The sequence below is a fragment of the Streptomyces fragilis genome, from assembly GCF_003112515.1.
GTDB lineage: Bacteria > Actinomycetota > Actinomycetes > Streptomycetales > Streptomycetaceae > Streptomyces > Streptomyces fragilis.
This window is the reverse complement of the sequence record NZ_BEVZ01000010.1, coordinates 56,044-113,714: the sequence shown is the minus strand read 5'-3', so window position 1 is coordinate 113,714 and position 57,671 is coordinate 56,044. Positions and strand designations below refer to the sequence as shown.

General features: G+C 72.9%; 45 protein-coding genes and 1 tRNA gene (1 of these 46 running past the window's edge). 17 read left to right on the top strand and 29 right to left on the bottom strand.

Annotation, left to right across the window (positions count from 1 at the left end; translation table 11 throughout):
• Positions 1-124 precede the first annotated feature (124 nt).
• From folP to Sfr03f_RS28050, 5 genes are all read left to right on the top strand, one after another.
• Positions 125-985, top strand: a complete 861-nt coding sequence (folP, locus tag Sfr03f_RS28070; protein WP_108957004.1) for a dihydropteroate synthase — start codon at positions 125-127, stop codon at positions 983-985.
• 4 nt (positions 986-989) lie between these two features.
• Positions 990-1,508 carry a nuclear transport factor 2 family protein gene (locus Sfr03f_RS28065; protein ID WP_108957003.1) on the top strand — a complete coding sequence of 173 codons (519 nt, stop codon included), beginning with the start codon at positions 990-992 and terminating at the stop codon, positions 1,506-1,508.
• A 175-nt stretch (positions 1,509-1,683) separates the two neighbouring features.
• Positions 1,684-2,043, top strand: a complete 360-nt coding sequence (folB, locus tag Sfr03f_RS28060; protein ID WP_108957002.1) for a dihydroneopterin aldolase — start codon at positions 1,684-1,686, stop codon at positions 2,041-2,043.
• Positions 2,040-2,651: a 2-amino-4-hydroxy-6-hydroxymethyldihydropteridine diphosphokinase gene (folK, locus tag Sfr03f_RS28055; protein ID WP_108957001.1), complete on the top strand. Its 612-nt coding sequence runs from the start codon at positions 2,040-2,042 to the stop codon at positions 2,649-2,651. The genes folB and folK overlap by 4 nt, the downstream gene beginning before the upstream one ends.
• A gap of 14 nt (positions 2,652-2,665) precedes the next feature.
• On the top strand, positions 2,666-3,154 hold the full coding sequence (locus Sfr03f_RS28050; RefSeq protein WP_108957000.1) for a DUF3180 domain-containing protein: 489 nt from the start codon (positions 2,666-2,668) through the stop codon (positions 3,152-3,154).
• A 24-nt stretch (positions 3,155-3,178) separates the two neighbouring features.
• Here Sfr03f_RS28050 and folE read toward each other — a convergent pair whose 3' ends face one another.
• The 6 genes from folE to dacB all read right to left on the bottom strand — a co-directional run bounded on the left by folE (position 3,179) and on the right by dacB (position 10,930).
• Entirely contained in the window at positions 3,179-3,784 is a 606-nt protein-coding gene (gene folE / locus Sfr03f_RS28045) for a GTP cyclohydrolase I FolE (protein WP_108956999.1), read from the bottom strand.
• Between the two features lie 102 nt (positions 3,785-3,886).
• A complete protein-coding gene (gene ftsH / locus Sfr03f_RS28040) occupies positions 3,887-5,938 on the bottom strand; it encodes an ATP-dependent zinc metalloprotease FtsH (RefSeq protein WP_108956998.1) in 2,052 nt (683 codons plus the stop codon).
• A gap of 226 nt (positions 5,939-6,164) precedes the next feature.
• Positions 6,165-6,725 (bottom strand): hypoxanthine phosphoribosyltransferase, encoded by a 561-nt coding sequence (hpt, locus tag Sfr03f_RS28035; RefSeq protein ID WP_108956997.1) that lies wholly within the window; start codon positions 6,723-6,725, stop codon positions 6,165-6,167.
• Positions 6,726-6,837: 112 nt separating this feature from the next.
• Positions 6,838-7,932 carry a tRNA lysidine(34) synthetase TilS gene (gene tilS / locus Sfr03f_RS28030; RefSeq protein WP_108956996.1) on the bottom strand — a complete coding sequence of 365 codons (1,095 nt, stop codon included), beginning with the start codon at positions 7,930-7,932 and terminating at the stop codon, positions 6,838-6,840.
• A 208-nt stretch (positions 7,933-8,140) separates the two neighbouring features.
• Positions 8,141-9,268 carry a zinc-dependent metalloprotease gene (locus Sfr03f_RS28025; RefSeq protein ID WP_372514217.1) on the bottom strand — a complete coding sequence of 376 codons (1,128 nt, stop codon included), beginning with the start codon at positions 9,266-9,268 and terminating at the stop codon, positions 8,141-8,143.
• A gap of 99 nt (positions 9,269-9,367) precedes the next feature.
• Positions 9,368-10,930 (bottom strand): D-alanyl-D-alanine carboxypeptidase/D-alanyl-D-alanine endopeptidase, encoded by a 1,563-nt coding sequence (dacB, locus tag Sfr03f_RS28020; RefSeq protein ID WP_435841909.1) that lies wholly within the window; start codon positions 10,928-10,930, stop codon positions 9,368-9,370.
• Positions 10,931-11,041: 111 nt separating this feature from the next.
• Between dacB and Sfr03f_RS28015 the strand changes: the two genes are divergently transcribed.
• Positions 11,042-11,533 (top strand): inorganic diphosphatase, encoded by a 492-nt coding sequence (locus Sfr03f_RS28015; RefSeq protein WP_108957050.1) that lies wholly within the window; start codon positions 11,042-11,044, stop codon positions 11,531-11,533.
• Between the two features lie 129 nt (positions 11,534-11,662).
• Positions 11,663-13,330 (top strand): threonine/serine exporter family protein, encoded by a 1,668-nt coding sequence (locus Sfr03f_RS28010; protein ID WP_108956993.1) that lies wholly within the window; start codon positions 11,663-11,665, stop codon positions 13,328-13,330.
• A 40-nt stretch (positions 13,331-13,370) separates the two neighbouring features.
• Here Sfr03f_RS28010 and Sfr03f_RS28005 read toward each other — a convergent pair whose 3' ends face one another.
• The gene (locus tag Sfr03f_RS28005) at positions 13,371-14,663 is read right to left on the bottom strand and encodes a DedA family protein (RefSeq protein WP_108956992.1); all 1,293 of its coding nucleotides are present in this window, start codon (positions 14,661-14,663) and stop codon (positions 13,371-13,373) included.
• A gap of 178 nt (positions 14,664-14,841) precedes the next feature.
• A complete protein-coding gene (locus tag Sfr03f_RS28000) occupies positions 14,842-15,699 on the bottom strand; it encodes a Sco1979 family transcriptional regulator (RefSeq protein ID WP_108956991.1) in 858 nt (285 codons plus the stop codon).
• A gap of 340 nt (positions 15,700-16,039) precedes the next feature.
• Between Sfr03f_RS28000 and Sfr03f_RS27995 the strand changes: the two genes are divergently transcribed.
• Positions 16,040-16,546, top strand: coding sequence for an ATP-binding protein (locus tag Sfr03f_RS27995; protein WP_108956990.1), 507 nt, complete (start codon positions 16,040-16,042; stop codon positions 16,544-16,546).
• A gap of 72 nt (positions 16,547-16,618) precedes the next feature.
• Here Sfr03f_RS27995 and Sfr03f_RS27990 read toward each other — a convergent pair whose 3' ends face one another.
• Together Sfr03f_RS27990 and Sfr03f_RS27985 are read right to left on the bottom strand one after the other, a co-directional pair.
• Positions 16,619-16,933 (bottom strand): DUF397 domain-containing protein, encoded by a 315-nt coding sequence (locus Sfr03f_RS27990; RefSeq protein ID WP_372514214.1) that lies wholly within the window; start codon positions 16,931-16,933, stop codon positions 16,619-16,621.
• A gap of 282 nt (positions 16,934-17,215) precedes the next feature.
• The gene (locus Sfr03f_RS27985; protein ID WP_108956988.1) at positions 17,216-18,496 is read right to left on the bottom strand and encodes a DUF2786 domain-containing protein; all 1,281 of its coding nucleotides are present in this window, start codon (positions 18,494-18,496) and stop codon (positions 17,216-17,218) included.
• 98 nt (positions 18,497-18,594) lie between these two features.
• On the opposite strand from Sfr03f_RS27985, the gene Sfr03f_RS27980 reads away from it, so the two are divergent.
• Positions 18,595-20,268: a bifunctional 3'-5' exonuclease/DNA polymerase gene (locus tag Sfr03f_RS27980; RefSeq protein WP_108956987.1), complete on the top strand. Its 1,674-nt coding sequence runs from the start codon at positions 18,595-18,597 to the stop codon at positions 20,266-20,268.
• Between the two features lie 51 nt (positions 20,269-20,319).
• Here Sfr03f_RS27980 and Sfr03f_RS27975 read toward each other — a convergent pair.
• The 10 genes from Sfr03f_RS27975 to bldG form a co-directional block, all read right to left on the bottom strand.
• Positions 20,320-20,393 (bottom strand) — tRNA-Thr (locus Sfr03f_RS27975).
• A 120-nt stretch (positions 20,394-20,513) separates the two neighbouring features.
• Positions 20,514-22,106: an alpha/beta hydrolase gene (locus Sfr03f_RS27970; RefSeq protein WP_372514221.1), complete on the bottom strand. Its 1,593-nt coding sequence runs from the start codon at positions 22,104-22,106 to the stop codon at positions 20,514-20,516.
• A gap of 63 nt (positions 22,107-22,169) precedes the next feature.
• On the bottom strand, positions 22,170-23,375 hold the full coding sequence (locus Sfr03f_RS27965) for a DNA polymerase III subunit delta' (protein WP_108957049.1): 1,206 nt from the start codon (positions 23,373-23,375) through the stop codon (positions 22,170-22,172).
• 206 nt (positions 23,376-23,581) lie between these two features.
• Positions 23,582-26,680 (bottom strand): dTMP kinase, encoded by a 3,099-nt coding sequence (gene tmk / locus Sfr03f_RS27960; RefSeq protein WP_108956985.1) that lies wholly within the window; start codon positions 26,678-26,680, stop codon positions 23,582-23,584.
• Between the two features lie 193 nt (positions 26,681-26,873).
• The gene (topA, locus tag Sfr03f_RS27955; protein ID WP_108956984.1) at positions 26,874-29,750 is read right to left on the bottom strand and encodes a type I DNA topoisomerase; all 2,877 of its coding nucleotides are present in this window, start codon (positions 29,748-29,750) and stop codon (positions 26,874-26,876) included.
• 337 nt (positions 29,751-30,087) lie between these two features.
• Positions 30,088-31,650, bottom strand: coding sequence for a DUF7059 domain-containing protein (locus Sfr03f_RS27950; RefSeq protein WP_170145172.1), 1,563 nt, complete (start codon positions 31,648-31,650; stop codon positions 30,088-30,090).
• Positions 31,651-31,859: 209 nt separating this feature from the next.
• On the bottom strand, positions 31,860-32,429 hold the full coding sequence (locus Sfr03f_RS27945; protein ID WP_174721667.1) for a small secreted protein: 570 nt from the start codon (positions 32,427-32,429) through the stop codon (positions 31,860-31,862).
• Between the two features lie 222 nt (positions 32,430-32,651).
• The gene (locus tag Sfr03f_RS27940) at positions 32,652-35,009 is read right to left on the bottom strand and encodes a sodium-translocating pyrophosphatase (protein WP_108956982.1); all 2,358 of its coding nucleotides are present in this window, start codon (positions 35,007-35,009) and stop codon (positions 32,652-32,654) included.
• A 280-nt stretch (positions 35,010-35,289) separates the two neighbouring features.
• Positions 35,290-35,715, bottom strand: a complete 426-nt coding sequence (locus tag Sfr03f_RS27935) for an ATP-binding protein (protein ID WP_108957047.1) — start codon at positions 35,713-35,715, stop codon at positions 35,290-35,292.
• 107 nt (positions 35,716-35,822) lie between these two features.
• On the bottom strand, positions 35,823-36,164 hold the full coding sequence (gene bldG, locus Sfr03f_RS27930) for an anti-sigma factor antagonist BldG (RefSeq protein ID WP_003975386.1): 342 nt from the start codon (positions 36,162-36,164) through the stop codon (positions 35,823-35,825).
• Positions 36,165-36,243: 79 nt separating this feature from the next.
• Here bldG and Sfr03f_RS27925 point away from each other — a divergent pair, with 79 nt between their 5' ends.
• Positions 36,244-38,790, top strand: a complete 2,547-nt coding sequence (locus tag Sfr03f_RS27925) for a DEAD/DEAH box helicase (RefSeq protein WP_245967804.1) — start codon at positions 36,244-36,246, stop codon at positions 38,788-38,790.
• 46 nt (positions 38,791-38,836) lie between these two features.
• Here Sfr03f_RS27925 and Sfr03f_RS31745 read toward each other — a convergent pair whose 3' ends face one another.
• The 7 genes from Sfr03f_RS31745 to ssd form a co-directional block, all read right to left on the bottom strand.
• A complete protein-coding gene (locus tag Sfr03f_RS31745) occupies positions 38,837-39,493 on the bottom strand; it encodes an Rv3654c family TadE-like protein (RefSeq protein WP_108957045.1) in 657 nt (218 codons plus the stop codon).
• Between the two features lie 176 nt (positions 39,494-39,669).
• Positions 39,670-40,050: a TadE family type IV pilus minor pilin gene (locus Sfr03f_RS27915; RefSeq protein ID WP_108956981.1), complete on the bottom strand. Its 381-nt coding sequence runs from the start codon at positions 40,048-40,050 to the stop codon at positions 39,670-39,672.
• Complete coding sequence (locus Sfr03f_RS27910; protein WP_245967803.1) at positions 40,037-40,255, bottom strand: DUF4244 domain-containing protein; 219 nt, start codon at positions 40,253-40,255, stop codon at positions 40,037-40,039. Before Sfr03f_RS27910 ends, Sfr03f_RS27915 begins: the two co-directional genes overlap by 14 nt.
• An 87-nt stretch (positions 40,256-40,342) precedes the next feature.
• Positions 40,343-41,125, bottom strand: coding sequence for a type II secretion system F family protein (locus Sfr03f_RS27905; protein ID WP_108956979.1), 783 nt, complete (start codon positions 41,123-41,125; stop codon positions 40,343-40,345).
• The gene (locus Sfr03f_RS27900; protein WP_372514213.1) at positions 41,122-42,093 is read right to left on the bottom strand and encodes a type II secretion system F family protein; all 972 of its coding nucleotides are present in this window, start codon (positions 42,091-42,093) and stop codon (positions 41,122-41,124) included. The genes Sfr03f_RS27905 and Sfr03f_RS27900 overlap by 4 nt, the downstream gene beginning before the upstream one ends.
• Positions 42,090-43,364: a TadA family conjugal transfer-associated ATPase gene (locus Sfr03f_RS27895; RefSeq protein WP_108956977.1), complete on the bottom strand. Its 1,275-nt coding sequence runs from the start codon at positions 43,362-43,364 to the stop codon at positions 42,090-42,092. Before Sfr03f_RS27895 ends, Sfr03f_RS27900 begins: the two co-directional genes overlap by 4 nt.
• On the bottom strand, positions 43,361-44,464 hold the full coding sequence (gene ssd, locus Sfr03f_RS27890) for a septum site-determining protein Ssd (RefSeq protein WP_108956976.1): 1,104 nt from the start codon (positions 44,462-44,464) through the stop codon (positions 43,361-43,363). The genes Sfr03f_RS27895 and ssd overlap by 4 nt, the downstream gene beginning before the upstream one ends.
• A 544-nt stretch (positions 44,465-45,008) precedes the next feature.
• On the opposite strand from ssd, the gene Sfr03f_RS27885 reads away from it, so the two are divergent.
• Entirely contained in the window at positions 45,009-45,854 is an 846-nt protein-coding gene (locus Sfr03f_RS27885) for an HAD family hydrolase (protein WP_108956975.1), read from the top strand.
• A gap of 468 nt (positions 45,855-46,322) precedes the next feature.
• Here the strand turns inward: Sfr03f_RS27885 and Sfr03f_RS27880 are convergent, their stop codons facing one another.
• On the bottom strand, positions 46,323-47,147 hold the full coding sequence (locus Sfr03f_RS27880) for a Fic family protein (protein WP_108956974.1): 825 nt from the start codon (positions 47,145-47,147) through the stop codon (positions 46,323-46,325).
• A gap of 184 nt (positions 47,148-47,331) precedes the next feature.
• Here Sfr03f_RS27880 and Sfr03f_RS27875 point away from each other — a divergent pair, with 184 nt between their 5' ends.
• Entirely contained in the window at positions 47,332-48,312 is a 981-nt protein-coding gene (locus Sfr03f_RS27875; protein WP_108956973.1) for an ATP-binding protein, read from the top strand.
• 121 nt (positions 48,313-48,433) lie between these two features.
• On the opposite strand, the gene Sfr03f_RS27870 is transcribed toward Sfr03f_RS27875, so the two are convergent.
• Positions 48,434-49,783, bottom strand: a complete 1,350-nt coding sequence (locus Sfr03f_RS27870; RefSeq protein WP_245967802.1) for a polysaccharide deacetylase family protein — start codon at positions 49,781-49,783, stop codon at positions 48,434-48,436.
• A 347-nt stretch (positions 49,784-50,130) separates the two neighbouring features.
• Between Sfr03f_RS27870 and Sfr03f_RS27865 the strand changes: the two genes are divergently transcribed.
• The 5 genes from Sfr03f_RS27865 to Sfr03f_RS27845 all read left to right on the top strand — a co-directional run.
• Complete coding sequence (locus Sfr03f_RS27865) at positions 50,131-52,428, top strand: SulP family inorganic anion transporter (RefSeq protein WP_108956972.1); 2,298 nt, start codon at positions 50,131-50,133, stop codon at positions 52,426-52,428.
• An 864-nt stretch (positions 52,429-53,292) separates the two neighbouring features.
• Positions 53,293-55,293 carry an acetate--CoA ligase gene (gene acs, locus Sfr03f_RS27860; RefSeq protein WP_108956971.1) on the top strand — a complete coding sequence of 667 codons (2,001 nt, stop codon included), beginning with the start codon at positions 53,293-53,295 and terminating at the stop codon, positions 55,291-55,293.
• Between the two features lie 245 nt (positions 55,294-55,538).
• A complete protein-coding gene (nhaA, locus tag Sfr03f_RS27855; protein WP_108956970.1) occupies positions 55,539-56,936 on the top strand; it encodes a Na+/H+ antiporter NhaA in 1,398 nt (465 codons plus the stop codon).
• A gap of 213 nt (positions 56,937-57,149) precedes the next feature.
• Positions 57,150-57,650 (top strand): phage holin family protein, encoded by a 501-nt coding sequence (locus tag Sfr03f_RS27850; RefSeq protein WP_108956969.1) that lies wholly within the window; start codon positions 57,150-57,152, stop codon positions 57,648-57,650.
• Positions 57,647-57,671 carry the beginning of an alpha/beta fold hydrolase gene (locus tag Sfr03f_RS27845; protein ID WP_108956968.1) on the top strand. 929 nt of this gene lie beyond the right edge of the window, so only the first 25 of its 954 coding nucleotides appear in the window; it begins with the start codon at positions 57,647-57,649; the stop codon falls past the right edge of the window. The genes Sfr03f_RS27850 and Sfr03f_RS27845 overlap by 4 nt, the downstream gene beginning before the upstream one ends.

Here is a 57,671-nt window from a genome sequence, read left to right as displayed (position 1 = left end):
CCGTCCGGACATTCCCGTTTCTTGATCAGATCGAGGGAGACCCCGCTCCTCGTCCCTATTCGCCTCGCCGTGCCGCGACTCCCCGGGGTCGGCGGGCGCCCTCACCGACGCCTAGGCTGGTCGCATGAGCAAGCAGTGCGTACGCGGCCACGTGGCGGGCCTTCCGGCGTGGGACCGCTGCGCGGTCATGGGCGTGGTCAACGTGACCCCGGACTCCTTCTCCGACGGCGGCCGGTGGTTCGACACCACCGCCGCGGTCAAGCGCGGCCTCGACCTCGCCGCCGAGGGCGCCGACCTGGTCGACGTGGGCGGGGAGTCCACCCGTCCCGGCGCCACCCGGGTCGACGAGGACGAGGAGCTGCGCCGGGTGATCCCGGTGGTGCGCGGCCTCACCGCCGAGGGCGTTGTCGTCTCGGTCGACACCATGCGCGCCTCGGTCGCCGAGAAGGCGCTCGCCGCCGGCGCACTCCTGGTCAACGACGTCAGCGCCGGGCTTGCCGACCCCGCGATGATCCCCGTGGTCGCCGCGGCCCGGGCTCCGTTCGTGGTGATGCACTGGCGCGGCCTGCTGGAGGGCGCGAACATCCCGGGCCGGTACACCGACGTGGTCCGCGAGGTGGTGGACGAGATCACCGCCCGGGTGGACGCCGCGGTGGCGGGCGGCATCGCCCCCGAGCGGATCGTGGTCGACCCCGGCCTGGGCTTCTCCAAGGGCGCCGAGGACGACCTCGCCCTCCTCGCCCACCTGGACCGCCTCTTCGCACTCGGGCGCCCGGTACTGGTCGCCGCGTCGCGCAAGCGTTTCCTGGGGAAGGTGCTGGCGGGACCCGAGGGCACGCCGCCGCCCGCGCGGGAGCGTGACGCCGCCACCGCTGCGGTCACGATGCTCGCCGCCCAGCAGGGCGCCTGGGCCGTGCGCGTCCACGAGGTCCGCGCCTCGGCCGACGCGGTGCGGATCGCCGCCGCCGTCGCAGGGGCGAGGTGATCGCGTGAGCACCGCGCACTCGGACGTCGAGCAGGTCGAGCTCGCCAACACCGCCTTCTACGAGACGATCGAGCGGGGGGACTTCGAGGAGCTCTCCGACCTCTGGCTCTCCCCCGCCGACCTGGGTGTCGACGAGACCTACCACGACCCCGCGGACACCGGGGTGATCTCCTGCGTGCACCCCGGCTGGCCGGCGCTGACCGGCCGCGGCGAGGTGCTGCGGTCGTACGCGCTGATCATGGCGAACACGGACTACATCCAGTTCTTCCTCACCGACGTGCACGTCTCGGTGACCGGTGACACGGCGGTGGTCACCTGCACGGAGAACATCCTCAGCGGCGGCCCCCCGCCCGAGGAGGGGGACGACCCCGGACCGCTGCTCGGGCAGCTGGTGGTGGCGACCAACGTGTTCCGGCGCACCCCCTCGGGCTGGAAGATGTGGTCCCACCACGCCTCGCCGGTCCTCACGGAGTCGGAGGACGACGAGGACACCGCGCCGGAGGAACCTGACATTCCGGCGTGACTCCCCCACCCGCGGTTGAGGCCGCGGGAGCCGGGGTAGAGGCCGTTCCCGGCCGGTCCCACTCCCCCGACGAGGAGGAACGTCGGCGCCCACGGGTAGATTCTGGGGAGTGGGAGCCCTCGCGCACCCGGCGCGGAACCGGCCCTCCCACCGAAGACTGCAGGAGTGATTCGTAGTGGATCGTGTCGCGCTGCGCGGCCTCAAGGGCTACGGCCACCACGGCGTGTTCCCCGAGGAGCGCGAGACGGGCCAGACGTTCGTCGTGGACGTCGTCCTCGGGCTGGACACCCGGCCCGCCGCGGCCGGTGACGACCTGACGAAGACGGTCCACTACGGCATCCTCGCCGAGGAGGTCGTCGCCGTCGTCGAGGGCGAGCCGGTCGACCTGATCGAGACCCTCGCCGAGCGGATCGCGCAGACCTGCCTCCGGCACGAGGTCGTCGCGGAGGCCGAGGTCTGCGTCCACAAGCCGGGCGCGCCGATCACCGTTCCCTTCGACGACGTCACCGTCACCATCCACCGGAGCCGTGTATGACCCCCTCGCGTTTCCCCGGGGCCCCCGACCCCACGGTCCAGCCGGTGCCGGTCTCCGTCGTCGAGGCGGTGGACGCGGCGGACTCCACGCTGTCCAACCCGCGCAAGGCCGTCCTGTCCCTCGGCTCCAACCTGGGCAACCGCGTGGAGAACCTGCAGGGGGCCGTGGACGCGCTGGAGGACACCCCCGGCATCCGCGTGAAGGCCGTCTCGCCGGTGTACCGGACCGAGCCGTGGGGCGTGGAGCCCGGCAGCCAGCCCGCCTACCTGAACGCGGTGGTGGTGCTGCGGACCACGCTGCCGCCGTCCGCCCTGCTGGAGCGCGCGCAGGCCGTCGAGGAGGCGTTCCACCGCACCCGCAGCGAGCGCTGGGCCGCCCGCACGCTGGACGTCGACATCGTCACCTACGAGGGCCGGGTCTCCGACGACCCGGTGCTCACGCTCCCGCACCCGCGCGCCCACGAGCGCGCCTTCGTGCTCGCCCCGTGGCTGGACATCGACGAGGCCGCGGAGATCCCCGGGCGGGGACCGGTCGCGGACCTGCTCGCCGCGACCACCCTCGAAGGTGTGGAGCGCCGCGAGGACGTGGAACTCCGGCTGCCCGAATGACGTTGAGAGGCACCGTGAGAGAGCTGCGGATCAGGACCCTCGCCCTGGCGTTCGTCGCCGTCGGTCTGCTCGCCTGGGCCGGCGCCCGGCTGTGGCAGGCGTTCGGGTCGTTGCCGGGCGTGCCGGCCGCGGCCCCGTACGTGCTCGCGCTGATCGCCGTGGCGCTGCTGGCGGGGGCGCTGTCCCTGCGCGCTCGGCTCAAGGCACAGCGGGAGCGGCAGCCGGGGGCCAAGGGCGTCGACCCGCTGCTGGCCACCCGGGCAGTGGTGTTCGCGCAGGCCTCGGCCCTGGTCGCGGCGCCGGTCGCCGGGCTCTACGCGGGCGTGGGCGTGTTCCTCCTGGAGTACCTGGAGATCCCCGCCCGCCGCGACCAGGCGCTGACCGCCGGCTTCGCCGCGCTGGCCGGTGTCGCGGTGGTGGCCGCCGCCCTCTTCCTCCAGCACGTCTGCCGGCTTCCCGAGGACGACGACGAAGGCGTCAGGCCGGGTACCGCGGGTTCCTGACCCCCACGCCCGCCGGGGTCCGCGTCAGCGCGCCATGATGAGGCTCATGGCCTCCGCGCGCGTCGCGGAGTCCCGAAGCTGCCCGCGGACCGCGGACGTTATGGTCTTCGCGCCCGGCTTGCGGATCCCCCGCATAGACATGCACATGTGCTCGCACTCGACGACCACGATCACGCCGCGGGGCTCGAGGATCTCCATCAGGGAGTCGGCGATCTGCGTGGTCATCCGCTCCTGCACCTGCGGCCGGCGGGCGTAGACGTCGACCAGGCGGGCCAGCTTCGACAGGCCGGTGATCTTGCCGGTGGTCGAGGGGATGTAGCCGACGTGCGCGACACCGCGGAACGGCACCAGGTGATGCTCGCAGGTCGAGTAGACCTCGATGTCCCTGACCAGCACCATCTCGTCGTGGCCGAGGTCGAACGTGGTGGTGAGCACGTCCTCGGGCTTCTGCCGGAGCCCGGCGAAGATCTCCTTGTAGGCCCGCGCGACCCGCGCCGGCGTCTCCCGGAGACCCTCGCGGTCGGGGTCCTCGCCGACCGCCAGCAGCAGTTCCCGGACGGCGTTCTCGGCCCGCTTCTCGTCGAAGGGGCCGACGGTGCCCTCGCCGTCCAGCGTGACGGGGTCGGTCATGTGTAGTGCCTCGTTCCTCAGCCTGACTGTGCAAATGGGAGCGCCCCCCAGGCTAGAACCTGGGGGGCGCGACCATCATTCCGGGTCGTCGGGCGGCGTGACTCAGCTCTCAGGCCGGTCCTGACCACTCTCGGGGCGCGGCTCGGGAGCCGGCTCGGCGGACGTGACGCCACCGGTGAGGGTCTTGCCGGTCGAGCCGTTCGCCCCGTTGGCGCCGTTGGTGAGGGCCAGCTCCCGCGGCGAGAGCACCGGGGGCCGGGTGGACGGCGTGCGACGGGACGAGCCCGTCCAGGCCGGCCGCGGCGGACGCTTGACGATCGGAGCGAAGATCTCGGCGATCTGCTCCTTGTTCAGCGTCTCCTTCTCCAGCAGCGCCAGCACGAGGTTGTCGAGGACGTCGCGGTTCTCGACCAGGATCTCCCAGGCCTCGTTGTGCGCGTTCTCGATGAGCTTCTTGACCTCTTCGTCGACGAGCGCGGCGATCTCCTCGGAGTAGTCGCGCTGGTGCGCCATCTCCCGGCCGAGGAACGGCTCGGTGTTGTCGCCGCCGAACTTGATCGCGCCGAGACGCTCGGTCATGCCGTACTGGGTGACCATCGCGCGGGCCAGACCGGTGGCCTTCTCGATGTCGTTGGCCGCGCCCGTGGTCGGGTCGTGGAAGACCAGTTCCTCGGCCGCCCGGCCGCCCAGCATGTAGGCGAGCTGGTCGAGCATCTCGTTGCGGGTGGTCGAGTACTTGTCCTCGTCGGGCAGGACCATGGTGTAACCCAGGGCACGGCCGCGGCTCAGGATGGTGATCTTGTGGACCGGGTCGGAGTTGGGCGAGGCCGCCGCGACCAGGGCGTGTCCGCCCTCGTGGTACGCGGTGATCTTCTTCTCCTTGTCCGACATGATCCGGGTCCGCTTCTGCGGGCCCGCGACCACGCGGTCGATCGCCTCGTCCAGCATGAGGTTGTCGATCAGCTTCTTGTCGCTGCGGGCCGTCAGCAGGGCGGCCTCGTTCAGGACGTTGGCGAGATCGGCGCCGGTCATGCCGGGGGTACGGCGGGCGACGGCGGTCAGGTCGACGTCGGGCGCGACCGGCTTGCCCTTCTGGTGGACCTTCAGGATCTCGAGACGGCCCTGCAGGTCGGGGCGGTCCACGGCGATCTGGCGGTCGAAGCGGCCCGGGCGGAGCAGCGCCGGGTCGAGGATGTCCGGCCGGTTGGTGGCGGCGATCAGGATGACGCCGCCCTTCACGTCGAAGCCGTCCATCTCGACGAGCAGCTGGTTCAGCGTCTGCTCACGCTCGTCGTGACCGCCGCCGAGGCCGGCGCCGCGGTGGCGGCCGACCGCGTCGATCTCGTCGACGAAGACGATGGCCGGGGCGTTCGCCTTGGCCTGCTCGAAGAGGTCACGGACCCGGGAGGCGCCGACGCCGACGAACATCTCGACGAAGTCGGAACCGGAGATCGAGTAGAACGGCACGCCCGCCTCGCCGGCCACGGCACGGGCCAGCAGGGTCTTGCCGGTTCCGGGCGGGCCGTACAGCAGCACGCCCTTGGGGATCTTCGCGCCGACCGCCTGGAACTTGGCGGGCTCCTGCAGGAACTCCTTGATCTCGTGGAGCTCCTCCACCGCCTCTTCCGAGCCGGCCACGTCCGCGAAGGTGGTCTTCGGGGTGTCCTTGGTGATCAGCTTGGCCTTGGACTTCCCGAAGTTCATGACCCGGGAGCCGCCGCCCTGCATCTGGTTCATCAGGAACAGGAAGAGCAGCACGAGCAGAAGGAACGGCAGCAGCGACAGCAGGAAGCCGACGAACGGGTTGGTCTTCGAGGGCGACACCGTGTAGCCCTCGGGGATCTTCTTCTCCTCGAACTTCTTCTGCAGCGTCTCGGCCAGGTCGACGCCTTGGTTGCCGATGTAGCTGGCCTGGATCTTGGAGGCCTTGTCGACCTCCTGCCCCTTCTTGAGCTCGACCTTGATGGTCTGCTCGTCACCGGTGGTCAGCTGCGCCGACTGCACCCTGTCGTCGTTGATCGCCTGAACGACCTTGCCGGTGTCCACCGTCTCGTAGCCGCCGGACCGGCCGACGACCGTCATCAACACGACCACGGCAAGGACGGCCAGCCCGATCCACATAACCGGCCCACGGAAGTATCGCTTCACGTCCATCCATACGGAGCGATGCCGCCCCGTCCCTCCTGCCATCGTGAGATTTGATAAAGGCTGTTCTTCGGACGGTACCCCAGCTTCGCCCACCGAAGCCGCATGGGACAGCCGACGATCCGCCTACGGGTACTCCAACGGCCCGCGCGCGCCAAGGGTTCCCGGCCGCGGGCGGCCGTGCCCGGTGGTTGCTCCAGGTGGCCACCGCGGCCGGGGTCCCCCGGCCGGCGGGTCAGCCGCCGTAGACGTGCGGGGCGAGCGTCCCGACGAACGGCAGGTTGCGGTACTTCTCCGCGTAGTCCAGGCCGTAGCCCACGACGAACTCGTTGGGGATGTCGAAGCCGACCCACTCGACGTCGATGGCGACCTTGGCGGCCTCCGGCTTGCGCAGCAGCGTGCACACCTTGAGGGAGGCCGGCTCGCGGCCGCCGAGGTTGGAGATCAGCCAGGAGAGCGTGAGGCCCGAGTCGATGATGTCCTCGACGATCAGGACGTGACGCCCCTTGATGTCCGTGTCCAGGTCCTTGAGGATCCGCACGACGCCCGAGGACTTGGTGCCGGCGCCGTAGGACGACACCGCCATCCAGTCCATGGTGACGGGGGTGGACAGCGCCCTCGCGAGGTCCGCCATGACCATCACCGCGCCCTTGAGGACACCGACGATCAGCAGGTCCTTGCCCGCGTACTCCTCGTCGATCTCCGCGGCCAGCTCGGCCAGCTTGGCGTCGATCTCTTCCTTGGTGATGAGCACCTGCTGAAGATCGGCGCCCATGTCTTTCGCGTCCACCCGCATCACTTTCGGTCGTCCCGCTGGAATGGCCACGCGAACCGCGCGCCGCGGCTCGCGTACAGGCCGAACCGCCCCGGCCCGGTTCCCGGAAGGGGAGCGGGCAGAGGTCCGGCGGTCAGCCTTGCCGGATCACCAGTCTGCCACCCTGCCGCCGGGCGACGACGCGACCGGGCAGGTTGATGGCGCCCTGGCCCCTCCATCCGGTGATCAGCCGGTCGATCTCCTCGATGTGCCGGGCGAAGAGGGAGCCCGCCGGGGCGCCCGCGTCGATGGCCGCCCGGCGCAGCACGCGGCGGCGCACGGCGGGCGGCAGGGTGTGCAGCTTGGCGCACTCGAGGAAGCCGGCGGCGTCCCGGACGGCGGACGCGGCCTGGCCGGCCCAGGCGTCCAGGGCGTCGGCGTCGTCGCGGGACAGCTGGGCGGTGCGGGCCAGGGCCTCGACGACGCCCTTGCCGAGCGCCTTCTCCAGCGCGGGCAGGCCCTCGTGGCGCAGCCGGGAGCGGGTGTAGGAGGGGTCGGTGTTGTGCGGGTCGTCCCAGACGGGCAGGGACTGCGCCATGCACGCCGTGCGGGCCGTCTGCCGGTCCAGCTCGAGGAAGGGGCGCCGGTAGCGGCCGCCGGTGCCGGAGATGGCGGCCATGCCGGACAGCGAGCGGATGCCGGAGCCGCGGGCGAGCCCGAGCAACACCGTCTCGGCCTGGTCGTCACGGGTATGACCGAGGAGCACGGCGGCGGCGCCGAACCGGTCGGCGGCGTCGTCCAGCGCCGCGTAGCGGGCGTCCCGGGCGGCGGCCTCGGGACCGCCCTCGCGCCCGACGGTCACGGTGACCGACTCGCAGGGGTCGAGCCCGAGCTCGCCCAGGCGCTGCACCACCTCGGCGGCGCGCTCGTCGGAGCCGGACTGCAGGCCGTGGTCGACCGTCACACCTCCGGCGCGGACGCCCGCCTTGGGAGCCTCGAAGGCGAGGGCGGAGGCGAGGGCCATGGAGTCGGCGCCGCCGGAGCACGCGACCAGCACCAGGGGCCCGGGGCCCGCCACGGGGGCGGCGGACGGCGCGGGCACCGCCACCGGGGAGCGGGCGGCGTCGCGGGCGCCGACGTGGGTGGCGGCACGGGCGGGGACGAACGTCGAACCGTGCTCGGCGAGGATGTCGTGGAGGACGCGGCGGACCGCCAGGCGTATCGCCGCGACCGCAGGATGGGGACCCATTGTCCGGTTCCCTTCATAAAGTTGTTCGGGAAAGCCGACCCGGAGGACGGTCACACAGAGTGTGATGATGGTGACAGAAACAGGTCGGTATCCGAGCATCGCACGCCCGCCTTGGGAACACGCTCCCTCGGAAGGGTGATTGATCGGGCGTCGCCCTGCCGCCAACCGGACGCCGGTGTTCCATATTCGGTCACGGCCTGTGCTTCCGTCAGCCCCCGTCGCGCGAGGTGCCGTGCACCCGGGCCACCCAGTCGGCCGGGGCGTGGATCTCCGACGGCGTGGGCAGCGTGTTGGGCGACGTCCAGACGCGGTTGAAGCCGTCCATGCCGACCTGCTCCACGACGGCCCGCACGAACCGCTCGCCGTCCCGGTACTGGCGCAGCTTGGCGTCCAGGCCCAGCACCTTGCGCAGCACCAGGTCCAGGCGCGACGCCCCCTTGGCGCGGCGCTGCTGGAACTTCTCCCGGATCTCCGCGACCGAGCCGACCACCTCGGGACCGACGCCGTCCATCACGTAGTCGGCGTGCCCCTCCAGCAACGACATCACGGCCGTGATCCGGCCCAGGACCTCGCGCTGGGCGGGCGTCTGCACCAGGTCGACCAGCGACCGCTCCTCGGTGTCGCGCTCCTCGCCGCGGCCGCCCACCAGGGCCTGCGCGGCGTCGCGGACCCGCTCGAGGAGCTGCGCCGGATCGACGTCGGCCTCGGCGAGGAAGGACTGGATCTCGCCCCGCAGGTGGTCGCGCAGCCAGGGCACGGCGGAGAACTGGGTGCGGTGGGTCTCCTCGTGCAGGCAGACCCAGAGCCGGAAGTCCGAGGGGTCGACCTCGAGTTCGCGTTCCACCTGGACGATGTTCGGCGCGACCAGCAGCAGCCGCCCGCCGCCGTCCTCCCCGCCGGGCAGGTCGCTGGTGGCCGGGGCGAAGGTCTCGTACTGGCCCAGCACCCGGGAGGACAGGACGGAGAGCAGCACGCCGAGTTCGACCCCGGTGACCTTGCCGCCGAGCGCGCCCATCACCGCGCCGCCGGGCTTGCCCGCCCGGCGTTGCTCCATCTTGCCGAGCAGGGGGCGCAGGATCTCCCGGAAGCCCGCCACGTTCGCCTTGGCCCAGCCGGGCCGGTCGACGACCAGCACGGGGGTGTCGTGCACCTCGTCCCCGCCCATGCGGGTGAAGGCCCGGACGTGCTGCTCCGATGCCTTCGCGTGCCGGCGCAGCTCGGCGACCACGGCCCGCGCCTCGTCGCGGCCGACCTCCGGGCCCGGCCGCACCAGCCGGGCGGCGGTCGCCACCGCGAGATCCCAGTCGACCATTTCCGTACCACGGAAGCTCGTCATGTCGTCAACGGTACGGGAGCCCACGGAAACACGTACGGATCCGGAGACCGGTTCCGCGTCCGCCCGGGCGTGCCGCCGGTGCGGGCCCCCGGCGGACCGTCAGCTCCGGCAGCCGCAGGACGCGACGGTGGCGGCCAGGCGGTCCAGGGCCGACTCGGCCGGGTCCTTCGCCGGGGTGCCCTCGGCCAGGAAGGCGAAGGCCAGCAGGCGGCCCTCGGCGTCCACGGCCGTCCCGGCGAGGGTGTTCACACCGGTGAGGGTGCCGGTCTTGGCACGCACCAGGCCCGCCGCCGCCCCGTCCGCGGCCCGGCCGCTGAGGGTTCCGCTGAACCCGGCGACCGGCATGCCGGTCAGGACCGGGCGCAGTTCCGGGCGGCGGGGGTCCGCGGCCAGCGTCAGCAGCCGGGTGAGGGCGCGGGCGCTGATCCGGTCCCCGCGGCCCAGACCGCTGCCGTCGGTGAAGCGGACGCCCTTCAGCGGCACGCCCAGCCGCTCCAGCTCGCCGCGGATCGCGGCGCCGCCGCCCGCGAAACTGCCCTCGCGCCCGGTGGCCAGCGCGGTCTGCCGGGCCAGCGCCTCGGCGATGTCGTTGTCGCTGTTGGTCATCATCCGCTCGACCTGCGCGGCCAGCGGGGCGGACCGCACCTGGGCCACCGCCTCCGCCTTCGGCGCGGCCTTCGCCGGTGCGGGGGCGCCGGCGCGGATCCCCTTCTTCTCCAGCAGCCCGGCGAAGACCTCCGCCGCGTGCGCCGCCGGGTCGGCGACCCGGGTGGCCGGGCCGTGGTCCGAGTCGTCCGCACGGCCCTCGTCGACCGTGAGCGCAGTGACCGGAGAGATGTTCGGATTGACCCCGATCGGGTGAACCTGGGGGCCCGTGAAGAGGGAGCCGTCGTACCGGAGGACGACCTCCTCGACCTCGCGCTGCCGGAGCGCCGCGGCGGTCGAGGCGGCCAGTTCCCGCAGGCCCGCCCACCTGCCCGGCTTCTCACGGGCCGTCAGCGTCGGGTCCCCGCCGCCGACCAGGACGAGCTCCCGGACGCCCTCGTCCTTCTTCCCCTTCCCGTCCCCCTTGCCGAGGGCGGGAGGCTGCAGCACGGTCCGGGTGGTGAACCGGTGGTCGGGGCCCATGGCGGAGAGCGCGGCCACCCCGGTGGCGATCTTGGTGGTGGAGGCCGGGAGCAGCGCGGTGTTCCCGCCGCGCTCGAAGAGCGTCCGCCCGGTGGCCACGTCCACCACCGCCGCGGACCCGCGTGAGCCCAGCGCGGGGTCGTCCAGCAGGGGGCCGAGAAGGCGCTCGAGGCCCGCCTCGGTGGGCAGGGCGATCGCCGCGGCACCCCCGTGACCGGCCTTCTCTCCGTCCGGCGCCTCGCCCAGACCGGCGAGCACGGCCACCGCGTCGAGCCGCGCCCGGGCTTCGCCCTCCGCGGCCGCGGCCCGGGCGCGACCGGTGTCCGCGGAAACGGATGCGGGCCGTTCACCCCCCAGTGCCACCGCGTGGGCCCGCTCGGCCGTACGCTGACCGCTGGAGTCCCAGGGACCGGCGGCCGTCACCACCCCGGCGGCCAGCAGGGCCCCGGAGACGGCGGCACAGACCGTGTACCGCCCGACCGGGTCGGACCAGCGCGCCACCGTGCGGGCACCCCGCGCGAACAACGGTCGCACGCGCCGCTGTTCCCCCGGCTCCGGCACAACGACCACCCCTTTCGCCAGCACCCACCTGCGTAGGGGACACTTAACCACCAGAACTATGTGCTGATCATGGAGGAGCCACCGGTGGAGTTCGACGTCACGATCGAGATTCCGAAGGGTTCGCGCAACAAGTACGAGGTGGACCACGAGACCGGTCGTATTCGCCTGGACCGGCGACTCTTCACCTCGACGATGTACCCGGCCGACTACGGGTTCGTCGAGAACACCCTCGGCGAGGACGGCGACCCGCTGGACGCCCTCGTCATCCTGGAGGAGCCGACCTTCCCCGGCTGCCTCATCCGCTGCCGCGCGATCGGCATGTTCCGGATGACGGACGAGGCCGGCGGCGACGACAAGCTGCTGTGCGTCCCCGCGTCGGACCCGCGCGTGGAGCACCTGCGCGACATCCAGAACGTGTCGGAGTTCGACCGCCTGGAGATCCAGCACTTCTTCGAGGTCTACAAGGACCTCGAGCCCGGCAAGTCCGTCGAGGGCGCCGACTGGGTCGGCCGCGCCGAGGCCGAGGCCGAGATCGAGCGCTCCTACACGCGCTTCAAGGAGGAGGGCGGTCACTGACCGCCGTCCCGCCCGGCACCGGGCGGACCACGGGCCGCGTCAACCCCCACGGGTGGCGCGGCCCCGCCGTGTTCAGGGCGGCCTACCCTGGGTACGCGGCACACCGATCATGAACTGCCGGGAGCAAGGGTGACCGAGGCGGAGGACCGCAAGCCCCAGAGCGACGAGGCGAGGAGCGCTTTCGCACCTCCGCCCGGAGTCGTCGCGGTCACGCCCCCGGTGGACAACGAGTCGTCGACGACCTCGGAGTTCGCCGTCCCGCAAGGGCTGGTGGCGCCGGAGCCCCCGCCGTCCGAGCGCACCGAGGGTTCCGCGTTCCGGCCGCCGTCCTCCACCACCGGCCAGCACCCGCTGCCGCCCGCCGCCTTCACCCCGGCGGCCGGCATCCCCGCCGTCCGGCTGACCCGGGACGTTCCCTGGCAGGACCGGATGCGCACCATGCTGCGGATGCCGGTCATGGACCGGCCGTCGCCCGACGTGGTGCACCGGGGGGAGGACGAGACCCGCCCCGCGGTGCCCCGCGTCATGGACCTCGCCCTGCGCATCGGCGAGCTGCTGCTGGCGGGCGGCGAGGGCTCGGAGGACGTCGAGGGCGCCATGTTCGCGGTCTGCCGGGCCTACGGCCTGGACCGCGTGGAGCCCAACGTCACCTTCACCCTGGTCTCCATCTCCTACCAGCCCTCGCTGGTCGAGCCGCCGGTCACCGCCTCGCGCACGGTGCGCCGCCGCGGCACCGACTACACCCGGCTGGCCGCGGTCTTCGCCCTGGTGGACGACCTGAGCGACGCGGACGAGGACAGCCCGGTCACCCTCGAGGAGGCCTACCACCGGCTCAGCGAGATCCGGCGCAACCGGCACCCGTACCCGACCTGGGTGCTCACCGTCTCGGCGGGACTGCTGGCCGGCGCGGCCTCCGTGCTGGTCGGCGGTGGCCCGCTGGTCTTCCTGGCGGCGGCGGTCGGCGCCATGCTCGGCGACCGGCTGGCCTGGCTCTGCGCTGACCGCGGGCTGCCGGAGTTCTACCAGTTCGTGGTCGCGGCGATGCCCCCCGCCGCGATGGGCGTGGCCCTCACGCTCGCCCACGCCGACGTGCGTGCCTCCGCGGTGATCACCGGTGGGCTGTTCGCGCTGCTGCCGGGACGGGCTCTGGTGGCGGGCGTCCAGGACGGACTGACCGGCTTCTACATCACGGCCTCCGCCCGCCTGCTGGAGGTCATGTACTTCTTCGTCGGCATCGTCACCGGGGTGCTGATCGTCCTGTACTTCGGGGTACAGCTCGGCGCGCAGCTGAACCCGGACGCGTCACTGGCGATCGTCGAACGCCCGGTGGTGCAGATCTTCGCCTCCATGCTGCTGTCGCTGACCTTCGCGGTGCTGCTGCAGCAGGAGCGGTCGACGGTGCTGCTGGTGACGCTGAACGGCGGCGTCGCCTGGGTGGTGTACGGCGCGATGCACTACGCGGGCGGGCTCTCCCCCGTCGCCTCCACGGCCGTGGCGGCGGGCCTGGTGGGCCTCTTCGGGCAGCTGCTCTCCCGCTACCGGTTCGCCTCGGCACTGCCGTACACCACGGCGGCGATCGGGCCGCTGCTGCCGGGGTCGTCGACCTACTTCGGTCTGCTGGGGTTCGCGCAGAACAACATCGACCGCGGGGCGGCCTCGCTGAGCCAGGCGGCGGCGCTGGCCATCGCGATCGCCATCGGGGTGAACCTCGGTTCGGAGATCTCCCGGCTGTTCCTCCGCCTCCCGGGCGAGGCCGCGGAACGCCGGAAGGCGGCGAAGCGGACCAGGGGCTTCTGATCCTGGTCCGCCTCGCCGCCGGTGCCGTACCGCCGTGGGGTCAGCGCTGGGGGTGCTCGGGGTGCTGGGAGTGCTCGGGGTGCTGGGGGTTCTGCGGGTGGCCCTGTCCCTGCGGGGGGTAGGGCTGCCGGGGCGGCTGCGCGCCGCCGTACGGCTGCTGCGGGTACTGCGCCTGCTGCGGGTGGTGGGGCTGCTGGTGCTGCGGCCGGTGGGGCTCCTGGTGCTGCTGGTGCCCGTAGCCGCCCGAGCCGTACGGCTGCTGCGAGGGCGCGCCGTCGTAGGGCTGCTGCGGCTGCGACCCGTACTGCTGCTGCCCGCTGTACCGGTCGTACCCCTGCTGCTGGGGCTGCTGCGCGCCGCCGTGCTGCTGGGGCCGGCCGTACTGGCCGCCCTGACCGTAACCCTGCTGCTCGTAGCCCTGCCGGCCGTACCCCTGCCGGCCGTAGCCCTGCTGGCCGTGGCCCTGCTGATCGTGGCCCTGCTGACCGTACGGCTGCTGCGGGGCCTGCTGCTGCGGGTACGGCTGGGACTGCGGGTGCTGCGCGTGCTGCTGGTGGTGCGGCTGCTGCTGACCGCCCTGCTCGGGGCGCAGGAGCAGCGGGCGGGTCGCGTCGTCCATCATCGGGTAGCGGCCGTCCTGCGACGCCTCGCCGGCTCCCGGGCCCTCAATGTCGCCGTTGCCGTCCTGCCCGTGCCCGTCCTGCCCGTCCTTGCCCTTCTTCCCGCGTGCCTTGAGCAGCTCGAAGACGATCGGCAGCACGGAGATCAGGACGATCAGGATCAGGATCGCCTCGATGTTCTTCTCCACGAAGTCGATCCGGCCCAGCCAGGATCCGAGCAGCGTCACACCCGCGCCCCACAGGATGCCGCCGATGACGTTGAAGGTCAGGAAGGACCGGTACCGCATGCCGCTGACGCCGGCGATGATCGGCGTGAAGGTGCGCACGATGGGCACGAAGCGCGCCAGGACCAGCGACTTGGGACCGTACTTCTCGAAGAACTCGTGGGCCTTGACGACGTTCTCCTGCTTGAAGAAGCGGGAGTCCGGCCGGCTGAAGAGCGCGGGACCGACCTTCTTGCCGAACATGTAGCCCACCTGGTCGCCCACGATCGCGGCGAGGCAGATCAACGCGATGGCGCCCCAGAGGGGGAAGTCGAGCGTGCCGGAGCTGATCAGCATGCCGGTCGTGAAGAGCAGGGAGTCGCCCGGCAGGAAGAATCCGAAGAAGAGCCCGGACTCGGCGAAGACGATGAGCAGCAGACCCGCGATGCCGAAGGTGTTCAGCAGGTAGTCGGGATCCAGCCAGCTCGGTCCCAGGGCAAGAGTCGTCACGGTTCCGGGCTCCTGAGGGGTGAGGGGAGGGAAAGACGGCGCGGTTTTCGGACTACCGCACAAAGCTACCAACGCCCTACCGGCACCACGGGTTCCACCAAGGGGCACAAGGGCAGGGCTCATCCACCCGGCCCTGCCCCCTCACACGCTCCGTCCGCCGCGCGCCCCTCGCCCGCCCTCAGGACAGCTGGAGCAGCCCCCGCAGAATGTCCCGGCTCTCCTCAGGACCGGGGCTGTCCCGGAGCAGTTCCTGCATCGCCCGCTCGTACTGGACGACGTCCTCGCGCTTGTCCAGGTAGAGGGCGCTGGTCAGCTGTTCCAGGTACACCACGTCCGAGAGGTCGGACTCGGGAAAGCTCAGGATGGTGAAGGCGCCGCTCTCGCCGGCGTGCCCGCCGAACCCGAAGGGCATCACCTGGAGCCGCACGTTGGGCCACTCGGACACCTCGATGAGGTGCTGCAACTGGCCACGCATGACGTCCCGGCCGCCGTAGGGCCTCCGCAGCGCCGCCTCGTCCAGCACTATGTGGAACTGCGGAGCGTGCTCGGAGACCAGGTACTTCTGGCGCTCCAGCCGCAGGGCCACCCGGCGGTCCACCTCGGCCGGTGAATGGGCCAGGCCCCGCGAGACGACGGCGTGGGCGTAGTCCTCGGTCTGCAACAGGCCGTGCACGAACTGCACCTCGTAGCCGCGGATCACCGAAGCGGCGCCCTCCAGCCCCACGTAGGTGGGGAACCAGTGCGGCAGGACGTCGGTGTAGCTGTGCCACCAGCCGGCGGTGTTGGCCTCCTTGACCAGCGAGAGCAGCGCCCCCCGCTCCGCCTCGTCGTCGACCCCGTACAGCGTCAACAGGTCTTCAACGTCACGGGCCTTGAAGCTCACCCGCCCCAACTCCATACGGCTGATCTTCGATTCGGACGCCCGGATCGAGTAGCCGGCCGCCTCCCGCGTGATCCCGCGAGACTCCCGAAGCCGCCTCAGATGCGCTCCGAGCAGCATCCTCCGCACCACCGATCCCGACTCTCCCGCGCTCATGTCAGCCACCCTCCCCGGCCGTGCCCCTGGCAAAGTCTGCCACCAAATCACTCCGAGCTGTACTCGTCCGATTACGGAAAGGCGAACTCGGTGGCCGGTGTGGAACCCCTCCAGACGGGATCCTGCCTGCCCGGCGGCCGAAACTGAACCCTCCGGCACCTCCCTCGCGGCGGGAAACCAACGGGCGGATGGCGGAAAAAATGACCAAGAAACGGTACGGCGCAGCGTATTTCAGACGCGTGCACGTGCATCTGCCCTTGCATCTGCTGGTCTCTTCCGAAACCATGGGCCTCGCACCACCGCCATATCGCCGCGACCGCGAATCCCGGGAGTGCCTCGCATGGGGACGAATGGATCGACCATGCTCGAGCCGCTACGGCAGGGCCTTCCGCCGACGGACCCCGCGACCGTCTCCAACGCCGCGACCTGCGCTCTGCCCGCCCGCTACGACGCGGTACGCGAAGCCCGCCGGTTCACCCGCGGCACCCTGGGCCAGTGGGACATAGGGGATCGCTTCGACGACGTCTGTCTGGTCGTGTCCGAACTCGTCACCAACGCCCTCCGCCACGCCCTGCCCGCCGACACCGCGCGCGGCCCCGAGCAGGACCCTCCGGTACGACTCCACCTCATGCGCTGGTCCGAGCGGCTGGTGTGCGCGGTACGCGACCCCAGCCGCCAGTCACCCGACCCCCGCGACCCGGAGGCAGACGACGACTGCGACGCGGAATCGGGACGCGGACTCTTCCTCGTCGAGTCCTTCAGCGACGGGTGGGGGTGGCACCCGGTCGCCGGCGCCCTGGACGGCAAGGTGGTCTGGGCGCTCTTCCGGCTGTCCTCGACCGACTGAGAACCGGCCTGAAGGGCGTGGAGAATTCGGGGCGCGCGAGAAACGACGTCGGCGAGGCCCGGATCGGTCGGCTCAGCCGACTATCAGGTGGTCGAACTCGCCGTCCTTGACCCCGAGCAGCATCGCCTCGATCTCGGCGCGCGTGTAGACCAGCGCGGGCCCGTCGGGGAAGCGGGAGTTGCGGACGGCCACCTCACCGCCGGGCAGGCGGGCGAACTCCACGCACGAACCCTGCGAGTTGCTGTGCCGGCTCTTCTGCCACGCGACACCCTCGAGACGGGTGGCCGCCATGCCGTTGTGCACCCGCACCGGGCCCGGCATGGCCGGACGCGTCGCACATCCTGACGCCTCGTCAAGGTCGTACCCGTCGTACACGTCGTGATCCACAGGTAGCTCCCCGGTGATGCACCGGCCGTGGGGCCGCGGTGCGTGGTCAACTGCTTTGGATCATAGCCACGTTCATGTGCATACGCAGGTGCGGATGCATCGGCGTATGCAAGGTGCAGATGCACGTGCACGCGGGGTGTTCCCGCGGTTACAGCGGGCGGGCGACGTGGCGCGATCCCGTCCCGTCTCTCCCCGTTTTCTGCTCGTGTGCCCGGTAACCCTCCCCGCATTCAAGAGGACTGCCTCCCACGGGGTGGCGGTTCCGCACGCACGCTACGGGACTCAGCCGCGGTCGCCGCGGCCGCCCCGGCCGGGGATCCCGGGACGGCGACCCATCCTGGCCCGGTCGGCCGCGTCCCGGCCCTGTATCCATCCCTCCTCGTCGCTGACCCCGCGCAGCCGGGTGGTCCTGGTGTGCGGAAAGAGCCGGTCGGTCTCGGCCCGCACCGCCGCCTCACGGGAGGCGAGCACCGGCATCAGCGCCTGCCCGGCCTCCGCCTTGGCCTCCGTGATCTCGTGCTCCGCGGCCTCGGCCAGCCGGGCGCCCATCCGATGGGCGTACGCGGCCAGGAAGGACTGCCGGAAGGTCTTGGTCCGCCGCCGCCCGCCGCCCTTTCCTCCCCCCTTGCGCAGCGCGGCCTCCGCCTTGGTCATCGCGCCGGTCGCCTGCACCAGGAGCGAGGTGTACAGCAGCTCGACGACCTCGAGGTCCGCCTCGTGCCCGACCACCGTGCTGAAGCAGAACGCCTCGTTCCACACCGCCTGACAGTTGTTGGCCCGCGCCACCGCGTCCAGCAGGACCGCCTTGGCCTGCTCGTACGGCGGCTCCACCCCGATCCGGCACGCCCCGGGCCCGCCAGCCGCCGGCCCCTCGCCGCCGGCGGAGCCGTCCGGAGCGAGCAGCGCCTCGTCGATGCTGTGCCGGGCCATCAGCTCCTGCGCCTTCGCGGTCAGCGCCTCGGCCTCTTCCGGGTAGCCGGTCGCCTCGGCCTTGGCGAGCAGCGCCCGGATGCGGCCCAGCATCCGTGAGGCCGGCTCGGCACGCTCCGCCTCCCCCGCGGCCGGCCGCGGCCTGGGCTCCACGACCGGTTCCAGGGCGGGCAGCCGCAGCAGCAGGCGGTAGAGCTCGAGTACAACCGTGGCCCGGGTGAAACGGTCTTCATGACGGGGCGGCGCGGGCGTCAACTCGGCTAGCTGGGCCGCCCAGCGACGCCCCCGGGCAGGCGCACCGGGCCGGGAGCCGCCGCAGACACCGTTGCGGGAGCCCTGCCGGGGGTCCGGGCGGGAGTCCTCCGGGGCGCCGGCTTCGGCGAGAATCAGGTCGGAGACCACGTGAACGTGGGCCTCCTCCAGTTCACGCCGGACCATCCGGACCACGTCCGCGGGCTGCCAGCCCCGCCTCCAGAGGGCGGCCGTCAGTTCCCGGCCCCGGCGGGACAGCTCGGCGTCCGCCCCCGGGTCGGCGGCCAGCAGGGACGCACCCGCGTCCAGGGCCGTATCGGTGTCGGCGTAGAGGGCGGCGGCGAAGGCACGCTCGACGGTGCCGGGCTCGGTGGTGCTCACCCGGTGATCCTGACACGGGAACCGGGGGTGCGGGAAAGTTGTCCACAGGCTGTGGACAACGAGCGGCGTTGTCGTACCTACCTGGCAGACTCGACCGCATGACCGGCCGGTGGGCTCTCGCACCCGTCGAGGGCGGCGGCGCCGATGTCGTCCCCCTCGGCCCCGACGACCTGCCCTCCGGCCCGGTGCGCCGCGAGCCCGACCTCGCCGAGGCCGTGCGTTCGCGGCCCGGGGTCACCCGCTGGGTGTGGCGCTCGACCGCGGAGGTCTACCCGCGCCTGCTGGCCGCCGGAGTGAGGGTCGAGCGCTGTCACGACGTGGAAGACGCCGAAACCCTGCTCCTCGGCCATGAGGGCAGGAGCGGCGAGCCGCGGAACGCCGCGGCCGCACTGGGCCGGCTGCGCGGCGGCCCGGTGCCGCCGGACCCGCCGACGCGGAACGCGGACCCTTCGGCGCAGGACCCGTTGTTCGAGGCCGCCGATCCTGTGGACGTGCCGCTCGCCGACCTGCTCGCCGTCTACGCCGAACAGCGGCGCCGGCTGGCCGCCACCGCCCACCCGGACCGGATGGCCCTGCTGCTGGCAGCGGAGTCCGCCGGCACCCTGGTGGCGGCGGAGATGAACCGCACGGGCCTGCCCTGGCGGGCCGACGTGCACCGGGAGGTGCTCCGGGGCCTGCTCGGCGAGCGCTATCCGGGCGCCGGCGAGCCACGGCGACTGGCCGAGCTGGCGGACGAGGTCTCCGCCGCGTTCGGCCGCCGGGTGCGGCCCGACCTGCCGGCCGACGTGGTCAAGGCGTTCGCCCAGGCCGGTGTCCGGGTCCGCTCCACCCGTCGCTGGGAGCTGTCGAAGCTCGACCATCCCGCCGTACCGCCGCTGCTGGAGTACAAGCGGCTGTACCGCATCTGGGTCGCCCACGGCTGGTCCTGGCTCCAGGACTGGGTGCGCGAGGGCAGGTTCCGCCCGGAGTTCCTGCCCGCGGGCACGGTGACCGGCCGCTGGGTCACCCACGGCGGTGGTGCGCTGCAGATCCCCAAGGTGATCCGGCGGGCCGTGATCGCCGATCCCGGCTGGCGGCTGGTGGTCGCCGACGCCGACCAGATGGAGCCCCGGGTTCTGGCCGCGATCTCCCGCGACCCCGCCTTCATGAAGGTCGCGGGCCGCGAGAGCGACCTCTACCAGGCGGTCTCGGAGCGGGCCTTCGCCGGTGACCGGGACCGCGCCAAGATCGCCGTCCTCGGCGCCATCTACGGCCAGACCTCCGGCGACGGCCTGAAGAACCTGGCCGCGCTGCGCCGGCGGTTCCCCCTCGCGGTGGCCCACGTCGACGAGGCCGCCCGCGCCGGCGAGGAGGGGCGCCTGGTGCGCACCTGGCTCGGCCGCACCTGCCCGCCCGTGGGCGGTCAGGAGGAGGCGGAGGAGGCGGGCATCCCGCTCGCGGAGGACGACGACGAGCTCGGACCCGGCCGCTCCACGGCGACGACCCGCGCCCGCGGCCGGTTCGCCCGCAACTTCGTCGTCCAGGGAAGCGCCGCCGACTGGACGTTCCTGCTGCTGGCCGCCCTGCGCCGCCGCCTGCGGGGGCTCGCGGCGGAACTGGTGTTCTTCCAGCACGACGAGGTGATCGTGCACTGCCCCGCCGGGGAGGCGGAGCAGGTCACGGCCGCCATCCGGGAGAGCTCCGCCGAGGCCGCCCGCCTCACCTTCGGCGACACCCCGGTCCGCTTCCCGTTCACCACGGCGGTGGTGGAGTGCTACGCGGACGCGAAGTGACGCGAGCAAGAAAAAAGCCAGGTCACAAGCTGTGTGACCTGGCTTATTCGGAGCCGCTTTCGGGATTCGAACCCGAGACCTACGCATTACGAGTGCGTTGCTCTGGCCATCTGAGCTAAAGCGGCACGTGCTGACCGCACCATGGTGCGACCGGCGACGACGGTAAGTCTACACAGTTTCCGAGGGTGCTCCGAACCGGCGATGAACCCGCGGCGAACCGGCGATCGACCGGGCGTTCCGCGAGGTCAGACGCAGCGCTTCCCCTCCGGCGGGACGGTGCCGCGGAGCAGGTAGGCGTCGACCGCCGCGTCGACGCAGTCGCTGCCACGTCCGTAGGCGGTGTGGCCGTCACCGTCGTGGGTGAGGAGCCGGCCGGAGGCAAGCTGACCCGCCAGGGCCTTCGCCCAGACGTAAGGGGTGGCGGGATCGCGGGTGGTGCCGACCACCAGGATCGGGGCGGCGCCCTTCGCCTCGATGCGCCGGGGCTCACCGGTGGGGGCGACGGGCCAGTAGGCGCAGTTCAGCGCGGACCAGGCCATCGTCTCGCCGAAGACCGGCGAGGCCTTCTCGAACGCGGGCAGCGCCTCGCGCACCTCCTCCGGGGAGGAGAACGCCCCGGGCAGGTCCAGGCAGTTCACCGCGCTGTTGGCGAACATCAGGTTGGAGTACCGGCCGTCGGGGTCCCGCTCGTAGTAGCTGTCGGACAGCGCCAGGAGCTCGGTGCCGTCCTTGTGCCGCCGGGCGGAGTCGAGCGCTTCGCGGAGCTGGGGCCAGGCGCCCTCGTCGTACATGGCGGCGATCACGCCGATGGTGGCCAGCGACTCCGTCAGCTCACGCCCGTCCGGGTCCTCGGCTTTCAGCGGCCGGGCGTCCAGCTTCTCGAAAAAGGCCTTCAGCCCGCGTCCCACCTCGGCGGGGGTGGCCCCCCTGCCGCCGACCGGGCAGTCGGACTGTCGCACGCAGTCACGGGCGAACGCCTGGAAGGCCGTCTCGAAGCCGGCCGTCTGGTCCAGGTTCAGCCGGCGGGCCGGCAGCGACGGGTCCATCGCGCCGTCCAGCACCAAGCGCCCCACCCGCGAAGGGAACAGCCCCGCGTAGGTGGCGCCGAGGAAGGTGCCGTAGGAGGCGCCGACGTAGTGCAGCTTCTTGTCGCCCAGCACCGAGCGCACCATGTCCATGTCGCGGGCCGTCTCCACCGTGGAGACGTGGCGCAGCAGCTTCGCGGACCGGCCGCCGCAGCCCTCCGCGAAGGTCTTGAACGCCTTCACCAGCGAGTCCGTCTCGGCGTCCTCGTCCGGGGTGAAGTCGGTGCTCGTGTACGTGTCCATGTGCGGCCCGTCGAGGCAGTCGACCGGCTCGCTGCGGGCGACACCGCGCGGGTCGACGGCGACGACGTCGTACCGGGCCCGCACCTCGGCGGGGTACCCCAGCGCGGCGTAGCCCTGCAGGTAGTCGACGGCGGAACCGCCCGGGCCGCCGGGGTTGACGAACAGCGAGCCCAGCCGGCGGCCCGGCCCCGTGGCCTTGGTCCGCGACACCGCGAGCCGCACCTCGCCGGCGTCCGGCCGGTCGTAGTCCAGCGGCGCGCGCATCGTCGTGCACTGGAACCCGGGCGCGCCGCAGTCCCGCCAGGAGGGCTTCTGCTCGTAGAAGCGGGCCAGCCGCGGCTCCACCTGGGCGGGAAGCGCGGCGAGCGCCGGACGGGCGCCCGGATCACCGGGCTGGTCCTCGACGGCGCACGCCGTCAGCAGGAGCGCGGAGGCGGTGGCGACCGCTCCGGCCAGGCGCGCGGCCCGCCTGGGGCGGGACACGGAACGAGGGCTGCGGCTGATCTCCACCCGGTCACGGTAACTCTCCGCAGCCGTGCTCACGCCCTGTGCCATGGATGTCGCCCGCACGGGCTAACCGTCGCGCAGAGCCATGGTCATGGCCTCGACGGCCAGCAGCGGCGGCACGTTGCGGTCCAGCGCCTCGCCGCACGCGCCGATCGCCTCTATCCGGCGCAGGGTCGACTCGGGGGTCCCGGAGCGCGCCAGCCGCTGCAGCGCGTCCTCGGCGTCCGCGTTGGCGAGCGCCACCCGCGTGCCGAGCTGGAGGGCGAGGACGTCGCGGTAGAAGTTGGTGAGGTCGGTCAGCGCCAGGTCCAGGCTGTCTCGCTGGGTGCGGGTGCGGCGGCGCTTCTGCTTGTCCTCGAGGTCCTTCATCACGCCGGCCGTGCCCCGCGGGAGCCTGCCGCCCTGGGCCGCGCCGAGCGCCGCCTTCAGTTCGTCGGTCTCCTTGACGTCCAGTTCCTCGGCCAGCGCCTTGGCGTCGGCGGCCGCCGCGTCCACCAGCTCCTGCGCGGCGCGCAGGGCTCCGCCCACGTCGCCCACCCGCAGCGGCAGCCTGAGCACCGAGGCCCGGCGCTCGCGGGCCGCCGGGTCCACGGCGAGCCTGCGGGCGCGGTCGACGTGTCCCTGGGTGGCGCGGGCCACCGCGTGGGCGGTGTCCGGCTCGATGCCGTCGCGGCGGATCAGCAGGTCTGCGACGGCCTCGACCGGTGGGGTCCGCAGGGTCAGCAGCCGGCAACGGGACCGGATGGTGGGCAGCACGTCGTCCACGGACGGCGCGCACAGCATCCAGACGGTGCGCGAGGCCGGCTCCTCGACCGCCTTGAGGACGGCGTTGGCCGACTTCTCGTTGAGCCGCTCGGCGTCCTCGACGAGGATGACCTGCCAGCGGCCGCCCGCCGGGGCGGTGTACGACTTGCGCACGGTGTCGCGCATGTCGTCGACCAGGATCTGCGCGCCGGTCGCGACGACGGTGGAGACGTCGGCGTGGGTGCCGATCAGGGCCGTGTGGCAGCCGTCGCAGAAGCCGCAGCCGGGGGCGCCGCCGAGGGCGCGGTCCGGGCTGACGCACTGCAGCGCGGCGGCGAAGGCGCGGGCCGCCGCCTCCCGTCCCGCACCGGGCGGGCCGGTGAACAGCCAGGCGTGCGTCATCCTGGACGCCTCAGGGGCGGGAGCGCCCTCGTTCGCGGCCGTGACCAGCGCGTCGGCGTCCCGCGCCGCGGCGTCCAGTTCGGCGATGACCCGCTCCTGGCCCACCAGGTCGTCCCATACGGCCACGGGCACCGCCTTTCGTTCATGTCGTACCGCCGCCTCCATTGTGCGGGTCGGCCAGGACAGCCGGCGCACGGGCGGCGGCCGGCCCTCCCGTCTTCGCCGGTCCTCACCCGCGTGCGCCGCCCGCCTCCGCAGCCGCCGCACACGCGTACGCCGCCCCGGCCGGGTGTCCAGCACCTGAAGGGGCGGCGTACCTGTGCGGGCGGCGGTCAGCGACGGCGGCCGCGGCGGCCCTTGCCGTCGCCGCCGTCACGCTCGTCGTACGGGCCGAGCAGTTCGTCGGCGAGGCTGGGCAGGTCGTCCATCGGCGTCTCCTCCGCCCAGCCGGCGCGGCGGCGCCCGTCCTCGGCGCCGACCTGCGGGAGCTCGCGGGTGACGTCCGCGTCGCGCGGGATCTCCCGGGTGGCCTCCGGGTCCGGCTGCTCGATCCGGGGCAGCACCGCCGTCTCGTCGGCCGGCCGCGTCACCTGGGGGATCTCCATCGTCGCGTCGTTCTCGGCGACCCGCGGGATCACCGCGGTCTCCTCCTGCGGGGAGACCACCGGCGTCGGCACGGTCAGCGCCTCGTCGTCCGGCGCCTTCGACATGTTCACGCGGTCCTGCGGGCCGCGGTCGTCCTCACGGGCCTCGTCGCGGGACGGGGCCGGCGCGGGCTCCGGGGCCTTGGACATCGGCACCGTCTGCGAGGTCTTGGCGGCCTCGGCGGCCGTCGCCGCGGCCTCCGCCAGGCGGCGGGCCTCCTCGGCGCGCAGCAGCGCCTCCTCGGCCTGCCGCTGCTTCTCCATCCGCCGGGCCTCGGCCTCGGCACGCAGCCGCGCCTGCTCCGCCTCGCGGTTGCGGCGCTCGGCCTCCTCCTCGCGGCGGCGGGCCTCCTCGGCGGCCCGGGCCTCCTCCTCGGCGAGCAGCCTGGCGCGCTCCTCCTCGGCCTTGCGACGCGCCTCGGCCTCCCGGCGGCGGGCCTCCTCGGCCTGCCGCTCGGCCTCACGCCGGCGCGCCTCCTCCAGCTCGCGGCGCTGGCGTTCCTCCTCCTCGGCGCGCAGGCGGGCGAGCTCCTCCTGACGCTCACGCTCCAGGCGCTCCTCCTCGGCCTTGCGGGCGGCCTCCTCCTCGGCCCGGCGACGCGCCTCCTCCTCGGCCTTGCGGCGGGCCTCCTCGCGGGCCTTCTTCTCGGCCTCGGAGAGCGGCAGCATCTGGTCCAGGCGGTGCCGGACGACCGTGGTGACCGCCTCCGGCTCCTGTCCGGCGTCGACGACGAGGTAGCGCCCCGGGTCGCTGGCGGCCAGCGTGAGGAAGCCGGAGCGGACCCGGGCGTGGAACTCGGCGGGCTCCGACTCCAGACGGTCGGGGGCCTCGGTGAAGCGCTCGCGGGCGGTCTCGGGGGACACGTCGAGCAGCACCGTCAGGTGCGGGACCAGCCCGTTGGTCGCCCAGCGGGAGATGCGGGCCACCTCGGCGGGCGACAGGTCGCGGCCGGCGCCCTGGTAGGCGACGGAGGAGTCGATGTACCGGTCGGAGATCACCACGGCACCGCGCTCCAGCGCGGGACGGACCACGGTGTCGACGTGCTCGGCACGGTCGGCGGCGTACAGCAGCGCCTCGGCGCGGTGCGAGAGCCCGGCGCTGGAGACGTCCAGCAGGATCGAGCGCAGCCGCTTGCCGACCGGGGTGGCGCCCGGCTCGCGGGTGAGCACCACCTCGTGGCCCTTGGCGCGGATCCACTCGGCGAGCGCCTCGGCCTGGGTGGACTTGCCCGCTCCGTCGCCGCCCTCCAGGGCGATGAAGAAACCGTTCCCCGCGGGTGCGGCGGTGGGCTCGTCACCGCGGACGGCGTCGCGGAGGTCCTGGCGGAGCGGGATGCCGGACCGGTCGTCGGTCTTGGCCAGCACCAGCGCGGCGACCGGCAGCAGCAGCGCGCCGACCAGCATGAGGACGAACGAGGCGCAGCCGTGCGCGAAGACGAACTTGCCGCTCTCCACGCGGTGCGGGCCGATCGCGGCGGCCAGCAGCGGAGCGGCGACGGCGGCCAGGCCGATCGTGGCGCGGACCACCGCGTGCAGGTGGTCGGTGAGCCGCGGGCGGCGGTACTCCTCGGTCTCCTGGTCGAGCAGGGTGTGTCCGGTGTTGGCGGCGATGCCCGCGCCGATGCCGGCGAGGGCGGCGGTCAGCAGCATGGTCGCCATGTCCGGGACGAGACCGGTGGCCAGCAGCGCGATGCCGGTGAAGGTCAGGGCGAGGGCCAGCAGACGGCGGCGGGAGAGCGCGGGCAGCACCTTGGGGGCCAGGCGCACACCGGCCACCGTGCCCCCGGTGAGGGCGAGCACCAGCAGGCCGTAGGCGACCGGGCCGCCCCCCAGGTCTATGGCGTGCAGCACGGCGACGGCGACCGAGGCGGCGATCGCGGCGGCGACCGAGGCACAGGCGACGACCAGCAGCGGGATGGCGCCGGTGCGGCCCTTGTCGGGGCCGGAGCCGCTGCGCGGGCGGCGCAGGCCCTCCAGCGGGGAGCGGGCGCGCGGGGTGCGGACGGTGGGCAGCTCCAGCCGGACCAGGACGGAGACCGACGCGGCGAACAGCCCGGCCGCGACGAAGGAGGCGAGCGCGGCCTGGTGCCGGCCGAACCAGTCGAGGCCCGCGCCGAGCAGGTTGCTGATCAGCGTGGCGAGCACCAGCACCGCCGCGGCCAGCGGCAGGGCGCCGACGGTGGTGCGCAGCGACAGACGGCGCAGGGCGTCCTGGTGGTCCGGCAGCGGCCGGATGCTGGCGCCCTCCGGGGGCGGGGGCGGCAGCAGGGCGGGCGCGGCGGAGGCACGGCAGATCGTCCACAGCCGCTCGGCCACACCGGTCAGGAAGACCGTGACCAGCAGCGCGGCCACCGCGCCGCCGGGGGTCCAGTCGATCCACAGCGGGGCCAGGATCAGCAGCACCAGGCGGAAGCCGTCAGCGCCGACCATGGTCCAGCGCCGGTCCAGCGGGCCCTCGGCGGAAGTCAGGGAGGTGAGCGGTCCCAGCAGCACGGCGCCGAAGAGCAGGGTCGACAGCACGCGTGCGCCGAGCACGCAGGCGACCGTGACGGCGACACCGCGGGATCCGCCGCCGAAGGTGCTCTCGGCGACCGCCGCCTGGAGTGCCAGCAGCACCAGGACCAGCAGGGCCAGGAGGTCGCCGGTTCCGGAGACGAGGTGGGCGCTCCAGAGTCGCTTCAGCTGCGGCCTGCCCAGCAGGGACCGCACGGCCCGTTCGCGGGAATCTGCGACCAGGGCGTCGTCGGGGTCCGGGGAGTGGGCCGTTGTCTGCTCGGCTCGCGTCATGCGTTCAGCCTATCGGGACGCGCCGACGCCACGGGCCCGGCCTCCGAACGCCGTGCGGCGTCGCGCGCACGTGCGGAAACCGGGCCCCGGGCCGGCATGGTCGGTCGGGTCCGGGGGTTCGATCGTGGGTTGTGGGTGTCGGCGACGCTGCGCGCCGTCCGCCCAGTTCCCTCGATTCCCGGTCCCGGGCGGGTCAGTCCTCGAGCGGCGGCCGATCCGCCGTCTTCTTCGAGGCGGTGGACGCCGTGGTCTTCTTCGCCGCGGAGGTGGTGGTCTTCTTGGCCGCCGTCTTCTTCGCGGCGGTCTTGGCGGCGGTCTTGGTGGCCGTCTTCTTCGCCGGGGCCTTCTTGGCGGCCTTCTTCGCCGTCTTCTTGGCGGGCCCCTTGGCCCGCTTCTCGGCGAGCAGCTCGAACCCCCGCTCCGGCGTGATCGTCTCGACGCTGTCACCGGAGCGCAGGGTCGCGTTGGTCTCGCCGTCGGTGACGTAGGGACCGAAGCGGCCGTCCTTGATCACGGCCGGCTTGCCGCTGATCGGGTCGTCGCCCAGCTCCTTCAGCGGAGGCTTGGCCGCGGCCCGCCCCCGCTGCTTGGGCTGGGCGTAGATCGCCAGCGCCTCCTCCAGCGTGATGGTGAAGAGCTGGTCCTCCGACTGCAGGCTCCGCGAGTCCGTCCCCTTCTTCAGGTACGGGCCGTAGCGGCCGTTCTGCGCCGTGATCTCCACGCCCTCGGCGTCGGCGCCGACCACACGGGGCAGCGACATCAGCTTGAGCGCGTCGTCCAGGGTGACCGTGTCCAGGGTCATCGTCTTGAAGAGCGACGCGGTGCGCGGCTTGACCGCGTTCTTGCCGGTCTTCGGGGTGTCCTCGGGGAGCACCTCGGTGACGTAGGGGCCGTAACGGCCGGCCTTGGCGACGATGGGGCGGCCGGTCTCCGGGTCCTGGCCCAGCTCGCGGTCCCCGCTGGGCTGGGCCAGCAGTTCCTCGGCCAGCTCGACGGTGAGCTCGTCCGGGGCGAGGTCCTCGGGGACGTCCGCGCGCTGGTGGCCCTCGGCGTCCTTCTCGCCGCGCTCGACGTACGGTCCATAGCGGCCCACCCGCAGCACGATGCCGTCGCCGACCGGGAAGGAGGAGACCTCGCGGGCGTCGATGGCGCCGAGGTCGGTGACGAGCTCCTTGAGGCCGCCGAGGTGGTCGCCGTCGCCGTTGCCCGCGTCCGCCGCGCCGCTGCCGCCGGCCGTCCCGCCGGTCTCGCCGGTCTCGCCGGTCTCACCGAAGTAGAAGCGCCGCAGCCACGGCACGGACTCCGCCTCGCCGCGCGCGATGCGGTCGAGGTCGTCCTCCATGCGGGCGGTGAAGTCGTAGTCGACGAGGCGTCCGAAGTGCTTCTCCAGCAGGTTGACCACGGCGAAGGACAGGAAGGACGGCACCAGGGCCGTGCCCTTCTTGAAGACGTAGCCGCGGTCGAGGATGGTGCCGAGGATCGACGCGTACGTCGACGGACGGCCGATCTCGCGCTCCTCCAGCTCCTTGACCAGCGAGGCCTCGGTGTAGCGGGCGGGCGGCTTGGTCGAGTGGCCGTCCGCGGTGATCTGCTCGGCGCTCAGCGGGTCGCCCTCGGAGACCTGCGGGAGCCGGCGCTCGCGGTCGTCGAGCTCGGCGTTGGGGTCGTCGGCGCCCTCCACGTAGGCCTTCATGAAGCCGTGGAAGGTGATGGTCTTGCCGGACGCGCTGAACTCGGCGTCGCGGCCGTCGGAGGCGGTGCCGCCGATCCGGACGGTGACAGAGTTGCCGGTCGCGTCCTTCATCTGGGAGGCGACGGTGCGCTTCCAGATCAGCTCGTAGAGCCGGAACTGGTCGCCGGTGAGGCCGGTCTCGGCGGGGGTGCGGAAACGGTCGCCGGAGGGGCGGATCGCCTCGTGCGCCTCCTGCGCGTTCTTCACCTTGCCCGCGTACGTGCGCGGCTTGTCCGGCAGGTACTGGGCGCCGTAGAGCTGGGTGACCTGCGCGCGGGCGGCGGCGACCGCGGTCTCCGACAGCGTGGTGGAGTCCGTACGCATGTAGGTGATGAAGCCGTTCTCGTACAGCTTCTGGGCGATCTGCATCGTCGCCTTGGCGCCGAAGCCCAGCTTGCGGCTGGCCTCCTGCTGCAGCGTCGTCGTCCGGAACGGGGCGTACGGCGAACGGCGGTAGGGCTTGGACTCGACCGAGCGGACCTGGAACCGCGTGTTCTCCAGCGCCGCCGCCAGGGCTCGGGCGTTCGCCTCGTCGAGGTGGAGGACGTTGGCCGTCCTGGCCTGGCCCCGGGAGTCGAAGTCGCGGCCCTGGGCGACCCGCACGCCGTCGACCGAGGCGAGGCGGGCGACCAGCGAGGAGGGGTCGGACGCGTCCGCGCTCCCGGCCGTGCCGGAAGCCGGGGTGAAGGTGCCGGTGAGGTCCCAGTACTCGGCGGAGCGGAAGGCGATGCGCTCGCGCTCACGCTCGACGACCAGGCGGGTCGCCACCGACTGCACGCGGCCGGCCGACAGGCGCGGCATGACCTTCTTCCACAGCACGGGGGAGACCTCGTAGCCGTAGAGGCGGTCCAGGATGCGGCGGGTCTCCTGGGCGTCGACCAGCTTCTTGTTCAGCTCGCGCGGGTTGCGCACGGCCTGCTGGATCGCGTCCTTGGTGATCTCGTGGAAGACCATCCGCTTGACCGGGACCTTGGGCTTGAGCACCTCCTGCAGGTGCCAGGCGATGGCCTCGCCCTCGCGGTCCTCATCGGTGGCGAGGAAGAGCTCGTCGGATTCCCGCAGAAGATCCTTGAGCTTCTTGACCTGCGCCTTCTTGTCGGCGTTCACGACGTAGACGGGCTGGAAGTCGTGATCGACGTCCACCCCGAGGCGCCGGACCTCGCCGGTGTACTTCTCGGGCACCTCCGCGGCGCCGTTGGGAAGGTCGCGGATGTGCCCGACGCTCGCCTCGACGATGTAGCCAGGGCCCAGATAGCCCTTGATCGTCTTCGCCTTGGCAGGCGACTCGACGATGACGAGTCGGCGGCCGCCCTGTGCGGTCTCGCTGGTCGGGGACAACTTCTGCTCTTCTCTCCGGTCGACGCGGGGTCTTCCCCGGGATGCTCCGGCACCTCGGGTTCGGGTCTGGTGACGCTGCGGAGTGTGACGGTACATGCCGCCCCCGTGTCAAACGGGAAAAGCCCGCAACGGCCACTCGAACGGTAACCCGACTACCGCCATTCCTGCCGCCCGGACTCCCGAGCCGGCCGGGAACCGGCCAGGCGGCAGGCGCCGCCCGTCCTCCTGGCCTGCGGCGGCGCTCGGATCCGGCGTCCCCCGAGGGCCGCGCCTCAAACGCCCGGCCGCCCGGGAAACCGGGTCGCGCCGCCCGCGCAACCGGGTCACGCCGCCCCGGTCAGGAGGCCGGTTCCAGGAATCCCTGCTCGATCAGCAGCCGGATCTGCGCGGGGGTGCGGTCCCGCAACAGCACCGGATCCTCCCCCATGAGCTGGGCGATGGCGTCCAGGATCCGGCCCGCGCTGAGCGATCCGTCACAGACGCCGGCGAAGCCGGCGCCCACGGTGTCCACCTGGGCGGCTCGGCGCATGCCGCGGTTCTGGCGGAGCACCACGTGTTCCGGGTCCTCGGCCCCGGGCAGCCCGACCTGCTCCTGCAGCACCTCCCCGGCGAGCCGGAAGTGCGCCTCCAGCAGTGCCGCGTCGTCGTTGCTCCGCAGGTAGTCCACCCGGTCGAAGTGGGCCCGCACCGTCTCGCCGAGCGGCTGCTCGATCGGGTGCGGCCACTCCTCGACGGTGACGGACGGGTCCGCCTCGGCCGCCGTGCTCCGGCGCAGGGTGATCCACCCGAAGCCGACGGACCGGACGTCACGGGCCTCGAACTCGTCGAGCCATGCGTCGTACCGGGCCTGGTACTCGGCGGGGTCGCCCCGGTGGTCGCCGGCGTCGCGCAGCCAGAGCTCGGCGTACTGCGTGATGTCCTGCACCTCGCGCTGGACGATCCAGGCGTCGCACCCCCACGGCACCCAGGAGGCCAGCCGGCTCTGCCAGTCCTCCCCGTCGACGTGCTCCCAGTTGGCGAGGAACTGCGCGAAACCGCCCTCGTTCAGCCGGGCTCCGGACTGCTGGACCAGGGTGCGGCACAGGTCGTCGCCGCTCATCCCGCCGTCCCGGTAGGTGAGGCGGGCTCCCGGGGAGATCACGAAGGGCGGATTGGAGACGATCAGGTCGTACCTGTCCTGCTCCGGCAGCGGCTCGAACAGCGAACCCTCGTGGAGCTCGGCGGCCGGCGCCCCCGAGAGCGCGAGGGTCAGCGCGGTCACGTGCAGGGCACGCGGGTTGAGGTCGGTGGCCGTCACCCGGGTGGCGTGTCCGGTGGCGTGCAGCGCCTGGATGCCGGAGCCGGTGCCGAGGTCGAGGGCGGAGGCGACCGGGGCGCGCACGGTGAGACCGGCCAGGGTCGTGGAGGCGCCGCCGACGCCGAGGACCACGCCCTCCTCCTTGCTGCCGATGCCGCCGGCCCCGCCCACGGCACAGCCGAGGTCGGACACGATGAACCAGTCCTCGCCGTCCGGCCCGCCGTACGGCCGCACGTCCACGGTGGCGGCGACCTCGTCACCACCGGCCGGCCGCAGCCATCCGGCGTCCAGGCAGTCCTCCAGCGGCAGCACCTCACCCGCCCGACCGCCCGCGACGGGCTGCTGGAGCAGGAAGAGGCGGACCAGTATCTGCAGCGCCGAGTCCCCACGCGTGGCGCGCAGCGCGGGGACGGTCTCGGCCCGCGCCAACGCCGCGTAGGCCGGGGCGCCGAGCAGGTCGAGCAGCCCGTCGGCGGTGAAGTCCGCCGCAAGCAGGGCTTCCCGCAGACGCGCCGTGGTGTCGGGGCGGTCGGCGGCCGGCAGGGCGGACAGGGCCGAGGGCCTCGTGTCCGAGGGCTGGGGTGACTGACTGGCGTTGCTCACCGTCCCATTGTCACCGCTCGGGCCGAACCGGCACGCCCGCCTGTGGACGACGGACGGGCGGGAGGGGAGGCCGCCTGCGCCGTCTGTGGACGACGCGGCACCCGCGCGACACTGCGTCACCCTCGCGGGTGAACCCACGGGATGGGTCGGGGCTCACCGTCCACAAGGACCCGGAGCACCGGCCCCCGCGGTCCGGGTCCGGCCGCGGGTCAGGCGTCCGACTTCGACCCGGTGCCGCCGCCGGCCTCGCAGGAGGGCTGCGCGCGCATGGCCTTGCCCACCTCGCCCTCCTCCAGCCGCTTGAGGGCGTCGCTGCCGCTGCCGCTGAGCTTCTGCAGCTCGGCGCCGACCTCCTTGAGACCGTCGGCGAACTCGGCCTGGTCGTCGGTCTTCAGCTCGTCGACCTGCTTCTTCAGATCGGCGTAGGAGTCGGCGATGGAGTTGAGCTCCTTCACCGCGTCCTTCTGCTTCTTCTCACCGTTCTCCACCGCGGGCGGACCGGCACGGTCGATCACGGAGCCGATCTTGCGGTAGGCGTCGGAGATGTCCTGGAAGGCCTTCGAGTCGGTCTCCTTGACGTCCTTCGGCGGAGCCTTGTCGGAACTGTCCTCCTGGATCGAGGCGTTGGCGGCCTGGATCTTCTTGGCCTGAGGCTGCACACCGTCACAGACCTTCTTGGCCCAGGCGTTGAGCTCTTCGCTGTTGTCGTCGCCGCAACCGGACAGCGCCAGCATCAGTGCCGCACCGCCGGCCAGGGCGGTCGCGAGCTTCTTCTTCACCGGGTCGGTCCCTTCCGTCGCTCTCGGCCCCGGAACATACACGCCGGGCGAGGAGCACACGGAGTCCGAGCATCCGATTTATACCTGATTGAATCCTTTTGCATCAGCGAGAGAAGATTCACGGCCACTGTTGTGCAAGTTCGCACACAAGAAGGGCACAAGTGCTCGTTGAGAGCTGGTGGAGACGAAGGGTCCGACAGACCCGTCGCCCGCGGCGATCCGTCAGCGCCCGGCGGGAGACCGCGCCTCGTCCGCGTCACCCATGGCGATTCCCCGGCGTCTGGAGACCCACACGGCGACCACCACGACGACCAGCGCGAGCACCGCGATCAGCGCCCGCAGACCCGGACTGGCACCCGATCCGTAGCCGAGCTGGATCACGGCGGGCGCGATCAGCAGCGCCACCAGGTTCATCACCTTCAGCAGCGGGTTGATGGCGGGACCCGCGGTGTCCTTGAACGGGTCGCCCACGGTGTCGCCGATGACGGTGGCCTCGTGGGCCTCGCTGCCCTTGCCGCCGAAGTTGCCGTCCTCCACCAGCTTCTTCGCGTTGTCCCAGGCCCCGCCGGAGTTGGCGAGGAACACGGCCATCAGGGTGCCGGCGCCGATCGCGCCGGCCAGGAAGGCGGCGAGGGCTCCGACCCCGAGCGTGAAGCCGACGGCGATGGGCGCCGTCACGGCCAGCAGCCCGGGGGTGGTCAGCTCGCGCAGGGCGTCCCGGGTGCAGATGTCGACGACCCGCCCGTACTCCGGCTTCTCGGTGCGGTCCATGATCCCGGGGTGCTCCCGGAACTGGCGGCGGACCTCGTGGACGACCGCGCCCGCCGACCGGGACACCGCGTTGACGGCCAGCCCGGAGAAGAGGAAGACCACCGCGGCCCCCATGATCAGCCCGACCAGGTTGTTGGGCTGGGTGATGTCCGTGATCAGTGTCAGCGGCGCGCCGGGGCCCGAGATCCTCTCGCCCACCTCACGCGCGCCGGTGAGCACGGCGTCCCGGTAGGAACCGAAGAGCGCCGCCGCCGCGAGCACCGCGGTGGCGATGGCGATGCCCTTGGTGATCGCCTTGGTGGTGTTGCCCACCGCGTCGAGGTCGGTCAGCACCTGGGCGCCGGGGCCTTCGACGTCACCGGACATCTCCGCGATGCCCTGCGCGTTGTCGGAGACCGGACCGAAGGTGTCCATGGCGACGATCACGCCGACGGTGGTCAGCAGGCCGGTGCCCGCGAGGGCGACCGCGAACAGCGCGAGCATCACCGAGGCGCCGCCGAGCAGGAAGGCCCCGTACACGCCGAGGGCGATCAGCAGGGCGGTGTAGACGGCGGATTCCAGCCCCATGGCGACACCGGCCAGAATCACGGTGGCGGGACCGGTGAGCGAGGTGCGGCCGATGTCCCTCACCGGGCGGCGGCCGGTCTCGGTGAAGTAGCCGGTCAGCTGCTGGATCAGAGCGGCCAGCACGATGCCGATGGCCACCGCGACGAGCGCCAGCACCCGCGGGTCGCCCGCGCGGCCACCGACCGCCGGGTCGGTCACTCCGTCCAGCTCGGCGTAGGTGGAGGGCAGGTAGACGAAGGCGGCGACGGCCACCAGGGCCAGGGATACCGCCGCCGAGACGAAGAAGCCCCGGTTGATCGCGCTCATCCGGCTGCGGTCGGCTCGGCGGGGGGACACCGCGAAGATGCCGATCACCGCCGTGACCACGCCGATCGCCGGAACCATCAGCGGGAACGCGAGCCCCGCGTCACCGAACGCCGCCATGCCCAGGATCAACGCGGCGACCAGCGTCACCGCGTAGGACTCGAAGAGGTCGGCCGCCATGCCCGCGCAGTCCCCCACGTTGTCCCCGACGTTGTCGGCGATGGTGGCGGCGTTGCGTGGGTCGTCCTCCGGGATGCCCTGCTCGACCTTCCCGACCAGGTCGGCGCCGACGTCGGCGGCCTTGGTGAAGATGCCCCCACCGACTCGCATGAACATGGCGATCAGGGCGGCGCCCAGACCGAACCCTTCGAGCACCTTCGGCGCGTGCGCGGCGTACACCAGCACCACGCAGGAGGCGCCCAGCAGGCCGAGGCCCACGGTGAACATGCCGACCACCCCGCCGGTCCGGAACGCGATGCGCATCGCCGCGCGTGTGGCACCGGGCGTGGACGCCTCGTCGGCGGCGTCCCGCGCGGCCGCCGCGACGCGGACGTTGGTGCGGACGGCCAGCCACATGCCGGTGTAGCCGGTGGCGGCCGAGAAGACCGCACCGACCAGGAAGAAGACGGACCGGCCGATGCGCTGGCCCCAGTCGTCGGCGGGCAGCAGGAGCAGCAGGAGGAAGACCACGACGGCGAAGACGGCGAGGGTGCGCAGCTGGCGGGCGAGGTACGCCCTGGCGCCCTCCTGCACGGCGGCGGCGATCTGCCGCATGTTCTCGGTGCCCTCGCCGGCCGCGAGCACCTGGCGCACCAGTACGCCGGCCACCGCGAGGGCGGCCAGCGCGACGACCGCGATCACGGCCACCACGATCCGGTTCCCGTCGGTGAGCACCACGGCGAGGTGCGCCTGGCCGGATACGGGGGAAAGCCCCGCCATTCGTCCTCCTCGACGCCTGGACCGAGCTCGCAGCGGAGGCCGGAGGGCCGCCACGTTCTTCAGAGCAGCGTCACACGAACGGGACGAAGGCGCACATCAGGGAGGGCTCGGGCATCCGGAGGCAGGATGTGGCGTGTCTGCGGCAGGGCCTGGGCGACCGACGGTCGCCGGACGGACGGGACGCTCGCGTCTGAGAGGCGCCATGCCGGGAGAGGGAGAAGAAGGGCGAGAGCTGCGGCGAAGAAGGAGCGGGAGCACCCGCGGGAAGGACCACCCGGCGTCAGTCGCGGGCAGTGGGCCAAGTCATGCGGATCAGGCCGCCTTCGGCCCCGGCGCTGACTTCGAGGTCGTCCACCAGGCCGGAGATCACCGCGAGGCCCATCTGGTCCTCCTCGGTCTCCGCCGTGTCGAGCGCTGCGCGGGAGTCCCCGGGCACCGCGTCGGCGGACGTCGATCGGGGAGCGTCGTCGGCCACCTCGATGGAGAAGAGCTTCTCCTCGTCGGTCAGCGCGATGCGAACCGGCGAGCCGAGGCCGCTGCCCCGGTGAAGACCGACCGCACGGGAACACGCCTCGCCGACGGCGAGACGCACCTCGTCGAGGACCGCCTCGTCCACTCCGGCCCGGCGCGCCACCGCGGCCGCCACCAGCCGGGCGGTCCGGACGTGCGCCGGAAGCGGGCTGATGAGGAGCTCAACGGTGGCCATGCACATCCCCCTCGGAACTACGGTCCTGCTTTCCGGAGGGCATGCCGAAGTGACGGCCCACCCTCCCGATGACGTCCGCCCCGGGCCGAGGCCCGGGGCGGCGCTTGTCAGTCGGTGGCCGCGACCGCTTCCTCGACCGACGTGTGGATCGGGAAGACCTTGGTCAGGCCGGTGATCCGGAAAATCTTCAAAATGCGCTCCTGGTTGCACACCAGACGGAGCGAGCCCTCATGGGCACGCACCCGCTTCAGGCCACCGACCAGCACGCCGAGCCCGGTGGAGTCGAGGAAGTCCACGCCCTCCATGTCGACGACGAGGTGGAAGCTCCCGTCGTTCACCAGCTCGACCAGCTGCTCGCGCAGCTTGGGCGCGGTATATACGTCGATTTCGCCACCGACCTCGACGACCGTGCGATCGCCGACGGTACGGGTCGACAGGGACAGGTCCACGGATCCTCCAGCACCTTGCTATCGAGCGGTCGTCCCTCGGGACACCTGGCGGAATCCCCGGGACTGTTCGCCAGCCGCGATGGCATTCAATCACTTACCGGCAGGCGCGCACGACGCCTTGGGTCCATTGTCCTTCCAGCCGGTGACACACTCGGTGCCGATGGCTGAGAATCACCGATCCGGTCGAACCCGGACGGACACTGCTTCCCGCCCCTCGCCGGACACGATTCTGGACCGGCTCGCCGGGGGCCAGGATCGTGCTGCGCGCATCACTCATACGGAGCACCTGCCCCCTCGGGCGGGTCGGCATGCCGTCTGGCCGCACGAGATCCGTGAAGAAGTTCTCGCGGCGGTCCGGGAGCACGGCATCGAGCACCCCTGGGCCCACCAGGCACGAGTGGCCGAGCACGCTCTGGACGGCGAGTCGGTCGTGGTCGCCACCGGCACCGCGTCGGGCAAGTCGCTGGCCTATCTGGTGCCCGTCCTCTCCGCCCTCCTGGACGGCGCGGAGGCGCCCAACGGACGTGGCGCGACCGCCCTGTACCTGGCTCCCACCAAGGCCCTCGCCGCCGACCAGCACCGCGCCGTCAAGGAGCTCGCCGGCCCTCTGGGGACGAAGGTCCGGCCGGCCGTGTACGACGGCGACACACCGGTCGAGGAACGCGAGTGGGTCCGGCAGTACGCCAACTACGTGCTGACCAATCCGGACATGCTGCACCGCGGCGTCCTCCCCTCCCATCCCCGCTGGTCCTCCTTCCTGCGGGCGCTGCGGTACGTGGTGATCGACGAATGCCACACCTACCGCGGGGTCTTCGGTTCGCACGTGGCCCAGGTGCTGCGCCGGCTGCGCAGGCTCTGTGCCCGATACGGGTCCTCCCCGGTGTTCCTGCTGGCCAGCGCCACCGCCGCGGAACCGGCCGAGGCGGCCCGGCGGCTCACCGGCCTGCCGGTGATCGAGGTGGCCGACGACGCCTCGCCGCGCGGTGAACTGGTGTTCGCGCTGTGGGAGCCGCCGCTGACCGACCTGCAGGGCGAGAAGGGCGCGCCCGTCCGCCGCACCGCGACCGCCGAGACGGCCGACCTGCTCACCTCCCTCACCCTGCAGGGTGTGCGGACCGTGGCCTTCGTCCGTTCGAGGCGCGGCGCCGAGCTGATCTCCGTGATCACACAGGAGCGGCTGGCCGAAAAAGATCGTTCTCTGGCCGGGCGTGTCGCGGCCTACCGGGGTGGTTATCTGCCGGAGGAACGGCGCGCGCTGGAGCGCGCGCTCCACTCCGGAGAGCTGCTGGGGCTCGCCGCGACCACCGCGCTGGAACTCGGCGTGGACGTCTCCGGCCTCGACGCCGTGGTCATCTGCGGCTATCCCGGCACCCGTGCCTCCCTCTGGCAGCAGGCCGGCCGGGCGGGCCGGACCGGCCAGGGCGCGCTGGCCGTTCTGGTGGCCCGTGACGATCCGCTGGACACCTTCCTGGTGCACCATCCGGAGGCCCTGTTCGACCGTCCGGTGGAGTCCACCGTCCTCGACCCGGACAACCCGTACGTGCTCGCCCCGCACCTGTGCGCCGCGGCGGCCGAGCTTCCGCTGACCGACGAGGACCTCGCGCTCTTCGGCCCGGCGACCGCTGACCTGATGCCGCAGCTGGAGACGGCGCAGCTGCTGCGACGTCGCGCCCGGGCGTGGCACTGGACGCGGCGGGAGCGGGCGGCGGACCTCGCCGACATCCGGGGCGCGGGCGGCCGCCCGGTCCAGGTGGTGGAGGCGGACACCGGCCGTCTCCTGGGCACCGTCGACGCGGGGGCCGCCCACACCGCGGTCCACGAGGGCGCGGTCCACCTCCACCGGGGACTCACCTACGTGGTCCGAGAGCTCGACCTGGAGACGTCCGTCGCCCTGGTCGAGAGGGCCGACCCGCCGTACACCACGGTCGCCCGGGACACCACGGCCATCTCCGTCCTCGCCACCGACACCGAGATCCCCTGGGGCGACGGCCGCCTGTGCTTCGGGTCGGTGGAGGTCACCAACCAGGTGGTCTCCTACCTGCGGCGCCGGCTGATCACCGGCGAGGTGCTGGGCGAGACCAAGCTGGACCTGCCGCCCCGCACGCTGCGGACCCGCGCCGTCTGGTGGACCGTCACGGAGGACCAGCTGGACGCGGCGCGCATCACGCCCGAGATCCTCGGCGGGTCCCTGCACGCCGCCGAGCACGCCTCGATCGGCATGCTGCCCCTGTTCGCCACCTGCGACCGCTGGGACATCGGCGGCGTCTCCGTCCCGCTCCACCCGGACACGCTGCTGCCCACGGTGTTCGTCTACGACGGCCATCCGGGTGGCGCCGGGTTCGCCGAGCGCGCCTTCCACACCGCGGCGGAGTGGCTGCGGGCGACCCGCGAGGCCATCGGGTCCTGCGAGTGCGAGGCGGGGTGTCCGTCCTGCATCCAGTCCCCCAAGTGCGGCAACGGGAACGAGCCGCTGCACAAGCGGGGAGCCGTACGGCTGCTGGGCGAACTGCTCCGCGGGGCGCCGGGCCGGGCCGACGGGGACGGCGGAGCGGGCGACCGGTCGGCGGCGGCCACGGCCACGGAGGACGATGCGGGGACGGACCCGCGCACCGGTCCCGGAGACTGACCCGGCGCCCGGACGCGGCCCGCCGGTTGGCCGGGGACCGGCCGCGTCACCGTGCGTCCGGCGTGGGCGGTCGGCCGGGCCGCCTGCCCGGTGGGCGGGGCGGTGCGGGCGATCCAGGCGTGTCCCCAGCGGGGGGGCCGAGCCGGGCACATCCCGGACGGGCGGGCGGAGTCAGGCGGTCTGGTCGCGTCCCCGGTCGGCGGGCCGGGCGGGGCTGGGCGGGGCGGGCGCGTCCCCGGTGGGTGGGCCGGAGCCAGGCGGGCCGGGTGCGCCACCCGGGGGACGGGTCGGGAGCCGACGGCCCGGCTCTGGCACGGGACTGCGCCGTGAAGGGACCGTGGCCGGCCTCCGCGACGACGTCGGCCACCTCACCAGCGATCTCGCACCTGACGAGCCGCGCCCGCTGGGCCCGTGCCACCCGGTCGGCCGGGGCGCAGGCGGCCGTCGTGCCGTCGGGCCAGTGCCGTGCCGCCGCCAGCGCCGCCAGATCGGCGGCGGCCGCGGCGCGGTGCCGCACCACCACCGCCTCCCCCATGGCGAGCACCGCCGCGAAGACCACGCAGAGGGCGGCCAGAATCCCGCCCGCCCAGATCGTGGCCGACCCGCGGTCGCCCCGGCCTCTCCCGCCGCGGCCCCCGTCGTCCCGGCCGTTCACGCCCGGGCGCCTGACCCTCCGGCTGCCCCACACGCCCAGGCCTCTCATCCCCGGGCCCCCCACTCCCGGGCCTCTCGCCCTCTGACCGCTCACACCCTGGCCTCTCACCCGTCGGCCCCACACACCCAGGCCCCTCACCGTCCGACCCCACCCACCTGGGCCTTTCACCCTGCGACCCCACCCACCTGGGCCTCTCGGCCCCCGATCGCTCACGCTTCGGCTCCTCACCGCCCGGCCCCGACGGTCTCCTCGGCCAGCGCGACCGCCTCGTGCCGCACCTCGAACGGCAGAGCGCCGGCGCCCGGCGGGTGGGCCACCACCCGTACCCGTACGAGGCCACCGCTCCGTCCCACGGTCACGCTCGCTCCCTCCGGCGCGCTGCGCCGGGCGACGGCGAGGACCGCGTCCTCGGGGTCCTGGCGGGCAGCGGCCCGGGCGCCGGCCCGGGCCGCATCCACGCACTGGATCTGCGCGGCGGTCGCCATCAAGGCCCACACCAGCGCCACCCCGAAGAGGACCAGCACCGGCAGGGTGACGGCTGTCTCCGCCGTGACCATCCCGCTCTGCCGGTCCCGCGCCGGGCGGGCGTCGTCATGGCCCTCCATCGAGCGCCTTCTTCACCAGTCCCTGCAGTTCGGCGTCGACCTGACCACTGGTCACCACCTTGTAGAGCACCGCCGCGAAGGCGACGGCGGCCACGATGCCCATCGCGTACTCGGACGTGACCATGCCCGCGTCCCGATGAGCCCTGTCGACCCTGCGGACCAGGTACAGCAGCCCGTCCCGCAGCCGACGTGCTCGTCCCGTCATGTTGCGCATTCCGACCTCCAGGTCGTTCGTTTCCTTGGTTTCCTCGATGTCCGCCGCACCCGTGCGGCGGAGTCCTCGGGCGCCTGCTCACGGGCCGCCGCCGAGCGCGCCGTCCGCCAGGCCGACGACCACCGGGAGCACACCGATCGCGATGAAGGCCGGGAGGAAGCAGAGACCCACCGGCCCGGTGATCAGCACACCCGCTCTGCGGGCCCGCGCGGTGGCGGCCCGGTCTCCCGCCGCGCGGGCCTCGGCGGCCAGCCGGGCGGCCGGGGCCGCCGCCGGCAGGCCCGACTCACCCGCCCGCTCGATGAGCCGGGCGAGGGGTGCCGCACCCGGCACGGCGGCCAGACGCCGCCAGGCGTCGGCCGCGTCACCCCCGAGCCGGACCTCGGCCGCACCCTGTGCCAGCCGTTCTCCCAGCGGCCCGCCGAGCGCCTCGCCGACGGCCCGGGCGGCGAGCACGGGCTCGGCCCCGGCCTCGACGCACGCGGCCAGCAGGTCGGCCGCGAGCGGCAGCTGCCGGGCCGCCTGGGCGGCTCCATGATCCGCAGCGGCCTCCTGGGCGGCCTGCCGTCCGAGTCGTCGCTCCAGAAGGAGCCCGGACACCACGCCCACCGCCAGACCCGGCAGTCCTCCGACGAGCAGCCAGCCCAGGACGGCCGCGCCCATGACCGCCGCCCGACGCCTCGTCGTCCCGCCGGGCGGCCACCGCCACCGCGCGGCGGGCGGCGGCCCGGCAGGTCTCCCCAGCAGCGCGGCCGCCCGACGGCGGGCACGCACCGCACCACGGCGTACGGCGATCTCACCGGCCGCCCAGCCCAGGGCGGTCGTCATCCCCAGCGCCGTCACGACACCCGGCCAGGTCATGCCCCCGCCTCCGCCCCGCGCACGATGCGCGACGCCCACCACACGCCCGCCGCCTCCAGCACCCCGCCCACGGCGAGGCACGCGAGCCCCGCCCCGGTGTGCAGGAGGATCCGCAGCGGGTCGGCTCCCATCGCCGTGCCGAGGAGCAGGCCGAGGACGGGCAGCCCGGCGAGCATCACGGTGGTGGCTCTGGCGCCCGCCAGCTGGGACCGGAGGTCGGCGCGCCGGTCACGCTCCGACCGCAGAGCCGCGTCGAGCCGCTCCAGACCGTCGGCGAGTCCCGCGCCACGGTCCACCGCCACCCGCCAGCACGCCGCCAGTCCGCGCAGCCCTTCCGCCCCCGGAGCACGCGAGGCACCTGTCAGGGCCGTGGCCACATCACCGCCGAAGCGCGCGGCAGCCACCGCCGGGGCGAGAGCGCCGTCGAGCACGCCGCCGCCCTGACCGCGCAGCACCAGGGTCAATGCCTCACCCGGCTGCCGGCCTGCGCGCACCTCGCCCGCCAGCGCACCGCACAGGGCGATCACCGCCTCGGCCCGCCGGTCGTGTTCCTCCCGAACATCGGAGGCGCGCCGCAGCCTCCGCACGATCGGCACGGCCGCCATGCCCAACACCGCGGGGATGGGCGACGCTCCCAGCAGCGCCACCGCTCCCCCGGCCGCCGCAGCCCACCACTCGGTCCCTGGCCGACGCCCGCGCGCCCGGAGACTTTGATCGAGAACCTGTCCGGTCAGAACGCCCCACCACGGGGCGGGCTCCTGAAGCCGGTCAGGCGTGCCCACCGGACCTGTTCCCTCGTCCAGGGCGCCAGAGCGCATCCGGGCCGCCCGCACCATGGCTCGTGCCCGAGGAGCCTGCGACCGGGCTCCCGGCCACCACCAGACGCCCGCCGCCGCACACGCCGCACACGCCGTGGCCACCGCGACCGCCCCGTCCGCTGCGCCCGCTCCCGCGGCGACGACGGTCACCACGCCTCCCCCAGGCCGGCCCGCTCCGGTGCGAGGTCCGCACACTGCTCCGCCGACTCCGCCTGCTCTTCCGCACCGCCCGGAGCCCCGGCGTCCAGCAGTCGCACCAGGCGCTCCCACCCGGGCTGCGGAACGAAGGCCCGCTCGCTCCACCGCAGGGCGGGCACCGTCCTCACCAGCCCGGCGGAGTCGCGCTCCAGCACCCGGACCTCGGCGATCCGACGGCGTCCGCCGCGATCACGCACGAGGTGGATCACCACGGACAACGCGGCGGCGAGCTGGCTGTGCAGTGCCGCCCGGTCCAGGCCGGCAGCCGTCCCCAGGGCCTCCAGCCGGGCCGGGACGTCCGCCGCCGCGTTGGCGTGCACCGTCCCGCACCCGCTGTGGCCCGTGTTGAGCGCGGCCAGCAGATGCACCACCTCGGCGCCGCGCACCTCGCCCACCACCAGTCGGTCGGGCCGCATCCTGAGCGCCTGCCGCACCAGGTCCTCGAGGGTCACGAGCCCGGCGCCCTCCTGGTTCGCCGGCCTGCTCTCCAGCCGGACGACGTGGGGATGCTCGGGCCGCAGCTCCGCCGAGTCCTCGGCCAGCACGATCCGCTCGGCCGGGCCGGCGAGGCCCAGCAGCGCGCTGAGCAGCGTGGTCTTGCCGGTACCGGTACCCCCGCTGATCAGGAAGGACAGCCGGGCGTCCACCAGGGCCCGCAGCACCCCCTCCCCGCTGGGCGGCAGCATCCCGGCGCCGGTCAGCTCGCCGAGGGTGAAGGCGCGCGGACGGACCACCCGCAGCGACAGGCAGGCACAGCTCACCGCGACCGGCGGGAGCACCGCGTGCAGCCGCGTCCCGTCGGGCAGCCGCGCGTCCACCCAGGGTCGGGCGTCGTCGAGACGGCGTCCGGCGACGGAGGCCAGCCGCTGGGCCAGGCGGCGCACCGCGGCGGCGTCCGGGAAGGCGACGCCGGTCAGCTCCAGCCCCGTGCCTCGGTCCACCCACACCCGGTCCGGCGCGGACACCAGGACGTCGGTCACCTCGGGGTCCGCGAGCAGCGGCTCCAGCGGCCCGCTTCCCACCAGTTCGGAGCGCAGCCGCACCGCCGCGCCCAGCACCTCCTCGTCACCGAGGACCCGGCCGCCCCGCTCACGCAGCGCCTGCGCGACCCGGGCCGGGGTGGGGTCGGCTCCGCTCTCGGCGAGCCAGCGGCGCACTCCGTCGATCAGGTCTCCCGTCGGCACGGCGTCCCGAGGGGCGCCGTGCCGGCCCCGGGCGCTCATCGCCCACCGGCCGAAGCCGCCGCGCGGTCCCAGAACTGGCGGCAGAACCGGCTCAACGGGGCACGGGGCGCCGCCCCGGGAGGCAGTGAGGCAGCCGCGGGCGGACGCAGGTCCGGTTCGGCCGGGACCTCTCCCAGCAGAGGCAGGCCCAGGAGCCGGGCGACCTCCGCGCCGTCGAGGCCCGGCGCATGGGGCCCCCGGACGGCGACCCGGAGGTCCCGCAGCACCATCCCCGCCATCGAGGCCACGCGGCCGGCCGCGGCCACCGCCCTGATCTCCGCGGGGACCACCAGCACACCCAGGTCCAGCTGCGCCAGGATCTCGGCGACGCCCTCGTCGACCCTCCGGGGCAGGTCCACCACCACCGCGCCACCGCCTCGCCGGGCCGCGGCCAGCACGGCACGCACCGCGTCCGGGGGAACGTGCACGCAGTCGCCGCGGTCCCAACTCAGCACCCGTAGCGAGTGAAGGCTGGGCAACGACTCCTCGAGCGCCCCGCCGCCCAGCCGGCCGCGCGAAGTGGCGAAGGCGGGCCAGCGCAGCCCTTCGGCGGCCTCGCCGCCCAGCAGCACGTCCAGCCCTCCGCCCAGGGGGTCGGCGTCCACCAGAAGTGTGCGCACCCCGCAGCGGGCGGAGGTGACGGCCAGCGCGCAGGCCAGCGTCGAGGCTCCGGCGCCGCCCCGGCCGCCGATGACTCCGACCGTCAGGGCGGGGCGGCCCACGCCCTCCACGACGTCGGCGATCCGGTCCGTGAGCCACTGTTCGCCGTCCGGCAGAACCAGCACGTGGTCGGCGCCGATCTCGACGGCGTGACGCCACACCCCCGGGTCGTCCTGGTCCCGCCCGACCAGGACCACGCCCGGTCTGCGCGGTGCGCCCCGTACCCGGCGGGCGGCGTCGTCCCCGATCAGGACGAGCGGCGCGCCCTCCCACACGGAGCGCCTGCCGGGCGGCCCCGGATGCACTTCCGGGGTCGCCCCGGCCGCGGCGCACAGCCTCAGCAGATCGTCGAGGAGCAGCGGGTCCTCGGTCACGATGAGCGGTACGCCCGCTGCCCGCTGAGGACCATGAGCGGGGGTCTCGGGGGTGGGTCCGGTCATGGCTGCTGCCTCCTGCCCGGCGGGGAGGACACGTCTCCCCGGCCGTTGGTGTCGGAACTGGGCGGCGCGGTGGGAAAAACGGGCTGTGCGAAGGCACGGCCCGTCATCCGGACGCGTCGAAAACACCGTGCGGCAAGACGGAAAAAGAAGTGGATCTTGGTAGATATCGGGGGACAACCCGGCGAATGTGAATATCGCGTTCACCCCCACGAGCGACGCGCGTGGACCCAACTCGCCTGGGCGCGCAGCGACGGAAGAGGAAACCTCGCCGCATCCTCTCGATTACCGACAGTCACCGCCGGCGCCCGCCAAAAAGGCGGCCGAACCCACTGCGAGAGAGGGCCCGGCCGCCTGGCCCGGAGGGCGAAAACCCGTCCGGACATGCGACGACCCCCGCCGGGGGGGAGAGCGGGGGTCGTCATCCACGATCCGACTCGGGGGGGGAGGAGCCGGACCGGGTTAGCACGGTCGCGAACGATCCGTGACTTCCATGGTGTACCCGAGAGGCTTCTCAGGCAAACCCACGCGCCACACCTTACGCCGAATGGCTGCCCCCTATGCTCGCCTTGTGGAAAACCACTCCTTGCCCCGCACCGCGGCCTTCTTCGACCTGGACAAGACGGTCATCGCGAAGTCGAGCACGCTCACCTTCGGCAGGTCCTTCTACCAAGGCGGACTGATCAATCGCCGCGCCGCCCTGCGCACGGCGTACATCCAGTTCGTCTTCCTGGCGGGCGGCGCCGACCACGACCAGATGGAACGCATGCGGAAGCACATGTCCGCCATGTGCCGCGGCTGGGACGTCCAGCAGGTCAGGGACATCATCGCCGAGACCCTGCACGACCTCATCGACCCGATCATCTACGACGAGGCCGCCTCGCTGATCGAGGAGCATCACCTGGCCGGCCGTGACGTGGTGATCGTCTCGACCTCCGGGTCGGTGATGGTCGAGCCGATCGGGGAGATGCTGGGCGCCGACCGGGTGGTGGCCACCCGCATGGTGGTCGGCGACGACGGCCGTTTCACCGGCGAGGTCGAGTACTACGCCTACGGCCCGACCAAGGCCGAGGCCATCCGCGAGCTGGCCGAGTCCGAGGGGTACGACCTCACCCGTTGCTACGCCTACAGCGACTCGGCGACGGACCTGCCCATGCTGGAGACGGTGGGCCATCCGCATGCCGTCAACCCTGATCGGACGCTGCGCCGCGAGGCGCTGACCCGTGGCTGGCCGATCCTCGACTTCAGCCGGCCGGTTCGCCTGAAGCAGCGGGTCCCGAACTTCACGGCCCCGTCCCGTCCGGTGCTGGTGGCGGCGGCCACGGTCGGCGCCGCCGCGGCGGCGGCCCTCGTCTGGTACGCCACCAGCCGCAGGCGGGCGACCTCCGTCTGAGAGCCGGCGCGGCGCCGCAAGCACCGACCGGCACCCCCTGACCAGCGGTCAGGGGGTGCCGGCATGCCGGACCCGGGACCGGCCCTCCGGTCGGCGCGGAGCGGTCGAGCAGAGCGCTTGAACGGCAAACCAAGCGAATTCCGGCAGGGGTTCACACAGGCCACGCAACAGGAGTACAAAGGACTTAACGGCCCGCGAGACCAAGGACATCCGACGGGATGACCTTCGCAACGCGACGGCCCCACGGACCGGAGCATGAACACCGGGCACCCACGCGACGTCGACCCGTCGATTACGGGCCAGCCGCACCAGGCCACGGGAGAAAGTTCCCGGCCTGATGGGCGACTTACGAGGACGCTTGGTAACCCGGCGGCGTCATGCGAGCGGCGGCACGAGGTCTCGTGCCGCCGCAGCCCTGTGCGAGGCGGTCACGCCCCCGCACCCCGGACCGTCACACGCCGGCGCGCCTCAGGCGGCGCCGCGCTGCAGCGCCTCGCAGACCGCCGTGGACTCGCGGGCGCCCAGCTCGACCGCCTTGCCGCAGTGGGTGATCCAGGCGCTCATCCCCTCCGGCGTTCCGGAGACGTAGCCGTCCAGCGCCGCCCGGTAGGCGGCCCGGCCCAGTTCCGCGTGCCCCACCTCCGCCGGACAGATCGACTTGGGGTCCAGCCCGCTGCCCACCAGGACGATCCGCTCGGCGGCCCTGGCCACCAGGCCGTTGTGCGAGCGGAAGGGCCGCAGCGCGAGGATCTCGCCGTGCACCACCGCCGCCTTGACCAGGGCAGGCGCCGAGCCGCCGTCGATGATCAGACGGGCCAGCCCGTCCAGCCTCCCGGCGACCTCGTCCGCGTCGGGCAACGGCAGCTCGATCAGCGGCTCGTCGACGGTCTCGCCCGCCAACCGGGGACGCCCGATGTCGTCGCCGCCACCCGCGGCCGCCACCAGGTGCAGGCGGGCCAGCACCCGCAGCGGGGACTGCCGCCAGATGGAGAGCAGTTGGCCCGCCTCCGCGGTGAGCCGCAGCGCGGCGCCCACCATCCGGGCCTCGTCGTCACCGCTGAAGTCGGTCCGGCGCCGGACCTCCTCCAGCGCCCAGTCGGCCCCGGCGAGCGCGGCGGACCCACGCGCTCCGCGCAGAGCCGCCTCGGAGGTGATCTCGTTGCTGCGGCGACGCATGATGCGGTGGCCGTAGACCCGGTCGACGTACTTGCGGACGGACTCCACGGAGTCGGCCACACCGGGAAGCGAACCCAGGGCCGCGAGCGGGTCGGCGGACGCGCCAGTCGTACTCATGAGTACGACATTACGCGCCCGCACGCCGCCCCACATCGCCCGGCCCGGGGAGCACCGGAGCAAGTGACAGCCGAGGACGGGCTTTGACCGCCATGCCGTCGAAGGCCCCACGATGGAGTGGTCGTCGGAACGAATACCGCCGGATCCGCCACCTAGCGCAGTCGACCTACTACGCTAGGTGAACATGAAAATTGCTTTCGTCGGCAAGGGCGGCAGCGGCAAGACGACCCTGTCCTCGCTGTTCGTACGCCACCTCGCCGCGTCCGGGGCGCCGGTCATCGCCGTGGACGCGGACATCAACCAGCATCTGGGAGCCGCGCTCGGCCTCGACGAGACGGAGGCCGCCGCCCTGCCCGCGATGGGTCGCCACCTCACCCTCATCAAGGACTACCTGCGCGGCACCAATCCGCGGATCACCTCCGCCGAGGCCATGATCAAGACCACGCCGCCCGGCGAGGGCTCCCGCCTCCTGCGCGTGCGGGAGGAGAACCCGGTCTACGAGGCCTGTGCCCGCCCGGTGGCCCTGGACGGAGGCACGGTCCGCCTGATGGTCACCGGCCCCTTCACCGAGTCCGACCTGGGGGTGGCCTGCTACCACTCCAAGACCGGGGCGGTGGAGATGTGCCTGAACCACCTGGTCGACGGGCGGGACGAGTACGTGGTGGTGGACATGACGGCCGGCTCGGACTCGTTCGCCTCGGGCATGTTCACCCGTTTCGACATGACCTTCCTGGTCGCCGAGCCCACCCGCAAGGGGGTCTCGGTCTACCGCCAGTACAAGGAGTACGCCCGGGACTTCGGGGTCGCTCTCAAGGTCGTGGGCAACAAGGTACAGGGCCCCGAGGACCTCGAGTTCCTGCGCGCCGAGGTGGGGGACGACCTGCTGGTGACGGTCGGCCACTCGGACTGGGTGCGGGCGATGGAAAAGGGCCGGCCGCCGCGCTTCGACCAACTGGAGGCCGCCAACCGGGCGGCGCTGGAGTCGCTGCGCACCGCGGCCGACGCGCGCTACGAGGCGCGGGACTGGGAGCGGTACACCCGGCAGATGGTGCACTTCCACCTGAGGAACGCCGAGTCCTGGGGGAACGCCAGGACGGGCACGGACCTGGCGCACCAGGTGGACCCCGGCTTCGTCCTCGACGAGCGGGTGAGCGAGCCGGCCTGAACCGTCCGCGCCGCGCCTGCACGGGCGGGAGGCACGGGGGTGCGGCCGGGGTACTCGGCCGCACCCGTGGCGGGCGGTGTCGAGCGGTGTCCGTCGCCGTCCGGCGACGGACTCCGGGTGATCAGTGGTCGGGAGCCTGCGCCACGGAACCTGCAGGGGCAGCAGCAGCCGCGGGATCCGCGAGGGCCGCAGGATCCGCGGGCGCAGCAGGACCCGCAGGAGCCTCGGGTGCGGCAGGATCCGCCGGCGCGGCCGGGGAGGTAAGGAAGCGCCGCCAGCCACCCTGGGGCGCCTGTCCGACCCCCAGCGTCCGCAGCTTGGCGACCGTCTGCGGGTCCTGGGCGTCCAGCCAGTCCGCGAGCTGCCGGAACGAGACGCAGCGCACCTCGGGCTGGGTGCACACGCCCTTGACGACCTCCTCGACCGCCCGCATGTAGACGCCGCCGTTCCACGACTCGAAGTGGTTGCCGATGATCACCGGCGCCCGGTTCCCGTCGTACGAACGGCGGAAGGCAGCCATCAGGCCGTCCCGCATCTGGTCGCCCCACTGCTGGTGCATGGCCGGGTTGCCGCGGGTGGTCCCGGACTGGTTGACCATGAAGTTGTAGTCCATGGAGATGGTCTCGAAGGCGCGGCCGGGCACCGGGACCATGTGCATGGACAGGTCCCACAGACCGTCCTTCCGCTCCGGCCAGACCTGCTCGCGGACACCACTGGTGTCGTAGCGGAAGCCCAGTTCCCGGGCCGCCGCGCGGAAGTTCTGCTGTCCCTCCAGGCAGGGCGTCCGGCCGCCGACCAGTTCCTTCTCGTAGTCGAACGGCAGCGGCTGGGCGTCCTTGAGGCCGGTGTTGGTCTTCCAGGTCTGCACGAAGCTCTTGGCCTGCGCGATCTCGCTCTTCCACTGCTCGACCGACCAGCTGCCGACGCCACCGCTTCCGCAGAAGTGACCGTTGAAGTGGGTGCCGATCTCGTTCCCCTCGAGCCACGCCTGGCGCAGTTGCTCGACGGTGGCGGCCACTCCCTGGATGTCGTTGAAGCCGATGTCGGAGCTTCCCGCGGATCGCCCGGGGGGCTGATAGAGGGAACGTTTCTCCGTGGGCAGCATGTACACGCCGCTGAGGAAGTAGGTCATCGTGGCCCTGTTCTCCGCGGCCACCTTCCGGAAGTGGGAGAAGAGCTTCTGCCCGTCCTCACCGGCGCCGTCCCAGGAGAAGACGACGAACTGCGGAGGACGTTGCCCGGGCTTGAGCCGTTCGGCCTTGGGCAGATGGGGCTGCGCCCCGGTGTAGGCGGTGGACCCGTCCCCGATCAGACGGACCGCCTGCGGAGCCTTCTTCGGCGCACCCTCCCTGGGGCCCGCCGCGCCCTGGGCGCCGGCCGCGCCGTCGGCCCCTGTTCCACAGCCGGCCAGCGACACGGCGCAGGCCGCCGCCGCCACGAGCACGGCGGTAGTTCTCCGGTTGGCGGTCATCTCCCGCCCCACCTTCTTCCTTCGCTCATACCGAGCGCCCACTGAGGCGCTCCCCGGTGGACCGCCGGAGGCCCGGCGGAGCCGTCAAGGTCGCACGATGAGGCGAGGAGATTTGTATGACAAGCCGATAAAAATATCCCTTCACCCAATGGGATGACTTATCAGGCCATTTGCCCGTTTTCTCTGTACGAGTTCTTTACTCAGAATTACTGTTCGTTTACTGAGTGTTGGCACCCGCCGCACCCGCACGATGTGCGGTCGGCCCGGTGCCGCAGCCAAGTGCCGTCGCCCGCGGTCACGGCGAGCCTTCGCGCGACCGCGCCGTCCCCGGAGGAGAAACACGAACCATGTCCGCCTATGTCCCCGACCGCGCCGAGGCCCACGAGGCCGGGCGCATCCACCGCCCCCACAGCCCGCCGCCCCACCGGCGCCGCCGCCTCAGGATCGCTCCCGCCGACCTGTCCGCCTCGGTCACGGTGTTCCTGATCTCCCTCCCGCTCTCACTGGGCATCGCGCTGGCCACCGGCGCGCCCCTCCAGGCCGGCCTGGTGGCCGCCGCCGTGGGCAGCCTGGTCGCCGGCCGCCTGGGCGGCGCCCCGCTCACCGTCAGCGGGCCCACCGCCGGTCTCACCGTGGTCACCGCGGACCTGATCCAGCAGTACGGATGGCGCACCACCTGCGCCGTCACCATCCTCGCCGGCGTGACGCAGGTGGCCCTCGGCTGGCTCCGGGTGGCCCGCACCGCCCTCGCCGTCAGCCCGGCCATCGTGCACGGCATGCTGGCCGGCATCGGGGTCACCATCGCCGTGGCCCAGCTGCACATCGTCCTCGGCGGCACCCCGCAGAGCTCGGTCCCGGAGAACCTCCGGGCGCTGCCCGCCCAGTTGGCCGACCTGCACCCGGGCGCCCTCGCCGTCAGCGCCCTCACCCTGGCGGTCCTCCTCGGGTGGTCGCGGATCCCCGGCACGGCCGGGCGGATCATGCGCCTGGTCCCCGCCGCGCTCGCCGCCATGCTGACGACCACCGCCGTCGCCCTCGCCATGGGGCTCAGCCTCCCCCGCGTCGACCTGCCCTCCTGGTCCAACCACGCGCTGGCCGGGTTCCCCGAGGGCCCCGCGCTGCCCCTGGCCGCGGCGGTGCTCACCATCACCCTGGTCGGCGGTGTGGAGACGCTGCTCTCCGCGGTGGCCGTCGACAAGATCGCCGCGACCCGTGGCGGTCCGCCGGTGCCGCGTGCCGACCTGGACCGGGAGCTGCGCGGCCAGGGTTTCGCCAACGTGGCCTCCGGCGCCCTGGGCGGACTGCCGGTCACGGGCGTGGCGGTGCGCAGTTCGGCCAACGCCCGCTGCGGCGCGGTCAGCCGCAATTCGGCGATGCTGCACAGCCTGTGGATCGCCGCCGCGGCACTCCTCCTCGTGCCCGCCCTGGAGCTGATTCCGCTCGCGGCGCTCGCCGCCCTGGTGATGGCGATCGGCGTGCAGATGGTCTCCCTCCACCACATCCGCACGGTCAACCGCCACCGCGAGGCCCTGGTGTACGCGGTCACCGCCGTCGCCGTCACCTTCCTGGGAGTCCTGCAGGGCGTGGGGGTCGGTGTGCTCGCCGCGGTCGCGGTCGCCCTCCACCGCCTGACCCACACCCGGATCACCCACGAGGTGCGCGACGGCGTCCACCGCGTCCACGTCCGCGGCCAGCTGACCTTCCTCGCCGTGCCCCGGCTCAGCCGGGTGCTGCACCTCATCCCGGAAGGCGCCGACGCGGTGGTGGAGCTGCACGGCTCCTTCGTGGACCACGCCGCGTACGAGTCGCTCCAGGACTGGCGCACCTCCCACCGGGCGCACGGCGGCTCCGTCCGCATCACCGGCCTGCGCACCGGGCTGACGGCCGTCGGCACGCCGACACCGACCGGGCCGGACGGGGCCGACGCTCCCGATGCCTCCAGCGCCCGCGGCGAACCCCCGCCCAGCGGGCACGAACTGGTGCGCGGCGTCAGCGCCTTCCAGCGGGACACCGCCCCCCTCGTGCGCAGCGAACTGGCCCGGCTGGCGCGGGAAGGGCAGCGGCCCGCGCAGCTCTTCCTCACCTGCGCCGATTCGCGGCTGGTGACGTCGATGATCACCACGAGCGGGCCGGGCGACCTCTTCGTCGTCCGCAACGTCGGGAACCTGGTGCCACCGCCGGGTGAGGAGTCGGGCGACGACTCGGTGGCCGCCGCCATCGAGTACGCGGTGGACGTCCTGGGGGTCCGGTCCATCACCGTCTGCGGCCACTCCGGGTGCGGCGCGATGCAGGCCCTGATCGACTCGGAGCCCGGTGGCGACGGGACGCCGTTGCAGCGGTGGCTGCGGCACGGGCTGCCGAGCCTGCGCCGCGTGGCCTCCGGCGCGCATCCCCCGGCGCGGCTGACCGCCAGGGAGCCGGCTGACGCCGTCGAGCTCCTGTGTCTGACCAACGTCGCGCAACAACTGGAGCACCTGAAGGCCCACGAGTCGGTCGCCCGAGCCGTCGCGGAGGGGCGCCTGGAACTCAACGGCATGTACTTCCACGTCGGCGAGGCCCAGGCCTACCTCCTGACCGACGCGCGGGGCACACCGGTCTTCGCCGACGTCCGGGAGACGGAGGCCGATCTGACCGGCGCGAGCTGACCGCCCGCGCTCCCGGGAGACCCCGGCCGGCGGGACCGATGCGCCTCGCCGACCGGGGCCGCCGGAGCCGTTAGGGCCGCTGGGTCCGCCGGAGCTGTCAGCGCTGCCGAAGCCGCCAGAGCTGCCCAGGGGGCTACCGGAGCCACCGAGGCCACCGAGGCCACCGGAGCTACCGACGCCACCGGGGCTACCGGGGCTACCGGGGCTACCGGGCCATCGGGCCACCGGAGCCACCAACGCCGCCGAGGCCACCGGGCCACCGGGCCACCGGGCCACCGGGCCACCGGGCCACCGGGCCACCGGGCCACCGGGCCACCGGGCCACCGGGCCACCGGAGCCACCAACGCCGCCGAGGCCACCGAGGCCACCGAGGCCACCGAGGTCACCGGGCCACCAGGGCCGCTGGGCCGCCAGGGCCGCCGGGCCACCGGGCCACCGGGCCACCGGGCCACCGGGCCGAGGGTGGCGCGAGCGGACCGGGACGCGGGCCCGGTGGACGGGGCGGGTCCGCTTCCCCGCAGGCCGCGCCGGGCGCAGACCGCCGCGACGCTACCGCGCCCGTCGGTCGCACCCATGGGTAGACGCTCCCCCCGCGGGTAGTGCGTCAGACACGACGCGGACCGGCCCGCGCCCCGCGGCCGGCCGCCGGCCAGGGTCCGGCAGCCCCGGGCCCGCGCCGCGCCCGGCGTCGCGCCGTCGAGGGTCACACCGCTGAACTCTGCCGCGCGGCCGTACGTGACAACGGATGACCGATCCGCGCAAGCCATCCGCGAAGACCGAGGTCGCAGCCCCGGAGGAAACCCGCACAGGTCTACACCAATTTCCGGTCGACCCTTGTCAGTACTCCCTCCGGTCTGATGAGCTGTGGCCTGGGACACAGCGGACACCCTCGGAATGGGAGATGTCGTGAGCAACGAAAGCCTGGCCAACCTGCTCAAAGAAGAACGCAGGTTCGCACCCCCCGCCGACCTGGCCGCCGCGGCCAATGTCACCGCGGAGGCGTATGAGCAGGCCAAGGCTGACAGGCTCGGCTTCTGGGCCGAGCAGGCCCGTCGGCTGACCTGGGCCACCGAGCCGAGCGAGACGCTCGACTGGTCGAACCCGCCGTTCGCCAAGTGGTTCCAGGACGGCACCCTCAACGTGGCCTACAACTGCGTGGACCGTCACGTGGAGGCCGGCAACGGCGACCGGGTGGCCATCCACTTCGAGGGTGAGCCCGGCGACACGCGCGCCATCACCTACGCCGAGCTCAAGGACGAGGTCTCCCGCGCCGCCAACGCCCTGCTGGAGCTGGGCGTGCGCAAGGGCGACCGCGTGGCCGTCTACATGCCGATGATCCCGGAGACGGCCGTCGCGATGCTGGCCTGCGCCCGTATCGGCGCCGCCCACTCGGTGGTCTTCGGCGGCTTCTCCGCCGACGCGCTGGCCACCCGCATCAAGGACGCCGACGCCAAGGTGGTCATCACCGCCGACGGCGGCTGGCGCCGCGGCAAGCCGTCCGCGCTCAAGCCCGCCGTGGACGAGGCGCTCACCAAGGTCGACGGCGTGGAGCACGTGCTGGTGGTCCGCCGCACGTCCCAGGAGGTCGGCTGGACCGAAGGCCGCGACGTCTGGTGGCACGAGATCACCGAGCGTCAGTCGGCCGAGCACACCCCCGAGGCGTTCGAGGCCGAGCAGCCGCTGTTCATCCTGTACACCTCGGGCACCACGGGTAAGCCGAAGGGCATCCTGCACACCTCCGGCGGCTACCTGACCCAGGTCGCGTACACCCACCACGCCGTGTTCGACCTCAAGCCGGAGACCGACGTCTACTGGTGCACGGCCGACGTCGGCTGGGTGACCGGCCACTCGTACATCGTCTACGGCCCGCTGGCCAACGGCGCCACCCAGGTCATGTACGAGGGCACCCCGGACACCCCGCACCAGGGCCGTTTCTGGGAGATCGTCCAGAAGTACGGCGTGACCATCCTCTACACGGCACCCACCGTGATCCGCATGTTCATGAAGTGGGGCGACGACATCCCCGCCAAGTTCGACCTGAGCTCGCTGCGGGTGCTCGGTTCGGTGGGCGAGCCGATCAACCCCGAGGCGTGGATCTGGTACCGCGACCGCATCGGCGCGGGTTCCAAGCCGGTCGTGGACACCTGGTGGCAGACCGAGACCGGCGCGATCATGATCTCGCCGCTGCCCGGCGTCACCGAGACCAAGCCCGGGTCCGCCCAGGTCGCGCTGCCCGGCATCGCGGCCACCGTAGTGGACGACGAGGCCAACGAGGTGCCCGACGGGGGCGGCGGCTACCTGGTGCTGACCGAGCCTTGGCCCTCGATGCTGCGCACCATCTGGGGTGACGACCAGCGGTTCATCGACACCTACTGGTCCCGCTTCCCCGGCAGGTACTTCGCGGGCGACGGCGCCAAGAAGGACGACGACGGCGACATCTGGCTGCTCGGCCGGGTGGACGACGTGATGCTGGTCTCCGGCCACAACATCTCCACCACGGAGGTCGAGTCCGCGCTGGTCTCGCACCCGAAGGTCGCCGAGGCGGCCGTGGTGGGCGCGGCCGACGAGACGACCGGCCAGGCGATCGTCGCCTTCGTCATCCTGCGCGGGACCGCCTCCGAGGACGAGGGCCTGGTCGACGAGCTGCGCAACCACGTGGGTGCGACGCTCGGCCCGATCGCCAAGCCCAAGCGCGTCCTGCCGGTCGCGGAGCTGCCCAAGACCCGCTCCGGCAAGATCATGCGCCGCCTGCTGCGGGATGTCGCGGAGAACCGCGCCTTGGGTGACGTGACCACGCTGACCGATGCGGGCGTCATGCAGCTCATCCAGGACAAGCTGCCGTCGGCGCAGAGCGACTCCGACTGAGGCGGCACCTTCGACCCCTCCGGGACCGGGCCGACTCAGCGGCCTCGGCGGGCCGGGCTCCGCGTGACGACGTGACGACGTGACGGAGCCCGGCCCGCTGCCGCTCCCCCGTCCCATTGGGTAAGCTGAAGATCGTGTCTTGCGTCTCCGTGCCCACCGCGTGGTGACGAAAAGACCTCAGGTGCGCCGGGAAGTCTGGTCGGCATGAGTACAGCCGTGCCCCGACCACCCTGGAGAGCGCCCTCATGGCGAAGCCCGAGCACACCACCGACTCCACGCCCCACCAGGCCTTCCGCAGGGTCTCGTTGCGCGAACGCGGTTTCCTCGCGGACGCCCTGCGTACCGAGACGGTCGGCGGTGTCCTGCTCCTGCTCGCCGCGATCGCCGCGCTGGTCTGGGCGAACGTGCCGGGCATCAGCGGCAGCTACGAGTCGTTCAGCCAGACCCACATCGGGCCCTCCGCCCTCGGTCTCGACCTGTCGATCGAACACTGGGCCTCGGAAGGCCTGCTGGCGATCTTCTTCTTCGTGGCCGGCATCGAGCTCAAGCGTGAGCTGGTGGCCGGCGACCTCAAGGACCCCAAGGCGGCCGCCCTCCCGGTGATCGCCGCCGTCTGCGGCATGGTGGTGCCGGCGCTGGTCTACCTGGCGGTCAACGGCGCCATGGGCGGTTCGGCGACCGGCTGGGCGGTCCCCACCGCCACCGACATCGCCTTCGCGCTGGCCGTCCTCGCCGTGATCGGTGCCTCGCTGCCCTCGGCGCTGCGCGCCTTCCTGCTGACCCTCGCGGTGGTCGACGACCTGCTGGCCATCGTGATCATCGCGCTCTTCTTCACCGAGCACCTGAACTTCGCCGCGCTCGGCGGGGCGGCGGCCGGGCTGGCGGTCTTCTGGTTCCTGCTGCGCAAGGGCGTGCGCGGCTGGTGGGTGTACGTGCCGCTCGGCCTGGTGATCTGGGGCCTGATGTACAACAGCGGCGTCCACGCGACCATCGCCGGCGTGGCCATGGGCCTGATGCTGCGCTGCACGCGCCGTGAGGGTGAGGACCTGTCGCCCGGCGAGCGGATCGAGCACCTCGTCCGGCCGCTCTCCGCGGGCCTGGCCGTGCCGCTCTTCGCGCTGTTCGCGGCGGGAGTGCCGGTGGCGGCCGACGACCTGGCCGCGGTCTTCACCCAGCCGGAGACGCTGGGCGTGACGCTGGGGCTGGTGGTCGGCAAGACGGTCGGCATCTTCGGCGGCACCTGGCTGACCGCCCGTTTCACCCGGGCCTCCCTCAGCGATGACCTGGCCTGGGCCGACGTGTTCGCCCTGGCCACCCTGGCGGGGATCGGCTTCACGGTGTCGCTGCTGATCGGGGAGCTGGCCTTCGAGGGCGACGCCGGGCTCACCGAGCACGTGAAGGCCGCCGTCCTGGTCGGCTCGCTGCTGGCGACCCTGATCGCGGCCGTGCTGCTGCGGCTCCGGAACGCCACGTACCGGCGGATGACCGAGGAGGAGGAGCGCGACGAGGACCGCGACGGCATCCCGGACATCTACACCCAGGACGACCCGGAGTACCACCTGCGGATGGCGCGGATCCTCGAGCGCAAGGCCGCCGAGCACCGTCGCCTGGCCGAGACGATGGCGGCGGAGCGGCGCCGGTGAGGGCGCGCACGCCGCCCGCGCACCCCTGCCGGCGGGGATCCCGCACGCCCTCCGCCGCCTCTGCCGTGACTCTTCTTCAGGTCTTCGCCCGAGGCCGCGTACACCCGAAGTGATCGGGGGTACCTCTACTACCGGCCGGTGCGCGCAAGGTTCGTGCGGGTCCGGCATGATCTGACTGGACGGTACAGAACTCGGCAGGAAAGGGAGTCCGCGATGAGCGCACCCGACGGCAACCCGGTCGGCACCGAACGCAGCATGGGGCAGCTGTTCGCCTCGGCGTCGACCGAGATGTCCGCCCTGGTCCAGGACCAGATCGCCTACGCGCGGGCGTTGCTCAAGCAGGACGTCAAACGGGGTGCCACCGGCTCGGCCCTCTTCACGGTGGCACTGGCCCTGCTGGTGTTCTCACTGCCGATGCTCAGCTTCGCGCTGGCCTACGGCATCCACACCTGGTCGGACTGGAACCTGGCGATCTGCTTCCTGCTCTCCTTCGCCGCCTCCGTGCTCGTCGCCCTCGTGCTGGTGCTGATCGGCATGGTCTTCGTCAAGAAGGCCAAGCAGAGCCGCGGCCCGCAGCAGGTGAGCGAGGAGATGAAGCGGACCGCCGAGGTGCTGCAGAACGCCAAGCCGCACCCCCGCCCCGCCGTGGCGCCCGCCGCCCCCGCCGACCTGTACGCCAAGCAGCTCGACTCTGTGGCACGCTCGACGTCATGACCGAACCGGCCACTCCCTCGG

Excerpts from the sequence above, each read along its gene's own strand:
- folP (WP_108957004.1), top strand. The coding sequence starts at position 125 with ATGAGCAAGCAGTGCGTACGCGGCCACGTGGCGGGCCTTCCGGCGTGG.
- folK (WP_108957001.1), top strand. The coding sequence starts at position 2,040 with ATGACCCCCTCGCGTTTCCCCGGGGCCCCCGACCCCACGGTCCAGCCG.
- folE (WP_108956999.1), bottom strand. The coding sequence starts at position 3,784 with ATGACCGACCCCGTCACGCTGGACGGCGAGGGCACCGTCGGCCCCTTC.
- ftsH (WP_108956998.1), bottom strand. The coding sequence starts at position 5,938 with ATGGACGTGAAGCGATACTTCCGTGGGCCGGTTATGTGGATCGGGCTG.
- hpt (WP_108956997.1), bottom strand. The coding sequence starts at position 6,725 with ATGCGGGTGGACGCGAAAGACATGGGCGCCGATCTTCAGCAGGTGCTC.
- tilS (WP_108956996.1), bottom strand. The coding sequence starts at position 7,932 with ATGGGTCCCCATCCTGCGGTCGCGGCGATACGCCTGGCGGTCCGCCGC.
- Sfr03f_RS28025 (WP_372514217.1), bottom strand. The coding sequence starts at position 9,268 with ATGACGAGCTTCCGTGGTACGGAAATGGTCGACTGGGATCTCGCGGTG.
- Sfr03f_RS28000 (WP_108956991.1), bottom strand. The coding sequence starts at position 15,699 with ATGAGCGCGGGAGAGTCGGGATCGGTGGTGCGGAGGATGCTGCTCGGA.
- Sfr03f_RS27995 (WP_108956990.1), top strand. The coding sequence starts at position 16,040 with ATGGGGACGAATGGATCGACCATGCTCGAGCCGCTACGGCAGGGCCTT.
- Sfr03f_RS27980 (WP_108956987.1), top strand. The coding sequence starts at position 18,595 with ATGACCGGCCGGTGGGCTCTCGCACCCGTCGAGGGCGGCGGCGCCGAT.
- tmk (WP_108956985.1), bottom strand. The coding sequence starts at position 26,680 with ATGACGCGAGCCGAGCAGACAACGGCCCACTCCCCGGACCCCGACGAC.
- Sfr03f_RS27940 (WP_108956982.1), bottom strand. The coding sequence starts at position 35,009 with ATGGCGGGGCTTTCCCCCGTATCCGGCCAGGCGCACCTCGCCGTGGTG.
- Sfr03f_RS27935 (WP_108957047.1), bottom strand. The coding sequence starts at position 35,715 with ATGGCCACCGTTGAGCTCCTCATCAGCCCGCTTCCGGCGCACGTCCGG.
- Sfr03f_RS27925 (WP_245967804.1), top strand. The coding sequence starts at position 36,244 with ATGGCATTCAATCACTTACCGGCAGGCGCGCACGACGCCTTGGGTCCA.
- Sfr03f_RS31745 (WP_108957045.1), bottom strand. The coding sequence starts at position 39,493 with ATGAGAGGCCTGGGCGTGTGGGGCAGCCGGAGGGTCAGGCGCCCGGGC.
- Sfr03f_RS27915 (WP_108956981.1), bottom strand. The coding sequence starts at position 40,050 with ATGGAGGGCCATGACGACGCCCGCCCGGCGCGGGACCGGCAGAGCGGG.
- Sfr03f_RS27910 (WP_245967803.1), bottom strand. The coding sequence starts at position 40,255 with ATGACGGGACGAGCACGTCGGCTGCGGGACGGGCTGCTGTACCTGGTC.
- Sfr03f_RS27905 (WP_108956979.1), bottom strand. The coding sequence starts at position 41,125 with ATGACCTGGCCGGGTGTCGTGACGGCGCTGGGGATGACGACCGCCCTG.
- Sfr03f_RS27895 (WP_108956977.1), bottom strand. The coding sequence starts at position 43,364 with ATGAGCGCCCGGGGCCGGCACGGCGCCCCTCGGGACGCCGTGCCGACG.
- ssd (WP_108956976.1), bottom strand. The coding sequence starts at position 44,464 with ATGACCGGACCCACCCCCGAGACCCCCGCTCATGGTCCTCAGCGGGCA.
- Sfr03f_RS27885 (WP_108956975.1), top strand. The coding sequence starts at position 45,009 with ATGGCTGCCCCCTATGCTCGCCTTGTGGAAAACCACTCCTTGCCCCGC.
- Sfr03f_RS27880 (WP_108956974.1), bottom strand. The coding sequence starts at position 47,147 with ATGAGTACGACTGGCGCGTCCGCCGACCCGCTCGCGGCCCTGGGTTCG.
- Sfr03f_RS27875 (WP_108956973.1), top strand. The coding sequence starts at position 47,332 with ATGAAAATTGCTTTCGTCGGCAAGGGCGGCAGCGGCAAGACGACCCTG.
- Sfr03f_RS27870 (WP_245967802.1), bottom strand. The coding sequence starts at position 49,783 with ATGACCGCCAACCGGAGAACTACCGCCGTGCTCGTGGCGGCGGCGGCC.
- Sfr03f_RS27865 (WP_108956972.1), top strand. The coding sequence starts at position 50,131 with ATGTCCGCCTATGTCCCCGACCGCGCCGAGGCCCACGAGGCCGGGCGC.
- nhaA (WP_108956970.1), top strand. The coding sequence starts at position 55,539 with ATGGCGAAGCCCGAGCACACCACCGACTCCACGCCCCACCAGGCCTTC.
- Sfr03f_RS27850 (WP_108956969.1), top strand. The coding sequence starts at position 57,150 with ATGAGCGCACCCGACGGCAACCCGGTCGGCACCGAACGCAGCATGGGG.